General features: G+C 61.3%; 52 protein-coding genes (1 of these 52 running past the window's edge). 19 read left to right on the top strand and 33 right to left on the bottom strand.

All coding sequences use genetic code 11. The features are described 5' to 3' along the window. The 3 genes in view from Q9290_RS14175 to Q9290_RS14165 are tightly spaced (at most 57 nt apart) and all read right to left on the bottom strand, a layout consistent with a single transcriptional unit that may run on beyond the window. Window positions 1-489: the start of a LutB/LldF family L-lactate oxidation iron-sulfur protein gene (locus Q9290_RS14175; RefSeq protein ID WP_306080300.1), read on the bottom strand. 930 nt of this gene lie to the left of the window's left edge; the window shows 489 of its 1,419 coding nt (coding positions 1-489); the start codon lies at window positions 487-489; its stop codon lies beyond the left edge, outside the window. Further along, complete coding sequence (locus tag Q9290_RS14170; protein WP_306080299.1) at window positions 482-1,252, bottom strand: (Fe-S)-binding protein; 771 nt, start codon at window positions 1,250-1,252, stop codon at window positions 482-484. The genes Q9290_RS14175 and Q9290_RS14170 overlap by 8 nt, the downstream gene beginning before the upstream one ends. A 57-nt stretch (window positions 1,253-1,309) precedes the next feature. Further along, window positions 1,310-3,010, bottom strand: coding sequence for an L-lactate permease (locus tag Q9290_RS14165; RefSeq protein ID WP_306080298.1), 1,701 nt, complete (start codon window positions 3,008-3,010; stop codon window positions 1,310-1,312). Window positions 3,011-3,167: 157 nt separating this feature from the next. On the opposite strand from Q9290_RS14165, the gene Q9290_RS14160 reads away from it, so the two are divergent. After that, window positions 3,168-4,073: a LysR family transcriptional regulator gene (locus tag Q9290_RS14160; protein WP_306080297.1), complete on the top strand. Its 906-nt coding sequence runs from the start codon at window positions 3,168-3,170 to the stop codon at window positions 4,071-4,073. A gap of 13 nt (window positions 4,074-4,086) precedes the next feature. Here the strand turns inward: Q9290_RS14160 and glcF are convergent, their stop codons facing one another. The 3 genes from glcF to Q9290_RS14145 are packed head-to-tail and all read right to left on the bottom strand — an operon-like array spanning window position 4,087 to window position 7,816. Next, window positions 4,087-5,301, bottom strand: coding sequence for a glycolate oxidase subunit GlcF (gene glcF, locus Q9290_RS14155; RefSeq protein WP_306080296.1), 1,215 nt, complete (start codon window positions 5,299-5,301; stop codon window positions 4,087-4,089). A gap of 11 nt (window positions 5,302-5,312) precedes the next feature. Continuing rightward, the gene (glcE, locus tag Q9290_RS14150; protein ID WP_306080295.1) at window positions 5,313-6,371 is read right to left on the bottom strand and encodes a glycolate oxidase subunit GlcE; all 1,059 of its coding nucleotides are present in this window, start codon (window positions 6,369-6,371) and stop codon (window positions 5,313-5,315) included. Continuing rightward, entirely contained in the window at window positions 6,371-7,816 is a 1,446-nt protein-coding gene (locus Q9290_RS14145) for an FAD-linked oxidase C-terminal domain-containing protein (RefSeq protein WP_306080294.1), read from the bottom strand. Before Q9290_RS14145 ends, glcE begins: the two co-directional genes overlap by 1 nt. A gap of 398 nt (window positions 7,817-8,214) precedes the next feature. Between Q9290_RS14145 and Q9290_RS14140 the strand changes: the two genes are divergently transcribed. After that, entirely contained in the window at window positions 8,215-9,249 is a 1,035-nt protein-coding gene (locus tag Q9290_RS14140) for a Gfo/Idh/MocA family oxidoreductase (RefSeq protein WP_306080293.1), read from the top strand. On the opposite strand, the gene Q9290_RS14135 is transcribed toward Q9290_RS14140, so the two are convergent. Then, the gene (locus Q9290_RS14135; protein ID WP_306080292.1) at window positions 9,243-10,214 is read right to left on the bottom strand and encodes a TDT family transporter; all 972 of its coding nucleotides are present in this window, start codon (window positions 10,212-10,214) and stop codon (window positions 9,243-9,245) included. The two genes, Q9290_RS14140 and Q9290_RS14135, sit on opposite strands and share 7 nt — an antisense overlap. Before the next feature lie 91 nt (window positions 10,215-10,305). Between Q9290_RS14135 and Q9290_RS14130 the strand changes: the two genes are divergently transcribed. The 5 genes from Q9290_RS14130 to Q9290_RS14110 all read left to right on the top strand — a co-directional run bounded on the left by Q9290_RS14130 (window position 10,306) and on the right by Q9290_RS14110 (window position 14,685). Further along, entirely contained in the window at window positions 10,306-11,178 is an 873-nt protein-coding gene (locus Q9290_RS14130; protein ID WP_306080291.1) for a LysR substrate-binding domain-containing protein, read from the top strand. 64 nt (window positions 11,179-11,242) lie between these two features. Beyond that, window positions 11,243-12,139, top strand: coding sequence for a metal ABC transporter substrate-binding protein (locus tag Q9290_RS14125; RefSeq protein ID WP_306080290.1), 897 nt, complete (start codon window positions 11,243-11,245; stop codon window positions 12,137-12,139). Further along, the gene (locus Q9290_RS14120; protein ID WP_306080289.1) at window positions 12,136-13,020 is read left to right on the top strand and encodes a manganese/iron ABC transporter ATP-binding protein; all 885 of its coding nucleotides are present in this window, start codon (window positions 12,136-12,138) and stop codon (window positions 13,018-13,020) included. Before Q9290_RS14125 ends, Q9290_RS14120 begins: the two co-directional genes overlap by 4 nt. After that, a complete protein-coding gene (locus Q9290_RS14115) occupies window positions 13,004-13,861 on the top strand; it encodes a metal ABC transporter permease (protein WP_306080288.1) in 858 nt (285 codons plus the stop codon). Before Q9290_RS14120 ends, Q9290_RS14115 begins: the two co-directional genes overlap by 17 nt. A 2-nt stretch (window positions 13,862-13,863) precedes the next feature. Beyond that, window positions 13,864-14,685: a metal ABC transporter permease gene (locus Q9290_RS14110; RefSeq protein WP_306080287.1), complete on the top strand. Its 822-nt coding sequence runs from the start codon at window positions 13,864-13,866 to the stop codon at window positions 14,683-14,685. On the opposite strand, the gene Q9290_RS14105 is transcribed toward Q9290_RS14110, so the two are convergent. From Q9290_RS14105 to Q9290_RS14020, 18 genes are all read right to left on the bottom strand, one after another. Beyond that, window positions 14,639-14,971 (bottom strand): DnaJ family domain-containing protein, encoded by a 333-nt coding sequence (locus Q9290_RS14105; RefSeq protein WP_306080343.1) that lies wholly within the window; start codon window positions 14,969-14,971, stop codon window positions 14,639-14,641. The two genes, Q9290_RS14110 and Q9290_RS14105, sit on opposite strands and share 47 nt — an antisense overlap. Before the next feature lie 69 nt (window positions 14,972-15,040). Next, window positions 15,041-15,706 (bottom strand): hypothetical protein, encoded by a 666-nt coding sequence (locus Q9290_RS14100; RefSeq protein WP_306080286.1) that lies wholly within the window; start codon window positions 15,704-15,706, stop codon window positions 15,041-15,043. After that, window positions 15,703-16,137 carry a hypothetical protein gene (locus Q9290_RS14095; RefSeq protein WP_306080285.1) on the bottom strand — a complete coding sequence of 145 codons (435 nt, stop codon included), beginning with the start codon at window positions 16,135-16,137 and terminating at the stop codon, window positions 15,703-15,705. Before Q9290_RS14095 ends, Q9290_RS14100 begins: the two co-directional genes overlap by 4 nt. 114 nt (window positions 16,138-16,251) lie before the next feature. Then, a complete protein-coding gene (locus tag Q9290_RS14090; protein ID WP_306080284.1) occupies window positions 16,252-17,295 on the bottom strand; it encodes an NADP-dependent oxidoreductase in 1,044 nt (347 codons plus the stop codon). 29 nt (window positions 17,296-17,324) lie between these two features. Further along, a complete protein-coding gene (locus Q9290_RS14085; RefSeq protein WP_306080283.1) occupies window positions 17,325-18,482 on the bottom strand; it encodes an iron-containing alcohol dehydrogenase in 1,158 nt (385 codons plus the stop codon). Window positions 18,483-18,586: 104 nt separating this feature from the next. Then, window positions 18,587-19,177 carry a TetR/AcrR family transcriptional regulator gene (locus tag Q9290_RS14080; protein WP_306080282.1) on the bottom strand — a complete coding sequence of 197 codons (591 nt, stop codon included), beginning with the start codon at window positions 19,175-19,177 and terminating at the stop codon, window positions 18,587-18,589. Window positions 19,178-19,255: 78 nt separating this feature from the next. Next, window positions 19,256-20,893 (bottom strand): methyl-accepting chemotaxis protein, encoded by a 1,638-nt coding sequence (locus Q9290_RS14075; RefSeq protein ID WP_306080281.1) that lies wholly within the window; start codon window positions 20,891-20,893, stop codon window positions 19,256-19,258. A 201-nt stretch (window positions 20,894-21,094) separates the two neighbouring features. Then, window positions 21,095-22,456, bottom strand: coding sequence for a tRNA uridine-5-carboxymethylaminomethyl(34) synthesis GTPase MnmE (gene mnmE, locus Q9290_RS14070; RefSeq protein WP_306080280.1), 1,362 nt, complete (start codon window positions 22,454-22,456; stop codon window positions 21,095-21,097). A 118-nt stretch (window positions 22,457-22,574) separates the two neighbouring features. Next, window positions 22,575-24,236, bottom strand: coding sequence for a membrane protein insertase YidC (yidC, locus tag Q9290_RS14065; RefSeq protein ID WP_306080279.1), 1,662 nt, complete (start codon window positions 24,234-24,236; stop codon window positions 22,575-22,577). A gap of 4 nt (window positions 24,237-24,240) precedes the next feature. Beyond that, complete coding sequence (yidD, locus tag Q9290_RS14060; protein WP_094201945.1) at window positions 24,241-24,486, bottom strand: membrane protein insertion efficiency factor YidD; 246 nt, start codon at window positions 24,484-24,486, stop codon at window positions 24,241-24,243. Then, window positions 24,447-24,809: a ribonuclease P protein component gene (gene rnpA / locus Q9290_RS14055; protein ID WP_306080278.1), complete on the bottom strand. Its 363-nt coding sequence runs from the start codon at window positions 24,807-24,809 to the stop codon at window positions 24,447-24,449. Before rnpA ends, yidD begins: the two co-directional genes overlap by 40 nt. After that, entirely contained in the window at window positions 24,809-24,943 is a 135-nt protein-coding gene (rpmH, locus tag Q9290_RS14050) for a 50S ribosomal protein L34 (RefSeq protein ID WP_094279321.1), read from the bottom strand. Before rpmH ends, rnpA begins: the two co-directional genes overlap by 1 nt. Window positions 24,944-25,193: 250 nt before the next feature. Continuing rightward, window positions 25,194-25,934, bottom strand: a complete 741-nt coding sequence (locus tag Q9290_RS14045) for an amino acid ABC transporter ATP-binding protein (protein WP_306080277.1) — start codon at window positions 25,932-25,934, stop codon at window positions 25,194-25,196. Window positions 25,935-25,944: 10 nt separating this feature from the next. Beyond that, complete coding sequence (locus tag Q9290_RS14040) at window positions 25,945-26,610, bottom strand: amino acid ABC transporter permease (protein ID WP_306080276.1); 666 nt, start codon at window positions 26,608-26,610, stop codon at window positions 25,945-25,947. 2 nt (window positions 26,611-26,612) lie between these two features. Further along, on the bottom strand, window positions 26,613-27,305 hold the full coding sequence (locus Q9290_RS14035; RefSeq protein ID WP_371930928.1) for an amino acid ABC transporter substrate-binding protein: 693 nt from the start codon (window positions 27,303-27,305) through the stop codon (window positions 26,613-26,615). A 250-nt stretch (window positions 27,306-27,555) separates the two neighbouring features. After that, window positions 27,556-28,500, bottom strand: a complete 945-nt coding sequence (locus Q9290_RS14030; protein WP_306080274.1) for a LysR substrate-binding domain-containing protein — start codon at window positions 28,498-28,500, stop codon at window positions 27,556-27,558. Between the two features lie 27 nt (window positions 28,501-28,527). Beyond that, window positions 28,528-30,537 carry a CocE/NonD family hydrolase gene (locus tag Q9290_RS14025; protein ID WP_306080273.1) on the bottom strand — a complete coding sequence of 670 codons (2,010 nt, stop codon included), beginning with the start codon at window positions 30,535-30,537 and terminating at the stop codon, window positions 28,528-28,530. After that, window positions 30,521-32,125, bottom strand: a complete 1,605-nt coding sequence (locus Q9290_RS14020) for a BCCT family transporter (protein ID WP_306080272.1) — start codon at window positions 32,123-32,125, stop codon at window positions 30,521-30,523. Before Q9290_RS14020 ends, Q9290_RS14025 begins: the two co-directional genes overlap by 17 nt. Window positions 32,126-32,538: 413 nt before the next feature. Here Q9290_RS14020 and dnaA point away from each other — a divergent pair, with 413 nt between their 5' ends. From dnaA to Q9290_RS13985, 7 genes are all read left to right on the top strand, one after another. Further along, on the top strand, window positions 32,539-33,927 hold the full coding sequence (gene dnaA / locus Q9290_RS14015) for a chromosomal replication initiator protein DnaA (protein WP_306080271.1): 1,389 nt from the start codon (window positions 32,539-32,541) through the stop codon (window positions 33,925-33,927). Window positions 33,928-33,939: 12 nt separating this feature from the next. Then, on the top strand, window positions 33,940-35,040 hold the full coding sequence (gene dnaN, locus Q9290_RS14010; RefSeq protein ID WP_306080270.1) for a DNA polymerase III subunit beta: 1,101 nt from the start codon (window positions 33,940-33,942) through the stop codon (window positions 35,038-35,040). A 1-nt stretch (window position 35,041) separates the two neighbouring features. Beyond that, the gene (recF, locus tag Q9290_RS14005; protein ID WP_306080269.1) at window positions 35,042-36,148 is read left to right on the top strand and encodes a DNA replication/repair protein RecF; all 1,107 of its coding nucleotides are present in this window, start codon (window positions 35,042-35,044) and stop codon (window positions 36,146-36,148) included. Beyond that, entirely contained in the window at window positions 36,141-38,558 is a 2,418-nt protein-coding gene (gene gyrB / locus Q9290_RS14000) for a DNA topoisomerase (ATP-hydrolyzing) subunit B (protein ID WP_306080268.1), read from the top strand. Before recF ends, gyrB begins: the two co-directional genes overlap by 8 nt. A 165-nt stretch (window positions 38,559-38,723) precedes the next feature. After that, the gene (gene ilvD / locus Q9290_RS13995; protein ID WP_306080267.1) at window positions 38,724-40,409 is read left to right on the top strand and encodes a dihydroxy-acid dehydratase; all 1,686 of its coding nucleotides are present in this window, start codon (window positions 38,724-38,726) and stop codon (window positions 40,407-40,409) included. Between the two features lie 148 nt (window positions 40,410-40,557). Beyond that, window positions 40,558-40,983: an Hsp20 family protein gene (locus Q9290_RS13990; protein WP_306080266.1), complete on the top strand. Its 426-nt coding sequence runs from the start codon at window positions 40,558-40,560 to the stop codon at window positions 40,981-40,983. Between the two features lie 63 nt (window positions 40,984-41,046). Next, a complete protein-coding gene (locus Q9290_RS13985) occupies window positions 41,047-41,490 on the top strand; it encodes an Hsp20 family protein (protein ID WP_306080265.1) in 444 nt (147 codons plus the stop codon). Window positions 41,491-41,861: 371 nt separating this feature from the next. Here the strand turns inward: Q9290_RS13985 and Q9290_RS13980 are convergent, their stop codons facing one another. The 4 genes from Q9290_RS13980 to glyQ form a co-directional block, all read right to left on the bottom strand. Beyond that, complete coding sequence (locus Q9290_RS13980) at window positions 41,862-43,115, bottom strand: valine--pyruvate transaminase (RefSeq protein WP_306080264.1); 1,254 nt, start codon at window positions 43,113-43,115, stop codon at window positions 41,862-41,864. Between the two features lie 120 nt (window positions 43,116-43,235). Then, complete coding sequence (locus Q9290_RS13975; protein WP_306080263.1) at window positions 43,236-43,577, bottom strand: antibiotic biosynthesis monooxygenase family protein; 342 nt, start codon at window positions 43,575-43,577, stop codon at window positions 43,236-43,238. Window positions 43,578-43,733: 156 nt separating this feature from the next. Next, window positions 43,734-45,803, bottom strand: a complete 2,070-nt coding sequence (gene glyS / locus Q9290_RS13970; protein WP_306080262.1) for a glycine--tRNA ligase subunit beta — start codon at window positions 45,801-45,803, stop codon at window positions 43,734-43,736. Between the two features lie 3 nt (window positions 45,804-45,806). Next, window positions 45,807-46,718, bottom strand: a complete 912-nt coding sequence (gene glyQ, locus Q9290_RS13965; protein ID WP_306080261.1) for a glycine--tRNA ligase subunit alpha — start codon at window positions 46,716-46,718, stop codon at window positions 45,807-45,809. Between the two features lie 100 nt (window positions 46,719-46,818). Here glyQ and Q9290_RS13960 point away from each other — a divergent pair, with 100 nt between their 5' ends. Together Q9290_RS13960 and Q9290_RS13955 are read left to right on the top strand one after the other, a co-directional pair. Further along, window positions 46,819-47,388, top strand: a complete 570-nt coding sequence (locus tag Q9290_RS13960; protein ID WP_306080260.1) for a DNA-3-methyladenine glycosylase I — start codon at window positions 46,819-46,821, stop codon at window positions 47,386-47,388. An 84-nt stretch (window positions 47,389-47,472) separates the two neighbouring features. After that, the gene (locus tag Q9290_RS13955; RefSeq protein ID WP_306080259.1) at window positions 47,473-48,123 is read left to right on the top strand and encodes an OmpA family lipoprotein; all 651 of its coding nucleotides are present in this window, start codon (window positions 47,473-47,475) and stop codon (window positions 48,121-48,123) included. A gap of 50 nt (window positions 48,124-48,173) precedes the next feature. Here the strand turns inward: Q9290_RS13955 and Q9290_RS13950 are convergent, their stop codons facing one another. The 4 genes from Q9290_RS13950 to fadB form a co-directional block, all read right to left on the bottom strand. Beyond that, on the bottom strand, window positions 48,174-49,097 hold the full coding sequence (locus Q9290_RS13950; protein WP_306080258.1) for an AEC family transporter: 924 nt from the start codon (window positions 49,095-49,097) through the stop codon (window positions 48,174-48,176). 74 nt (window positions 49,098-49,171) lie between these two features. Then, window positions 49,172-49,417 carry a sulfurtransferase TusA gene (gene tusA / locus Q9290_RS13945; RefSeq protein ID WP_306080257.1) on the bottom strand — a complete coding sequence of 82 codons (246 nt, stop codon included), beginning with the start codon at window positions 49,415-49,417 and terminating at the stop codon, window positions 49,172-49,174. Window positions 49,418-49,500: 83 nt separating this feature from the next. Continuing rightward, window positions 49,501-50,664: an acetyl-CoA C-acyltransferase FadA gene (fadA, locus tag Q9290_RS13940; protein ID WP_306080256.1), complete on the bottom strand. Its 1,164-nt coding sequence runs from the start codon at window positions 50,662-50,664 to the stop codon at window positions 49,501-49,503. A gap of 20 nt (window positions 50,665-50,684) precedes the next feature. Beyond that, window positions 50,685-52,823, bottom strand: a complete 2,139-nt coding sequence (gene fadB, locus Q9290_RS13935) for a fatty acid oxidation complex subunit alpha FadB (protein ID WP_306080255.1) — start codon at window positions 52,821-52,823, stop codon at window positions 50,685-50,687. 230 nt (window positions 52,824-53,053) lie between these two features. Here fadB and Q9290_RS13930 point away from each other — a divergent pair, with 230 nt between their 5' ends. From Q9290_RS13930 to hemG, 3 genes are read left to right on the top strand one after another with little or no spacing between them, the layout of a single operon-like run. Continuing rightward, complete coding sequence (locus Q9290_RS13930; RefSeq protein WP_306080254.1) at window positions 53,054-53,674, top strand: YigZ family protein; 621 nt, start codon at window positions 53,054-53,056, stop codon at window positions 53,672-53,674. A 21-nt stretch (window positions 53,675-53,695) separates the two neighbouring features. Next, the gene (locus Q9290_RS13925; protein ID WP_306080253.1) at window positions 53,696-55,153 is read left to right on the top strand and encodes a TrkH family potassium uptake protein; all 1,458 of its coding nucleotides are present in this window, start codon (window positions 53,696-53,698) and stop codon (window positions 55,151-55,153) included. Between the two features lie 11 nt (window positions 55,154-55,164). Next, window positions 55,165-55,689, top strand: a complete 525-nt coding sequence (gene hemG / locus Q9290_RS13920) for a menaquinone-dependent protoporphyrinogen IX dehydrogenase (RefSeq protein ID WP_306080252.1) — start codon at window positions 55,165-55,167, stop codon at window positions 55,687-55,689. Window positions 55,690-55,982 lie beyond the last annotated feature (293 nt).

Below are 55,982 nucleotides of genomic sequence, written 5' to 3'. Positions count from 1 at the left end.
CACCTGCTGCTTGTTCTTGTGAATGGCGGGCATGATGATGTGGGACGGCGTTTCCTCGCCGAGCTGTACTATGTATTCGCCCATGTCGCTTTCCAGGCAGGTGATGCCTTCCTTGGCCATGGCGTCATTGAGTTCGATCTCCTCGCTCACCATCGACTTGCCCTTCACCGCCAGGGTGCCGCCGTGGGACTGAATGATGTCGGTGAAAATGGCGTTGGCCTGCTCGGCGTTTTCCGCCCAGTGCACGCGAATGCCGTTGGCCAGGCAGTTGCTTTCCAGCTGCTCCAGCAGCTCGGGCAGCTTGCTCAGGCAACGCTGGCGAATGGCCTCGGCCCGGTCGCGAATGGCGGCTTCTTCGTCGGGGTCGGCAAAGGCGGTTTTGCGCTTGTCGCGCAGGTAGTCCATGGCGCCGCGAAAGTTGGCGCGCAGCTCCTTGTCGGCCAGGGCCGCTTCGGCCTGGGGATGAAAGTGTTGGGGCTGGTTATGCATGTTGTCCCTCCAGCCGGCTCAGCAGAAAGCTGGCCAGGTGAATGCCCTTGAGGGTACGGCCCTGGTATTCCAGGGCGCCGTTGATATTGAGCAGGCAGCCCCAGTCGGCGCTGACCAGCTGGTCTGCCTGGGTGTCGCTCAGGTGCTGGGTCTTGTCCTGCACCATGGCCTCGCTGATGGCCGGGTGGCGCACCGCAAAGGTGCCGCCAAAGCCGCAGCATTCGCTTTCATAGGCCTGCTCGCGCAGTTCCACCTGCTCCAGCTGGCTCAGCAACTGGCGGGCGGTGACATGCACCTTCATTTCCCGGCGGGCGGCGCAGGAGGTATGCAGCACCACTGAGGTGCTGGGCCCCTGATCTTTCAGCCGAATGCGGCAGACGTGCACCAGAAACTCGGTGAGTTCAAATACCCGATCACAGAATTCATTGGCACTACGTTCGTGTTCGCTGCCGGCAAACAGCCGGCGGTAGTGATGGTGCATCATGCCGCCGCAGGAGCCCGACAGCACGATCACCGGCCAGGGCTCGGGAAACAGCGCCATCTGGCTGAGTGCCGTGGTACGGGCGTCGTCGTTGTAGCCGGAGGAATAGGCGGGCTGGCCACAGCAGCTTTGCTTGGGTACGTAGATGACTTCAACCCCGGCCAGCTCCAGCAGGCGAATGGCATCCAGCCCGCTTTGGGGCGAAAACAAATCCACCAGGCAGGTGGCGTAGACATAGACCTTGTCGGGTCTGGACGGATAGAGGCGAATGGCGGATGACATAGGGCAATTCCTGTCTGGGTTACAACAAGGCCGCCGGCGGGCACCGGCGGCACGGCATCAGGACAGCTGTAGCAGCGGATCCGTGATGCCCATTCCATAGATGGCGATCATGCCAATCACGCCGATGGCCACCAGGTAGTAGAGGGTGGGCAGGGCGGTTTTGCGCAGGGTGGTGCCTTCCCGGCCCAGCAGCCCCACGGTGGCCGAGGCCGCCACCACGTTGTGAATGGCGATCATGTTACCGGCGGCGGCCCCCACGGCCTGCAGCGCCACCACCATGGCGGTGGACACTCCAAGGGTCTGGGCCACTTCAAACTGGAACTGGGAAAACATCATGTTGGACACCGTATTGGAGCCGGCAATAAAGGCCCCCAGGGCGCCGATCACGCCGCTGATGGCCGGAAAGAAGTCACCCACGTGATCCGCCACCACCTTGGCCGCCATGACCGGCATACTGGCAATATCGGCTTCGTTAACGCCGGAGTTGATGAAGATCCGCACCATGGGCACGGTAAACATCAGCACAAATCCGGCGCCAATCAGCGTTTTGCTCGACTCGTGAATGGCGGGGCCAAAGGAACTCAGCGAACGGGTCTGAGTCAGCACCGCTACCAGCGACACGAACACCAGAATGCCGCCGGGCAGATACAGGGGCTGAATGCTGGCGCTGATCCCAGCCTCGCCCAGCAAGTTGGCAAAGGCGATGTTCCAGCTGGTGAGCAGGCCCTTGAAGCTGTCGCTGGTGCGGCTCAGTACCAGCAGCACCGGCAGCAACAGGTAGGGGAACCAGGCCAGGGCCAGACCAATGGGCTTTTTCTGCAGGTCTTCCTTGTGTACGGCCAGGGTGCCCAGCCACTCGGCCGGCCAGTCTTTTTCATCGGGAAAGTCAAAGGTGTGCCTGGGCGCCAGAAAGCCCTTGCGGGCGGCGCCGACCACCAGTGCCAGGCCGATCAGGCCGCCGACCAGCGACGGAAACTCGGGACCGAGAAACACGCCGGTGAGGGCGTAGGGCACGGTAAAGGCGAGGCCGGCGAAGATGGCAAAGGGCAGGATTTCCAGGCCTTGTTTCCAGCTTTTTTCCTTGCCGAAAAAGCGGGTCAGCATCATGCACATGAACAGCGGCATCAGAATGCCGATAATGGCATGGGTGACGGCCACGTTGCTGGTCACGGTTTGCAGATAGGCCGGCCAGCCCGAGCCCGCGGCGCTCAGGGTGGTGTTGATGGCGGCGTTGTCGAGGCCGGTGGTCACCCCCACGATAATGGGGGTGCCCACGGCGCCGAACGATACCGGTGTACTCTGGATCATCATGCCCATCAGCACCGCACCCAGGGCCGGAAAGCCCAGTGCCACCATCAGTGGTGCCGCCACCGCGGCTGGGGTACCAAAGCCCGAGGCGCCTTCAATAAAGCAGCCAAAGCACCAGGCTACAATGATGGCCTGAATACGCCGGTCCGGGCTGATGGCGGTAAAGCCGTTGCGAATGGTGGTAATGGCGCCGGTATGCTTGAGGGTATTGAGCAGCAGAATGGCGCCGAAGATGATCCACAGCAGCGAGACGGAAATCACCAGCCCCTGCAGGGCTGAAGCCAGCACCCGGGTGCCGGTCATGTCCCAGATCCAGAGCGCGATAATCACGGTCAGTATAAAAGCCAGGGGCATGGCGCGCTTGGCCGGCCATTGCAGGCCCACCAGCAGTACGGCGGCGAGCAGTATGGGTGAAAAGGCCAGCAATGCCAGCAGGGTCTCATTCATCATGATTATGGTCCTTGTCAGTGGGGTGGCTGCCTTTCCACCCTTCTCCTTAAGGTAGAGTACGACGGCACTCAGTGTGTTAATCGAATGTAAACTTTAATTCCTTGTTTTTTGTGGATATATAGGCTTAATGAAACTTATTGTTTCCAAAACTGGTTAAATGATGCCGAGAACCGACGATCTCATTCTGTTTGCTCAGGTGATGGAGCTGGGCTCCTTCAGCAAGGCTGCCGACGCTCATGGTCTGACCAACTCGGTGGTGAGCAAGCGTATCGCTCGGCTGGAAGCCGAGCTGGGCAGCACCCTGATTTACCGCACCACGCGGCGCCTGACCCTGACCGAGGCGGGCCGGGTATTGTTTGAGCGGGCTCAGGTGGTGGCACAAACGGCCCAGGAGGCCTTTGATGCGGTGACCGGCTACAGCGACTCCCTGCAGGGCCACATTCGCATGTCGGTGCCCACCATTTCCGGCGATCTGTTGCTGGCCGAGGCGGTGGCGCAATTTTGTGAGCTGCATCCGGCTATCAGCGTCGACATGTCGCTGGACAACCGTTTTGTGGATCTGGTGGCGGAAGGCTTTGATCTGGTGATCCGCACCGGTCATCTGGAAGACTCCAGCCTGATCGCCCGCCATATTCTGGACTCGCGCTGGACCATCTGCGCCGCCCCCGCCTACCTCAGTCGTCACGGCAAGCCCCAGGTGCCGGAAGATCTGATGCAGCATAACTGCCTGATTTACAGCTATCAGGAAAGCGGCGCCCGGGACTGGCTGTTCAGACGCTTTGGTGAGACCTATTCGCTGCGAGTAAGCGGCAACTTCTCCACCGACAATGCCGCGGCCCTGCGCAAGGCTGCTCTGGCCGGTCATGGCCTGGCTTATGTGCCCCGCTGCCTGGTGTATACGGATTTGCAGGCGGGCCGGCTGGTGGAGCTGTTGCCCAGCCGGGTGGGCAAGGTGCTGGGCATTTACGCGGTGTACCCCTACAACCGGCAACCGCCCCGCAAGATAAAACTGCTGATCGAACATATTCGCTCCCGTTACATGGAGATCAGGCATTATTTCTGACGACCTCCTGAGCCTATTCGCCGGGGTCGAGCAGCTCAATCCAGTGCTTTACCGGCACCCTTGAGCGGCTGGCCAGATGCAGCTGGCAACCCACGTTGGCGGTGACGATCTGCTCGGGATTGCCTGCGCTGAGCGCATCCAGCTTGTTGCCGAGCAGTTGCTGGCTGAGCTCGGGCTGCAGGATTGAATAGGTCCCCGCCGAGCCACAACACAGATGACCGTCCTTGACCGGAGTCAATTCCAGCCCCGCCCGGCGCAGTATGGCCTCGACCTGATCACCCAGCCCGAGAGCGTGCTGCAGGGTGCAGGGGCAGTGCACCGCCGTTTTGCGGCCGGTGCCGGCCAGCTTCAGCTTGCCCAGATCCTCATTCGCCAGCACCTCGCTCAGATCCCGGGTCAGCTCGCTGACCCGGCGCGCCCGCTCGGCGTAGGCCGGGTCGTGCGCCAGTTTGTCGCCGTATTCCTTTACCATGGCGCCGCAGCCCGAGGCGCTGATCACAATGGCCTCGGCGCCGGCCTGAATATGGGGCCACCAGGCGTCGATATTGCGACGCATAAAGTTTAGTCCTTCCTCGTGGGCCGAGAGATGATAGCTGACCGCCCCGCAGCAGCCCGACCCGGGGGCCTGCACCAGACGGATGCCGAGCCGGTCCAGCACTCGGGTTGCGGCGGCGTTGGTGTTGGGCGTGGCCGCCGCCTGGGCACAGCCGCCCAGCGCCAGCATCACTCTGGAATGACGGCGGTCGGGCAGAATGCCCGTTGCTTGCGCCGGTGGCACCTTGGCAGCCAGCGCCGCCGGCAACAGCGGCCGTGCCATGCGCCCCAGCACCAGCAGCGGGCTCAGCCGGGCGGAATAGGGCAGCACGTTACGCAGCAGCCAGCGCAGCAGGCGCTGGCCCGGGGTGCGAGGCAGTTGCTGCTCCATGATGCTGCGGCCGATGTCCGCCAGCCGGCCGTAACGCACCCCCGACGGACAGGTGGTCTCGCAGCTGCGGCAGGTCAGGCAGCGGTCCAGGTGGGTTTGGGATTTCTCGCTGATTTCACCGCTTTCGAGCATCTGTTTAATAAGATAAATGCGCCCGCGCGGGCCGTCCCGCTCGTCGCCCAGCTGCTGGTAGGTGGGGCAGGTGGCGGTGCAGAAGCCACAGTGCACGCAGCTGCGCAGAATCGACTCGGCTTCTGCAATCTCGGGATGATCCAGGTATTTCACATGAATGTCTGTACGCATGATGTCGTCCTTTACAACCAGCCGTAGAGCCGGCCCGGGTTGAACAGGCCGTCCGGATCCAGCGCCGCCTTGAGTCGGCGCTGCAGTGCCTGCATGGGCGCCGGCAGGGTGTGCAGCACCTCGGCATCACGGTTGCCGCCGCGGTACAGGGCCACCTGGCCCCCGGCCGCCTCGGCCAGCCGTTCCAGTTCGGCCTTGTCGAACTCGCCCCGCAGCCAGCGCTGGCTGCCGCCCCAGTCGAGCAGCCAGGCTGCGTCGGGCAGGTCATGAGGGGCGGTGGAACGCACCGAAAAGCGCCACAGGGGGGCGTTGCCGGTAAAAAACGCCAGTCGCTGCTCGCGCAGATCCCGCCAGAAGGCATTGCCGTCTTCCAGCACCTCACCCGGCCAGGTGTGAGCGGTGCTTTCCACCGCGCTGGCGGCGCCGGACAGCCGCAGATAGAGACGGTTGTCCAGCCAGCAGGCGGCGGTGAGTGGCCGGGGCTGTGCCGCCAGCCGGTTCATCTCGATAAGTGCGGCGTCGGCGTCCAGTTCGTGCACCAGGGTCAGGGTGCACTCGGGAACCGGCATCACCTTGAAACTGAGCTCGGTGATCACCCCCAGGGTGCCCATGGCGCCGGCCTGCAGTCGGGAGACATCGTAGCCGGCCACGTTCTTCATGACCTGGCCGCCAAAGCGCAGGTGCTCACCCTGGCCGTTGATGAGCCGCAGCCCCAGCAGCTGATCCCGAATCGAGCCGCTCCAGGGCCGACCCGGCCCGGACAAGTGACAGGCCAGGGTGCCTCCGAGCGTGGCCTGGCCGTCAAACAAGGGTGGATCGCAGGCCAGCATCTGGCCCCGCTCGGCCAGGGTGGCCTGTACCTCGGCCACGGGCGTGCCGGCGCGGGCGGTGAGTACCAATTCCACCGGGTGGTAGCTGACGATGCCGCGATGGCCGGAAAGTGACAGTGGTTCGCCTTCGGCCGTCCGGCCCATAAAGGGTTTGCTGTTGCCGCCGACCAGGTTGAGCCGGGTGCCATCGGTCCGGGCCTGTTGCACTTGTTCCAGCAGGGCTGAAGTCAAATCCGCCATCAGCGGGCCTCCTTGTGGTCGAGGGTGCGGTATTCCTGGCAGTGCTTGAGCAGGGGAATGCCCTTGCCCGGATTCAGGGTGCCGAGGGCATCAAAGGCCGCCTTGATGGCGTGAAACTGGGCAAGCTCCTGGTCGCTGAACTGCACCGGCATCTGGCGGATTTTCTCGATGCCAACCCCGTGCTCGCCGGTGATGCAGCCGCCCACTTCCACGCACAGCTCCAGAATTTTGCCGCCGAACTCCTCGGTGCGCTCAAATTCACCGGGTACATTGGCGTCGAACAAAATCAGCGGGTGCAGGTTGCCGTCGCCGGCGTGAAACACGTTGGCCACCCGCAGGCCGTAGTGCGTCGACATGCGCTGCATTTCGGTCAGCACGCGGGCAAGCTGGCCTCGGGGTATGGTGCCGTCCATGCAGTAGTAGTCGGGGGAAATTCGTCCCACGGCAGGGAAAGCCGACTTGCGTCCCTTCCACAGCAGAGCCCGCTCGGCCTCGCTTTGGGAGACCCGGATTTGACTCGCGCCCTGCTCGCGAAAAATACGTTCCACCCGGGCGATGTATTCGGTCACTTCCTCCCGGGTGCCGTCCAGCTCGCACAACAGCAGGGCCTGAGCCTCGGTGGGGTAGCCGGCGTGAGCAAAGGCCTCGGCGGCGACGATGGCGTGGCTGTCCATCATTTCCAGACCGGCGGGAATAATGCCGTCGGCGATCACCGCGCCCACGGCATCGCCGGCCTGCTCTACCCGGTCAAAGGCGGCCATCACCACCCGGGCCTGTTCCGGCTGCGGCAGCAGCCTGACCGTGACCTCGGTGATGATGCCGAGCAGGCCTTCGGAGCCGGTGAGCAGCGCCAGCAGATCCGGCCCCTGGCAGTCGAGACCGTCATGGCCGAACACCAGGCGTTCGCCTTCGACGGTAAGCAGCTCTACCTTTTGCAGATTGTGCACCGTCAGGCCGTATTTGAGGCAGTGCACGCCGCCGGAGTTTTCCGCCACGTTGCCGCCGATGGTGCAGGCTATCTGGGATGAGGGATCGGGTCCGTAATACAGGCCGTAGGGGGCCGCCGCCTCGCTGATGGCCAGGTTGCGCACCCCGGGCTGCAGCCGGGCGGTGCGCGCCAGTGGGTCTATGTCGAGAATGTGTTTGAAGCGGGCCATCGACAGCAGCACGCCGTCGTTGCTGGGCATGGCGCCGGCGCACAGGCCGGTGCCCGCGCCCCGGGCCACCACCGGCACTCGGTGCTGGTGGCACAGTCGCAGCACTTGCTGCACTGCTTCTACCGTGCCCGGCAGCACCACCAGCAGCGGCATCTCACAATACATGGAGAGGCCGTCGCATTCGTAGGGTTTCTGGGTTTCGGCGTCGGTGATCACGTATTCCGGCTCGATAAAGGCCCGAAAGGCCTCGGCCAGGGTGGTACGCAGTGTCGCCTGAGGGCTGGTCATGAATTCCTTCTCCCTGACTGGGGCCGGGTGAGGCCCTCTGGTTGATCGGTCACCAGGTTGTCCGGTAGCCGTATCAGCATGGCACCACCCCCGCCGGCCATGCCATGTTTATCTATACTCGAAACACGGTTTTTGTCCCGATTACCGCCACGATCACAGTTTAAGTGCTTGCATAAAAAGGAATATTTTTACCACGCCATCGTCGCGAGGCCGGGCGGAGGGCTCTCCTCGAGTCCGGACCCGGCGCCAATGAGGCTTTGGCGCCTGAACCGCGTCGGCAGTGGGGGCTGACCGAGCCTTGACCCGGCGGCAGGGGCTGTGTTTTGTTGTGAGGCTGAATGTCTTTTTCTTACCGCGCCGGGGCCTGTCAGTGCACCGGTGTTCGATGAGGTTTTACCATGATCAAAACCGCCGTGATCGGCTATGGCCAGTCGGCCAGTATTTACCATCTGCCCTTTATCGACAGTTTGCCGGAGTTCGAGCTGGTGGCCATTCACACTTCACGGCCGGAGCGGGTAGAGCGGGACTGGCCCGATGTGCGGGTGTATACCGATGTGGATGAGATGCTGAAGGAGTCCGGCGCCCGGCTGGTGGTGATCACCGCGCCCAACGAGGTGCACTACGAGCTGGGGCGCAAGGCCCTGAGCCTGGGCCTGCACGTGGTGATGGAAAACCCGGCGGTAACCCAGCTTCATCAGGGCAGCGAGCTGATGCGCCTGGCCGAAACCAGCCGGTTGTGCCTGATCCCCTTTCACAACCGCCGCTGGGACAGCGACTTTCTTACCATTCGGCGGTTGCTGGATGAGGGCAAGGTGGGTCCGGTGCATGCTTTTGAATCCCACTTCGACCGTTTTCGCCCCACCCCCGAAGGTCAGGAAGATCAACCCGGAGTGGGCGCCGGCTCCTGGTTCGATCTGGGCGGGCATCTGGTGGATCAGACCCTGGAGCTGTTTGGCAAGCCACTGGCGGTGACCGGCCGGTGCCTGTCTCAGCGGCCGGGCTCGGACGTGACCGATTACTTTCATGTGCAACTGCACTACAGCGACAAGGAAGTGCTGCTGCACTCCAGCTCTTATCATCCCGGGCCGACCCTGCGCTTCAAGCTGCAGGGGGAGCGGGGCTGTTACATTAAACGGGGCTTCGATCCTCAGGAAGAGCGGCTGCGGGACGGCATTGTGCCCGGCTCACCCTACCTGGCGAAGGAAGCTGAAAGCGATTACGGCGTGTTTTATTCCGACGGCGAGCCGGAAGTGATCGTGTCCGAGGTGGGGGGATATCGCCATTTTTACGAAGCCACTGCCAGGGCCATTCGCGGGGAGGGCCCGCTGCCGGTCACCATTCGTGACGCGCTCAACGGGCTCAATATCATTCATCTGGCGGAAAAGAGCAGCCGGGAAGGCTGTACCCTGCCGGTGCCCGATGTGAATTACTGAGCGACCTGCCGGCCCGTTAACCGCAGCCGGCCAAGGGCGGTAAAGCGCAGGGCGTAGCGCAGGGCCACGTAGCTCACCATCAGGGTGGCCACCATCAGCTCCAGTTGCGCCAGACCTTCCAGCCGGGCCAGGGCGACACCGTCCAGCCCCAGCTCGGCGGCCAGGCCGGCCACCTTGAACAGGGCGGTGGCGCCGATCACCAGCGGAAAGGTAAAGGCGGCGTAGCCCGGGCTGAACGGCAGCCGAAGCAGGTGGAACAGGGCCAGGTAGATCAGCGCCGTCATCAATACTGCAATGCCCAGCAATACCGCCACCAGCAACAGATCCGGCTGAGTGCTCACGGTCAGATAACCGGCCAGAGACAGGCTGGCGGGGGCCGCCAGAATGGCGATGGTGGGCTTGGCGGCGTCGGGCACCTCGGCACAGAAGATCAGCCGGTACAGCATCAGCGGCAGCAGCAGACCGTAACACACCAGACCAAACCACATCAGGCCTTGCGCCAGCGGCTCAAGGGCGCCTCCCGGGCTGGCCACGGCAGCCACGATAATACCCACCGGCGGTACAAACCAGCTGGGCACCATGTGGTGCAGGCGAAAGGCCTGCAGCCGGTGCCGGGCAAAGGCCAGTAAAAATACCACATGCAGGCCGGTGCCCAGTCCCCACAGCAGATCCCGTGCGCTTCCTTCCAGTGACGCTGACACCACCATGGTGGCCATGGCAAAGGTGGGTACCACGCTGCCCACCACCGGGTGGGCCAGATCTTCCGCCAGCAGGCGCGGATGCAGCACAAACTTGGCGGTCAGGATCAGCAGCAGCACGGCGGCGATGGCTGCGGCCAGGCTCTGGGCCTGACCGGCAAACAGGCCGGTGTTTTCCCAGCACCAGCCCAGGCTGGCAATGCCCAGGGCCAGCCCGGCCATGGGGGTGGGGGTGGCGGCAAGACGTTGGCGAGTGGTATTCAGCATAACGGCGCTCCTCAGTGACTGTCGCCATCATAGAAAAGCCACTTCGTTTATAATATCCAAATGTTTTAAAGCAAGCGTTTGGAAAAGCTAAATGATTACCCTGAAACAACTGCAGGTATTTGCCAGCATCGCCCGTCACGGCAACCTGGGACTGGCGGCGGAGGAAGTCTGCCTTAGCCGGGGCGCCGTGTCCCAGTCGCTGAGCGAGCTGGAGCGGCGGCTGGGCAGCCCGCTGTTCGATCGGGTACACCCCAGGTTGCAGCTCAACGATCAGGGGCTGCGGCTACAACCCCTGGCGGAAGATGTGCTCAGCCGGGTGGCGGATATCGAGCGCCAGTTCGAGGGTGGCGGTGAGCTCACCGGCCACCTGCGCCTGGGGGCCAGCCAGACCATCGGCAACTACCTGCTGCCGGCGCTGCTGGCCCGCCAGCCCTGGCTGCAGGCCGGAGTCACCATCACCAATACCCAGACCCTGTGCGACATGGTGGCCCGCTTTGAGCTGGACATGGCGTTGATCGAGGGGGAAAACCGCCACGCCGAGCTGGATACGCAAGACTGGCTGCAGGATGAAATGCTGATCGTCGCCGGCCCCTCTCATGTACTGGCGGGGCAAGGCTGCCTGACGCCCGCCTGTCTGGCCGGCAGCGACTGGGTTTTGCGCGAACCCCGCTCCGGCAGCCGTGAGCAATTCGACCGCCAGCTGGCGCCCCATCTGGCCGACATGGGCAGAGTACTGGAGCTGAACACCCCGGAAGCCGTAATGCAGGCGGTGGAGCAGGGGCTGGGGCTGGCGCTGATCTCCCGGCTGGCGGCGGCGGATCGGCTGGCCCGGGGGCGGCTGGTGGTGATCGATGTCGGACTCGATCTGCCCCGTACTCTGTCGCTGGTGTGGCACCGGCAAAAGTACCACTCCGCGCTGTTGCGCCGGTTTGTGGACACCTGCCGGGCAGCGGCCGGGGCCTGAGGCTGGCCGGAACGCCGCCCAGGCACCATCATAAAGGAATGAGGGAGGGGCCATGGTTGACTGTATGACCAAACACGTACTTGGAGGGATGGCGCTGTTGCTGGTGCTGGCGGTACCGCCAGCGAGCGCTCAGGCAAAGTTCAAGGCGGTCACTACCTTTACCGTGATCGCCGACATGGCGCAAAACGTGGCCGGCAGCGCCGCCCTGGTGGAGTCCATCACCAAGCCAGGCGCTGAAATTCATGAATACCAGCCCACCCCCGGCGACATTCTGCGCGCTCACAATGCACAGCTGCTGCTGTCCAATGGTCTGAACCTGGAGCTGTGGTTCGAACGCTTTTACCAGAACCTGAAAGACATTCCCGAAGTAGTGGTGAGCGAGGGCATAGTGCCCATGAGCATTGATGAAGGGCCCTACCGCGGAAAACCCAACCCTCATGCCTGGATGTCACCGGATAACGCCCTGATTTACGTCGATAATATTCTCGCCGCCTTTGTGCAGTACGATCCGGGCAATGCCGAGGTCTACCGGGCCAACGCCGAGGCCTACCAGCAACAAATCATCAATCAGACCGCGCCCCTGCGAGCCCTGTTTGCCGCCATTCCCGAGCATCAGCGCTGGCTGGTGACCAGTGAAGGGGCCTTTTCCTATCTGGCCCGGGACTACGGCCTGAAGGAGCTGTACCTGTGGCCCATCAACGCCGATCAGCAGGGCACCCCCCAGCAGGTGCGCCACGTGATCGACAGCGTACGTAAGCACAATATTCCGGCGGTGTTCAGCGAAAGCACCATTTCCGACAAGCCTGCCCGTCAGGTGGCCCGGGAAACCGGCGCCCATTACGGCGGTGTACTCTACGTCGACTCCCTGAGCGAGCCCGACGGACCGGTGCCCACCTACCTCGAGTTGTTGCGGGTCACTTCGGAGACCATTGCTCAGGGCATTACCGAGGGGCTGGAATGAGCACCATCGACACCCAGGCCGCCTCACTCGACGGCGCCGGCCTGGTGGTGCAGAACGTCACCGTCACCTACCGCAACGGCCATACCGGCCTGCGCGACGCCAGCTTTCACCTGCCTCTGGGTACCATTGCCGCCCTGGTGGGGGTGAACGGCTCCGGCAAGTCGACCCTGTTCAAGGCCATCATGGGCTTTGTGCGGCTGGCGACCGGCGATATTCGTGTGCTGGGCCAGCCGGTGGCGGCGGCACTGCGCAGCAACGCGGTGGCCTATGTGCCCCAGTCCGAAGAAGTGGACTGGAACTTTCCGGTGCTGGTAGAAGATGTGGTGATGATGGGCCGTTATGGCCACATGGGTTTGCTGCGCCGGCCGAAAGAGGCGGATCACCAGGCCGTGGCGCGGGCGCTGGCGCGGGTGGGCATGAGTGACTTTCGTCATCGTCAGATTGGTGAGCTCTCTGGCGGCCAGAAGAAGCGGGTGTTTCTGGCCCGGGCCCTGGCCCAGGACGGCCGGGTGATTCTGCTCGACGAGCCCTTTACCGGGGTGGATGTGAAAACCGAGGATCGCATCATTACCCTGCTGCGGGAGCTGCGCGATGAAGGCCGGGTGATGCTGGTCTCCACCCACAACCTGGGCTCTGTGCCCGAGTTCTGCGATCGCACCGTGCTGATCAAGGGCACCATTCTGGCCCACGGCACCACCGCCAGCACCTTCAACCAGGCCAACCTGGAGCTGGCCTTTGGCGGTGTGCTGCGCCATTTTATGCTGACCGGCAAAAGCTCGCCCATTGGCGTGATCAGCGACGATGAACGGCCACTGATCATCGAGGGGGGCCGGGTACAAAGCCGAGCCCGGCGGGAGCGGAGCGATGACGATTCTGCTTGAGCCCTTTGGTTACGGCTACATGGTCAACGCCATCTGGGTGTCGGCCCTGGTGGGGAGCGTGTGCGCCTTTTTATCCTGCTACCTGATGCTCAAGGGCTGGTCGCTGATCGGCGATGCCCTGTCCCACTCCATTGTGCCCGGGGTGGCCGGCGCCTACCTGCTGGGGTTGCCGTTTTCCCTGGGGGCCTTTGTGGCCGGGGGCCTGGCCGCCGGCGCCATGCTGCTGCTGCATCAGCGCAGCAAACTCAAGGAAGACGTGATCATCGGCCTGATTTTTTCGGGCTTTTTCGCCCTGGGGCTGTTCATGATGTCGCTCAGGCCCATGGCGGTCAACATTCGCACCATTGTGCTCGGCAATATTCTTGCCATTGATCCCTTTGATATCGCCCAGCTGGTGATCATCGGTCTGGTGTCGTTGCTGGTGCTGGTGTGCAAATGGAAGGATCTGCTGGTGGTGTTTTTCGACGAGCACCACGCCCGCTCGGTGGGCATCAACCCCGTTCACCTCAAGCTGATGTTCTTTACCCTGCTGGCGGCCTGCACGGTAGCGGCCATGCAGACGGTGGGCGCCTTTCTGGTGATCTGCATGGTGGTCACTCCCGGCGCCACCGCCTACCTGCTGACCGATCGCTTTCCGGTACTGCTGATGATCGCCGTCGGCCTGGGCGCCGTGACCAGCGCCGTGGGCGCCTATGCCAGTTATTTTCTCGATGGGGCCACCGGCGCCCTGATCGTGGTGTTGCAGACCCTGCTCTTTCTGCTGGCCTTTGTGTTCGCCCCCAAACACGGCTATCTGGCCGCCCGCCGGCGCGCCGCCGAGGCCCGGGAGGCACCGGGATGAGTATGGCAGAACAGCTACTGTTGCCCTTTCAGTTTGCCTTTATGAACCAGGCGCTGATCATTTCGGCCCTGATAGCGGTGCCGGCGGCACTGTTGTCGTGCTTTCTGGTGCTAAGAGGCTGGGCGCTGATGGGCGATGCCATGAGCCATGGGGTGTTTCCCGGCGTGGTGCTGGCCTACCTGGCGGGCATCCCGCTGGCCCTGGGGGCCTTTGGCGCCGGCATGATTTGTGCTCTGAGCATCGGCTTTCTCGCCGCCAACAGCCGCATTCGCCAGGACACCGTGATGGGCATAGTGTTCTCCGGCATGTTCGGGCTGGGCCTGCTGGTGTATGTCAGCATCAGTACCGAGGTGCATCTGGATCATATTCTGTTTGGCGACATGCTGGGTGTGGGCATCAAGGACATCATGGAAAGCGGCGCCGTGGCGCTGCTGACGGTGCTGGTGCTGGGCATGAAATGGAAGGACTTTCTGCTGCACGCCTTTGACCCGGTGCAGGCCAGGGCGGTGGGGCTCAGGGTCACCTGGCTGCATTACGGCCTCTTGTGTCTGCTCACCCTGACCATAGTGGCGGCGCTGAAGTCGGTGGGCATTCTGCTGGCCATCGCCATGCTGATCACGCCCGGCGCCACCGCCTTTCTGCTGACTCGGCGCTTTGGGCTGATGCTGCTGTGGTCGGTGCTGGTGGCGGTGTGTGCTGCGCTGGCCGGGGTGTATCTGTCGTTCTTTATCGACAGCGCCCCGGCGCCGACCATAGTGCTGCTGATGATGGCGCTGTTTATGCTGGCCCTGATGTTTGCCGGCCGTGCAGTACCCGCTGCCTGACCGCCACCGGCAGTTCGCTAAAACGTTGGCCCAGTATCAGCTCCAGCCGGCGTAGGTCGCGCTCCAACTTTTCCCGCTCGGCGTTATTTTCGGTGGCGATAAGAAGATCTGCCAGTCGCAGGTATTCCTTGCGGGCCTCCAGCTCCGGCGGCAGGTAGCCGGCGTTTTTCAGCAGCCGGTAACCGGCGCGCAGGTGCTCGGGCACCAGGCTGTCGTCCTCCAGTTGCTGGGGCTGGCCGGCGCCGGCCAGATCCTCGAACTGGCCTTCCCGTCGAGCCTGGCTGATGGCCTGCTAGGCCAGCTGATCAATTAACCACATGGGACCTCCGTGTTGCTGATGACCTGGTGGCGGTACCTAACCGCCGAACAGAAAAAACCAGAGCGGTACCGGCGCCACCGCCAGGGCTGTGAGGACGATAAAACCATGATAGGGAATGAGCCTGCTCATGCCCACCACCATGCCGATGCCGCCGCCGCCGCCAATCAGGGTATTGCCCGGCAGGTTGAGGGCCACGGCGATGGTCAGGTAGCGATAGGTCAGCAATATCGGCGCGAGCCGCGAAGGCAACTGCTCACCGAGCAGTGCCAGCCGTTGTGACCGGTCCAGCGGCGCCAGGCGCTTGATCAGGGCGGCGGCCCGGTACAGGTGCAGCCAGTGCAGCAGCCGATGAATGGAAGACGGGGGGATCAGCCGGCCGAGCAGAAAGCTGAGCGACAGCGCCGCCAGGGTACAGAGATAAACCAGTACCGCCCCCTTGCTGCCCAGCAACAGCATCAGCGCCAGACCGATCTCGATGCCGGGCATGAAGGGAATCGTCATCAGGGCGATATACAGGCAGGCCGCCGTCAGTACCATGACGCTGAGCATGGCATCGTGACGGGGAAACAGCTGCAGATTGAGTTGTCCGGCCAGCCAGTTTCCTCCCAGGTTCAGCGCAATAACCAGGCTGATTAGCAGGGCGAGCCTGAGCAGGCGGATCAGGCGCGGGCTCCCTGCCGGCTTCTTGGGCGAAGGGATCATGGCGATGGCGGGCCGGCAGTGGCCTGATCCTTCAGGGTGCCTCTAAACCAGTATTCCCGGCGAGTATTCCAGTACCAGCGTTCCTTGGTCCAGACGAAGGTCACCTCGGCGTTATCGCCCGTTATCACTCCCTGCCAGCTGATGGTGCCGTGGGTCGGGCTTTCGGTGACGGCATGGAAGTGAATGGCGTTGTCTTTCACCTGGGTGGTATAGGGGCTGCTGCCGAAGTTGTAGGGAGCACAGGAGATGGAGGTGAACAGGCCGTCATGAAAGGTGAGCTCTTCATGCTCATCGGGATCCAGTGGCTTGCCGGCTTCGCCGTTAATGCCGACAAAAGTCATGCCGTCCAGCAGGCCCTGAGCGGCCTGCACGCCTGCTGGCAGCAGCGCCAGCAAGGCCATCAGCAGGCCATACCGCAGTGAGGTGTTCATCAGTGCCTCCGGGGAAACCTGTTGTTCCCAAGTGTGCGCTCACTTTTTATTTTAGCAGCATGCCCTGCTTCAGCTATTCCACCAGCAGGTGTAATGGCGACGACGGTGAAGGGCTCAGGTCAGCTCGTCGTCGCCGGTGCGCACCACCAGTTTGCCGAAGTTCTGGCCCTGAAGCAGGTCGATAAAGGCCCGAGGCGCGTTTTCAAGCTCTTCCACTATCTGCTCGCGGTAGTGAATTTTGCCGTCATGCAACCACTGGCTCATATCTGTCACGAACTCATCATAACGATGGGCGTAATCGTCAAAGATGATAAAGCCCTTTACCGTCAGCCGCTTGACCAGAATGGTGCCCATCAACTGACCCAGACGATCCGGACCGTCAGGCAGGCTGGTGGCGTTGTATTGCGAGATTAGGCCACACACCGGAATGCGGGCGCCGGTATTGAGCAGCGGCAGCACCGCGTCCAGTACCTTGCCGCCCACATTCTCGTAGTAGATATCGATGCCATCGGGGCAGGCGCTGGCCAGTTGGTCGGCAAAGTCACCGGCCTTGTGATCAAGGCAGGCGTCCACGCCCAGGGTTTCCAGCGCATAGCGACACTTCTCTTCACCACCGGCCACGGCCACCACCCGGCAGCCCTTGAGCTTGCCGATTTGCGCCACCATGGAGCCCACGGCACCGGTGGCGGCGGCTACGACTAGGGTTTCTCCGGCTTGCGGCCTGCCGATATCCAGCAGGCCCATATAGGCGGTGAAGCCGGGCATGCCGAGCACACCCAGCGCCCAGGAAGGTGACATTTGTGCGGGATCCAGCTTGATCAGGCCTTCACCGTCGGACAGCGCATAGTCCTGCCAGCCGTTGTAGCTCAGCACCCAGTCACCCGGTTGATAATTGGGGTGCCGGCTGGCATGCACCCGGCAGACGGTGCCGCCGACCATGGGATCCCCTACCGCCACCGGCTCGGCGTAGGATTTGGCATCGCTCATGCAGCCCCGCATATAAGGGTCCAGGCTCAGGTAAACGGTGCGCAGCAGCAGCTGGCCTTCGGCGGGCTCGGGAATGGCGGTTTCTTTCAGGGCGAAGTTGCCGGCGGTGGGCAGGCCCACCGGGCGTGAAGCCAGGGTGATCTGGCGGTTGCGGTTGGCTGTTTGCTTCATGGTGTGCTCCTTAAACTGTGAGTTAACGCTTACAGACTGGCCAGCAGTATCTGGCGGCAGTGCGCGGGAGTGACATCGCCGTGTTCGCCCAGGGCCACCATGCCGTGGGCTTGCAGGCTGTTGATAATGTCGTCGATGTGTTCAGCGCCCAGGCCGTAGTCACCGAGGCGGGTCCTGACGCCCATTGCTTCAAAAAAGTCGCGGGTATGCTCAATGGCGGCCTCGGCCTTGTCGTTGTCGCTGCCTTCATGAATATTCCAGATCCGTTCCGCGTACTGCACCAGCTTGCCGAGTTTGCTTGCTTTGCGCTGACGCAGCATCTCCGGCAGCACCACCGCCAGGGTCTGGGCATGATCTAGGTTGTGCTGGGCGGTCAGCTCATGACCCAGCATATGGGAAGCCCAGTCCTGAGGCACGCCGGCACCAATCAGGCCGTTTAATGCCAGGGTGGCGGTCCACATCAGGCTGGCGCGGGTCGGGTAGTCTTGCGGCTCGTTCAGCGCCCTCGGACCGATCTCGAGCAGGGTTTGCAGCAGGCCCTCGGCAAAGCGGTCCTGCACCGGGGCCTGGGCCGGGTAAGTCAGGTACTGCTCCACCACATGCACAAAGGCATCGACCACGCCATTGGCCACCTGACGGGCAGGCAGGGTGTAGGTCTTGACCGGATCCAGCACCGAAAAGCGCGGATATACCAGCTCGCTTTTGAAGGGCAGTTTGGCCTGCAGCGACTTGCGGGTGATCACCGAGCCCTGGTTCATCTCGGATCCGGTAGCCGGCAGGGTCAGTACGGTACCAAAGGGCAGGGCCCGTTTGATGTTGTTCCCCATGCTGGTGAGGATTCCCCAGGGATCGCCTTCAAACAGGGCAGCAGCGGCCACGAACTTGGTGCCATCGATCACGGATCCGCCGCCAACGGCCAGCAAAAAGTCGATCTGGTTGCGGCGCACCAGCGCCACCGCCTCCATCAGGGTTTCAAAGCTGGGATTGGGCTCTATGTCGCCGAACAGCTGTACTTCACGTTCACCCAGGGCGGCGGTCACTTCATCCAGGGTGCCGGTGCGGCGGGCACTTTCGCCACCAAACAGCACCAGCACCCGGGCGTCGGCCGGCACCAGCTGATCCAGGCTGGCAATTTTGCCGGCACCAAATTCGATACGGGTCGGATTGTAAAAGCTGAAATCCTGCATGAGTTATCCTCGTTTTATTGCAATGTGAATGCATGAGTAGACCAGTCGTCTAGTGGGTTGGTCTGAAAAAGCCCGCTGCCATGGCGGGCTGGATTATTTCATCGTCAGTGAGGCATCAGCAGCTGCCGGGTCAGGAACATGGCCTGATTCATGTGTGCATCATCCCGGTGCAGCTTGGTCAGCAGGCTGGCACCCAGCCACAGCTGATAAAGGGTGGTGGCCAGCAGGGCCGGCTTTGTTGCTGCCGGCAGCGAGCCATCGGCAACACCGGCGGCAATGCAGCCCTGAATACGGCCAATGACCTTGTCGGTGCCGGCTTTCAGTGTCAGACGCATGGCTTCAGACAAGTCTGCAACCTCGGCGCTGAGCTTGACCACCAGACAGTCGCTGCGGCCCTGCGGGCTGCAATAGCGACGCTGCCATTCTTCCCAGTAGCCCATCAGCCGCTCGCGGCCGTTCAGCCCGGTCCGGCCGAACAACTCATCCAGCTCGAGAAGATACTGGCTGAAATAGTCCTCCAGCAAGGCCTGGCCAAACTGCTCCTTCGATTTGAAATAGTGGTAGAAGGAGCCCTTGGGCACACCTGCCTGCTGCAGCAGGGCACTGAGCCCCACCGAGCTGAAGCCCCGGGCGGCGAGGATCTCGCGACCGGTATCAAGCAGATGCTGGCGAGTGTCTTGATGTTTGGTATTCATGGGCAACATGCTACCCCATGACTAGACCGATCGTCTAGTCATGGTTTGGGGGCTTTTTTTGCCTTTACCCGGTCAGTGCTATGCCCTGCTCAGGCTGAACTTCTGCACCAGCCGGTGCAGGCCGTCGGCCAGGGACTCCAGCTCTTGTGAGGCGGATGACGTATGGCGGGCACTGCCGGCCACTTCATCCGACATGCGGTCAATGCCTGCGAGGCTGCCGTTCAGCTCCGCCGCAACTGCACTCTGCTGCTCGGTGGCAGTGGCGATCTGCAGGTTCATTTCCGTCATGCGGGCCACCGCCTCGCTGATGTGCTGCAGGGAGTCGGCCGCGTGGCGGGCTTCTTTGGCACCCCCCTCGATGATCTGCTGGCTGTTGTCCATGGCCTGGGTCACCGCTTCCGCCTGTTGTTGCAGGCTGCCAATGGTCTGGTTGATTTCCTCAATAGACTGCTGGGTCCGTTGTGCCAGGTTGCGTACTTCCTCGGCCACCACCGCAAAGCCCCGTCCCGATTCTCCGGCCCGGGCCGCTTCAATGGCGGCGTTGAGTGCCAGCAGGTTGGTCTGCTCGGCAATGTCGCTGATTACCCGAGACACCACACCGATGCGGGCGCTGTCTTCCTTCAGGGCCAGGGCCAGCGCGCCGGCCTGACCGATTTCTCTGGCCGCCATTTCCACCTGACGGCTGGAGTTCAGCACCACCCGGTTGCTCTGTTCGGTCTGCTCTGCTGCTTCGCGGGCGGCACCGGCGGCATTCTGGGTGTTGCCGGCCACATCGCGGAAGGTAGCTTCCAGCTGGTGCATGGCGCTGGCAATGCGGGCAATTTCCTGCTGCTGGTCGTCCAGCGCCGTGGATGACTGTGACGACATTTGCCGCAGCTGCACGGTGGCCCCGCCCAGGCCGTCGAGGCTTGCGGAGATCTCCTGCACCAGATTGCGTATGCCGGCCTGCATGGCGATAAAGTCATCGGCGGCCTTGCCCAGCTCATCCTGGGAGAAATGACGGCGATCGAGATCTTCACCGAGCAGGCCGTTCCTGACTCTGTCCATCTGAGCGTTGAGCCGGGCCAGGGGCAGACGAATGCGTCGGTTGATGATGATGCCCATGGTCAGCATAAAGCCGGCCAGCAGCAGGCACAGAACGATTACCAGCGTGCTAATGTTGTCGATCACCGCCGACTCCCGATCCTTGATGGCTTTTGCCTCGGCAGCTATCTGCTGCTGAGTCTCGCCAAGCAGGGCAACGATGGCATCGAAGGGGGCCAGCATGTTGGTCAGCATCTTGACCCGGGCCGCCGCTATGTTGCCGGCGTCGATCAGCCGCAGATAGTCATTCTGCATGTCCTGATAGTCGCTGATACGGCGGCGAAAGTCGTCGATAAAGGCGTGCACCTCGGCGCTGCTGGCCTGCTGCTGCATGGCCGAGAGGTAGCGTTCCACCTGCTGATCGTTGTGATTGATTTTGGCGAGGATCTCTACATGTTCGCGCCGGTCTGTGGTCAGACCGTAGTCGAGGGCAAAGCGACGGTAGGTGACGGTGCTGTAGCGCAGGTTGGAGATGGTCTGCAGCAGGCTGATATTGCGTTCTACTATGCCGTCCATCTGCCGTTGTATGCCCTGCATCGACAGGTAGATATACAGGCTGAAGGCCAGGACCGCCAGCAGCATGGCGCCGAAGGAAGCGGTCAGCAGTGTCTTGATGGATAAACGAGTGAACATGTTCTTGACTCTCGAAATGGTGGTTCGGGAAGTATAAGTAAAGGTTATTTAGAGTTATATTCTATATAACCTTTTTAATTGATAGGTTTTGGGAATCAATGTGTTGGGAGGCCGATCAGCCCGTGTGGCGCAGACTGGTGACAATTGTCGAAAATGTTCGGCCAGCTGATCGATAAGCCATATGGACGCCTCCCGGCAAGTTTACTTCCCGATACAGAACGACGAGAAAATCCTTCCCAGCAGGTCATCGGAGGTGAATTCACCAGTGATCTGGCTGAGCTGCTCCTGGGCCAGGCGCAGCTCTTCCGCCACCAGCTCGCCGGCCATGTACACCTCCAGCTGCTCCCTGGCCATGATCAGGTGCTGGTCGGCGTGGTGCAGGGCGTCCAGGTGGCGCTGGCGGGCGCTGAAGCCGCCTTCGCCGCCGCCCTGATAGCCCATGCAGTCCTTCAGGTGCTCCTTGAGTGCTTCCACCCCTTCGCCGGTGCGGGCGGAGATGGGATACACAGGATGCTCGCCGTCGCTGGCCACGGTCAGCGCCTCGCCGGTGAGATCCGCCTTGTTACGCACCACGGTGAGGCCGATATGGGCCGGCAGCCGGTCGATAAAGTCGGGCCAGATGTCTTTCGGGTGCAGCGCCGAGGTGGTGGTGCCGTCCACCATAAACAGAATGCGATCGGCCTGTTCGATCTCGGCCCAGGCCCGCTCGATACCGATGCGTTCCACCGCATCGCTGGCCTCGCGCAGGCCGGCGGTGTCGATGATGTGCAGGGGCATGCCGTCGAGGTGAATGTATTCCCGCAGCACGTCCCGGGTGGTGCCGGCAATGTCGGTGACAATGGCCGATTCCTTGCCGGCCAGGGCGTTGAGCAGACTGGACTTGCCGGCGTTGGGGCGGCCGGCGATCACCACCTTCATGCCCTCGCGCATGATGGCGCCCTGGCGCGCTTCCCGCTGCACCTCGGTGAGCCGGTCCATGATGCCGTAGAGCTCGCCGGCAATCTTGCCGTCTGAGAGAAAGTCGACCTCCTCGTCGGGAAAGTCGATGGCGGCTTCCACATAGATGCGCAGGTGAGTGAGTGCTTCCACCAGGCCGTGTACCCGGGTGGAGAACTCGCCCTGCAGCGACTGCAGCGCCGAACGGGCCGCCTGCTCGCTGGAGGCTTCAATCAGATCGGCAATGGCCTCGGCCTGGGCCAGGTCCAGCTTGTCGTTGAGAAAGGCACGCTCGCTGAACTCACCGGCCCGGGCGGGGCGCAGGCCGGGCAGGGCCAGAATGCGGCGCACCAGCATGTCCAGCACCACGGGGCCGCCGTGGCCCTGCAGCTCGAGTACGTCTTCGCCGGTAAAGCTGTTGGGGCCCTTGAACAGCAGGGCAATGCCCTGATCCAGCACGGTGCCCTGTTCGTCCCTGAACGGCAGATAGTCGGCATAGCGCACTTTGGGTACCCGGCCCAGCACGGCCTGAGCCACGGCTTCGGCCTGAGGGCCGGAGACGCGAATAATGCCGACGCCGCCGCGTCCGGGGGCGGTGGCCTGAGCGACTATGGTGTCGTTGGACATGGGTTCTGTTACTCCGGAATTAGCTGTTCGGTTCAGTATGGCGGTGATGTCCGCCAATAAAAAAGGCGGCCTTCAGGCCGCCCAGTGTATTGCGTTAACGTCGCTCAGGCCAGTGGCCTCAGGACGTGGCCTTGCCGTGCAGGCCCTTTTTCTCCAGCTGGCGGAAGATATACCACTGCTGGGAGATGGTGACCACGTTGCTCACCAGCCAGTACAGGGTCAGACCGGCGGGGAACCACAGGAAGAAGAAGGTAAAGATGATCGGCATGAACTGCATCACCTTCTGCTGCATCGGATCGGTGACCGTGGTCGGGCTCATCTTCTGGATCATGAACATGCTGGCACCCATCAGAATGGGCAGCACGAAGTAGGGATCCCGTACCGACAGGTCGTCAATCCACAGGAAGAAGGGGGCGTGGCGCAGCTCAACGGATTCCATCAGCACCCAGTACAGGGAGATGAAGATGGGCATCTGAATGAGGATGGGCAGACAGCCGCCGAGCGGGTTGACCTTTTCCTTCTTGTACAGCTCCATCATGCCCTGAGACATCTTCTGGCGGTCGTCGCCGTAGCGCTCGCGCAGGGCCAGCAGCTTGGGCTGCAGCATGCGCATCTTGGCCATGGAGGTGTACTGGGCCTTGGTCAGCGGATACATGATGCCGCGCACCACAAAGGTGGTCAGCACGATGGCCAGACCCCAGTTGACCACAAAGCTTTGCAGGAATTGCAGCAGCTTGAACAGCGGCTGGGCGATAAACCACAGCCAGCCGTAGTCCACGGTCAGATCCAGGTTGGGGGCGACCACGGCCATTTCGTCCTGCAGTTTGGGACCCAGCCACAGTTTGGCGGACAGGCTCTGCTCGGCACCCGGAGCTACGGTAGTGACCGGTGCCTTGAAGCCGATGATGCCCTGGCCCTGACCGTTCAGGAAGCGGGTGTACAGCTGGTTCTCGCCATTTTCCGGGGCCACCCAGGCAGACACAAAATAGTGCTGCAGCATGCCGACCCAGCCGCCTTCGGTGGTCTGATTCAGGTTGGCTTCACGTACGTCACTGAAGTCGTACTTGCTGTAGCGGGTCTCGCTGGAAGAGTAGGCCGGGCCGCGGTAGGCGGAGGCCATCAGCATGCTGCCGCCATCGCCCTCAGGGTGGGTTTCACTCTGCTTGAGCTGGGCGTAAAGCTGGGCCTGGACCGGCTTGTCGCTGCCGTTGCGAATGTCGTAGTTCACACCCACCACGTAGCGGCCGCGCTCCAAGGTAAAGGTTTTGGTGAAGGTGACACCGTCGGCGTTGGTGAAGGTCAGCGGTACACTCAGGCTGTCTTCACCTTCGGCCAGCCGATAGCTTTTCTGCTCGGCCCGGTACAGGGGGCGGCCGTCGGCGCTGGCGTCGGGACCATCACGGCCGATCAGGCCGCTCTGGGCCACGTTGACGAAGTTGGCGCCGTTGCTCAGCAGCACGAACTTGTCGTCGGAGTTGAGCTCGTCGTCATGTTCCAGCAATTCGCCGCGCACTATGTCGCCGCCCTGGGTGTCGATGGTCAGCTCCAGAGTATCGGAGACGATGGTCACCAGCTGGCGGCTGGACGCCACGGGGGCATCGGCGGGCACTTCGCCACCGGCCTGGTCCGACTCGGGAATAAAGCTGTCATCGCCCGTGCTGGTCTGGGTGCTTTGCTGCGCCGTTTCTGGCTGGGGCGCCTTATCCGTCTGCCACTGTTGCCAGATGAGAAAGCTCACCAGCAGCAGCGCAATAACAAGTATGTTGCGTTGGGATTCCATAGTGTCAGTTTCTTCGCTTTGTCGGGACCGGATCGTGGCCGCTTGGACCTAAAGGGTGGCATTTTAATAGACGTTTGATAGTTAACCAACCGCCTTTTGCAAAACCGTGGAGCTGAATGGCTTCAATAGCGTATTGAGAGCAGGTAGGAGTGAAGCGACACCTGGGGCCGAGCAGGGGACTGATAACCAGCTGATAGAGCCTGACCAGGCCTATGCCGAGTCTTTGCAACGGCGAGAGAGGGTGCGCCATAGCCTTTCCAGCAGCTCGAACAACTCGTCGTTGGGCACGTCTCCGATGCCTTTCTTGGCGATCACCACAATATCGACCGCAGGCAGCTTGTGCTGCTTGAGGCGAAAGGATTCGCGCGCTACCCGTTTTACCCGGTTGCGCCAGACGGCACGCTTGAGGGCTTTTTTGGGCACGGCAAGACCAAGTCGTGGATGTTCCAGACCGTTGGGTTTGGCCAGCAGGGTGATATGAGGAGAGGCGGCTCTGACGGGGTTGTCGAAGACGTTTTTGAATTGAGCGGGAGTTAACAGACGTAACTCCCGTGAAAAGGCATGCCGGGCCATTAGGCGCTCAGACGGGCACGACCTTTGGCGCGACGAGCACGCAGTACCTTGCGACCACCGGCAGTGGCCTTGCGAGCACGGAAACCGTGGCTGCGCTTGCGCTTCAGATTTGAAGGTTGAAAAGTGCGTTTCATTGTTATTACCGCTTCAGTTAACTGTACAGTTTGACCGCCATGACGAAGTGCCGAGCACTCACCGAGACGACCCATATAAAAGAGGCCGAATTCTAAACAGTTAAGTGCGTGTCGTCAATCGACATGGCATGAATACCGAGCCGGCGCCTTTGCATGCATGGCAGACCGGATCGATCCCGGATCCGAAAGGATCGCGGGGCTGGCATTATACGCGTGCCAGCGGGCTTGGCAACCACCACCGGTGCCGGCCTCAGCCGGTGGGCAGCACCTTGCGCAAAAAGGCGCGGGTGCGCGGATCCTGCGGCTTGGTGAGCAGCTCACCGGGTGGCCCCTGCTCCACGATGCGGCCGCCATCCATAAAGATAACCCGGTCGGCCACGTCCCGTGCAAAGCCGATTTCGTGGGTCACCACCACCATGGTCTGGTGCGCCAGCGCCAGCTTTTTCATCAGCCCCAGCACCTCGTCCACCCATTCCGGATCCAGCGCCGAGGTGGGCTCGTCAAACAGCATTACCTTGGCGTGGCTGGCCATGGCCCGGCCAATGCCCACCCGCTGTTGCTGACCGCCGGACAGCGACGACGGATAGGCGCCGGCCTTGTCCTCCAGGCCGATGTCGCCAAGAATGCGCAGGGCTTCCGCCTGGGCCTCGGCCTTCGGCTTTTTCCAGACGGTGATCAGCCCCTCGGCGATGTTGTCGCGGGCGGTCTTGTTGGCGAACAGGGCATAGTTCTGAAACACGAAGGAGGTGCGCTTGCGCAGCTCAATGGCCTGCTTGCCGCTGTGTTTGGCCAGGTCGATGGCAAAGCCGTCGATCTCCAGGCTGCCCGCTTCGGGCGTTTCCAGCAGGTTGAGACAGCGCAACAGGGTGGATTTGCCGGTGCCCGAGGGCCCCAGGATCACCACGATTTCACCCTTGTTGATGTCCAGGCTGATGTCGTTCAGTACCGTCTGGCCGTGATAGACCTTGGTCAGATTGCGTAATTTGATCATGGTACCTCGGTCAGTAAGCCGCATTCAGGCGGCGTTCCAGCCGGCCCTGCAGGTGGGTAAAGAACACCACCACCGCCCAGTAGATCAGCGCCACCGCAATGAAGGACTCAAAAAACTTGAAGCTGCTCGAGGCTTCCTTCTGGGCCGTGGCCATGATCTCGGCGACCCCCAGGGTAAAGGCCAGTGAGGTGCTCTTGATCATGTCGATAAAGTAGTTCATCAGCGAGGGCGTGGCGATGCGCGCGGCCTGGGGCAGGATAATGCGTTTCATGGCCTGGCCCCGGGTCATGCCGATGCTCATGGCCGCTTCCATCTGGCTTTTGTGAATGCCCAGAATGGCGGCGCGAATCGACTCGGCCATGTAGGCGGCAAAGTGCAGGGTCAGGCCCACCACGGCGGCGGTAAAGGCATTCATGCCAATGAAAACAGGAAAAATCTGGGGCAGGCCGTAATACAGCAGAAACAGCTGTACCAGCAGCGGCGTGCCGCGAAAGAAGGAAATAAACAGCCGGGCCAGGGCGTTCAGTCCCGGCAGCTCAAAGGTTCTGATCACCGCCAGGGTGCCGGCGATGATCAGCGCAAGTACAAAGCCCAGCAGCGCCATTTCCATGGTGGTGCCCAGATATCTGAACAGAATGGGAAACAGCGCCAGGGTGTAGTCGAGATCGAACTGCATGCTTAGTTACTGGTGATGTCGGCGTTCAGCCATTTTTCGGAAATGGCCTTGAGGGTGCCGTCGGCACGCATGTCGGCCAGCGCCTGGTTCACCTCGGCCAGCAGCGCCTGCTGCTCGGGCTTTTTCACAAAGGGAAAGGCGTTTTCCAGGGTTTCAAAGGGCTTGCCCGCCAGTTGCAGCGGCAGGCCGGCCTCGTTGATCAGCTGGGCAGAGCCGACTCTGTCCATCACGAAGGCATCAATCCGGCCCAGAGCCACGTCCTGCTCCAGGTTGGTTTCGTAGGTGATGATGTCGATCTCGTTGTTGGTGTCCTGCTTGCGCATCAGCTGCTCGAAGTTGGAGCCCAGGTTGACCGCCACCTTTTTGCCCTTGAGATCGTCCAGGCCCTGAATGCTGTCGTTGCCTTTACGTACCACGATCTGCGCGCCGTCATACACATAAGGATCGGCGAAGTCGTACTTTTCCAGGCGCTCGGGAGTGATGGTGATCTGGTTGGAAATGGTGTCGATGCGGCCGGTGTCGAGCATGCCGAACAGACCCGAGAAGTTGGTGGTTACAAACTCCACATCCCGGCCGATGCGGGTGCCGATCTCGTTCCACACATCCACTTCAAAGCCCTGCAGTTCGTCCTGCTTGACGAAGGTAAAGGGAAAATAGCGGCCCGACATGCCTACCTTGACCGGATCGGCGGCCATGGCGGGGGCGATGAGGGTGGCGGACAGGGCCAGGACGGCGCCCAGACGACGAAGGGATGCAAACATGATAACTCTCCTTATTATGAGCCCGGACGAAAGCAACTGCGTCCGGCATCATTACAGCATAAATGACGGTGGTCTTTTTATACCAGCCGGAGCCATGAGGCCAGTGTTTTACAGGTAACCCGCTCGAAAAACAGGCTGAGTGAAGGTGAGCGCCGAAAAAACGGACACCCTTGAAGGTAAGGACTTACTCCGGCAGCAGCCAGCGCATAAACTGGCGGGCGGCCACCGAAGCATGGCGGTGGCTCGGCTCCAGCAGGCATAAATAGCCTTGGCTGGGCATGCTGTCGGGCAGGGCCTGTACCAGGGCGCCTTCACTCAGATAAGGCTCAAGCAGCCGCTCCCAGCCAAGGGTAATGCCCTGGCCGGCCAGGGCCGCCTGCATCAGCAGCAGGTAGCTATTGGCCTTGAGGGTGTGCGCCGGGGTGTGCCAGGGCTGCTCAATGCCGGCAAACCAGTCCTGCCAGGTGAGCCAGTCGTGGTAGTGATCTTCCAGCTCCAGCAGGGTGTGCTGCGCCAGCATTTGCTGTGGTCCGGTAATGGGGCCGTTTTGTTGCAGGTAAGCCTTACTGCACAGGGCGATCACCCGCTCCGGGCCAAACACCGGCCGAATGTTAACCCCTTCCGGCTCCCGCTCACCGGGCAGCAGGTAATAGAGCGCCAGATCAAACTCGCTGGCGTCAAGCCGGCGCGGATCTTCGGCGGTGAGAATACGAATGTCCAGCTGCGGACAGGCCCGTTTCAGCTCGGGCAGCCGGCGGGTCAGCCACATGGAGGCCACGGTGGGGCTGGACGCCAGGGTCAGCTGCAAACTGCCCTGACGCCGGGTCAGCTCGGCGGTGCCGCTGGCCAGCTCCCGCAGCAGGCCCTGCACCAGCTCAAAATAGCGTTCGCCCGCCGGGGTCAGCGCCACGCCAAGGGCGTCGCGCATAAACAGTGGCCGGCCCAGGCACTCCTCCAGCCGCTTGATTTGCCGGCTGATGGCGCTTTGGGTCAGGTTGAGTTCGGCGGCGGCCTGGGTAAAGCTGCGGCGGCGTGCCGCCGCCTCAAAGGCCTGCAGGCAGTTGAGGGGCGGCAGTGGCGAGATACGTTGAGACATGGCGGTGCGGGCAAGGCTGGTAAATACAGTCATTACTCTACTCCCGCCAGTTTGTGATGGCTACTGAGCCTGTCGCGGAATGCGATATTCCCAGTGCTTGTCGTTAAAGGGCTCGTCGTTGAGCCAGGCCTGCTGATGGGCGGTGAGGTAGTAGTAGTGTTCGTCACCCGTCATGCTGAGGGTGCTTTCCACCCGCACCTGCCAGTCGTCCCGGCCGGCCCGGTACAGCCACTCAATGTCGGCCTGGGTGGCGTCGGGATCATAAGGCCGGGTGCGGTATTGCTCGGTGGCCTTTTGCTCCACCCAGAAACCGTGGTCGAGAAAGCGGTAGGTGCCCATGTCGTCGTCCACCCGCAGACAGACCTCACCGCTGGCCACGTCCTCGGTAATGGTACGCTTGGGGGCGGGCTTGCGCAGGTAGTCCATGTTTACCGGCTGCGCCGACTCGGGCCGTTCGAACGGATTGTCGATGGTCTCACCGTTAAATACCGGCAGCAGCAGCTGCTGGGCGCCGGGCGCCAGAGTCAGGGTGGTCAGCTTGCGGCTCGGCCACAGCAGCGGGAAATGGGCGGTGGAAATGGCCACCCGCAGCCGGTGACCGGCGGGAATTTTGTAACCCATGTTGTCGAGCACCACCTCGAAGTCCATGTGCTCGCCCGGTACCGGCGGCGTGTAGTCGGCGCGGTCGTGACGCAGGCTCAGGTTGAGGGTGCCGTAGCTGACCAGGGTGGCACGACCGTCGGGGGCCACGTCGCAGAGGCGCACCGTCACCTGGCCACAGTCCTGATCCACGGCACCGGTCAGCCGCACTCTGGGGTTGCCCAGCAGCGGCAGCGGCTCGGCCAGCGGCGCGCTGTCAAAGCACAGTGACTGGGCATCGTCCCGGCGCTGATCGGTGGGAAAGTCCGGGCCGAACCAGATGGCGCAGTATTCGCCGCCGTGCACGCCCGTGGTCAGTGGCGAGCAAATGGAGGCCGCCTTGGTCAGCGAGTGCTCACCCTCGCGCAGGCCGCCGTCGGCCAGGCTGAAGGTCTTGTGGCTGACCTCGCGGGCGGGCCAGGCGTCGGTCTGCACCCAGTCACCGGCGCGGTGGGCGGCCATGGCCACCGGCGGCTGCGCCTCCTGCAAATAGAAGGTGCACTCGGGCTCGTTCATGATGCCGGTGTCGATGTCCTTGAGCCAGTGATCCCACCAGCGCAGCGCTTCCTGCAAAAAGCCGATGGCCGGATCGGGAATGGCGAAGTGAGGGTACTTGTGGATCCAGGGGCCAATCAGCGCCTTTTTCGGGCAGGTCAGATTTTCCATCATGCGCACCGGGGTGTTGCGGTAGGCATCGCCCCAGCCACCGATACAGTACACCGCCGCTTCAATGTCGGCATAATCCTCGCAGACGGAGCCGTGCTGCCAGTAGTCGTCCCGGGTGCCGTGTTCCACCCAGGGGTGGGCCATCAGCGGCATGTTTTCCAGCCTGTATTTCCAGCGATCCAGCCAGTCGTCGCCCACCAGTCGCGGGTCGGGCACGGCGGCGGAAAAGCTCAGCATGGTGGCGGCCCAGCCCAGGTTTTCCAGCAGCAGGTTGCCGCCCTTGAAGTGCACGTCGTCGGCGTAGCGGTCGTCGGTGGAGCAGATGGTGATGATCGCCTTCAGCGGCTCGGGCCGCCGCGCCGCCAGTTGCAGGCTGTTAAAGCCGCCCCAGGAGATGCCCATCATGCCCAGTTTGCCGCTGCACCAGGGCTGGCGGCTGATCCAGTCGATCACCTCAAGGGCGTCATCCTGCTCCTGCTGGAGGTATTCATCCAGCATCAGGCCGTCGGATTCGCCATTGCCGCGAATGTCCACCCGCACGCAGGCATAGCCGTGACCCGCCAGATAGGGGTGGGTGAGGGCATCGCGCACCGCGGTGCCGTCGAGCTTGCGGTAGGGCAGGTACTCCAGAATGGCGGGCACCGGGTTCTGCTCGGCGTCTTCCGGCAGCCAGATGCGGGCCGCCAGCCGAGTGCCGTCCTTCAGCGGGATCAGGGTGTGCCCGATTTCGCGTACTCGATGGGGAAATTCATGCTTGATGTGCATTGGCCGGAATTCCTTCGCTGGTGGATGAATGAATGTTGCCCTGCTCATGAGCGGCGGCCGGTTGGCCGGCGAGCGTGACCAGAGCCGGATTTGACAGCCAGCGCCACAGCGAGGCGCTGGCCAGCAGAATGATGAACATGGCGGGCAGGCCGCCCAGGTTGGACAGCATCTTGACGCCGTCGATGCCCACAAAGGACACCATCACCCAGGAGACGGTGCCGATCACCGTGCCCCACAGCACCTTGATGCCCAGACCGCTGTCGAGATCGCTGTCGGCGGTCAGGCCTTGAGTGCACAGGCCGCCAATGGCGTCGGTGTTGGAGTCGGCGGCGGTGACGTAAGAGATAAAGGCGATAAACAGCAGCAGCACTATCATGATGTTGCTGCCCGGCAGCTGCCCAAAGATGTGATAGAGCACATGCTCCACGCCCTTGTTGTTAAGCACTTCGTTAAGGCCGGCGGCCTGCTGCATGTCGAGGTAAATGGCGGTGCCGGAGAAGATGCAGATCCACAGGATGGCAAACAGCGCCGGGTACACCAGGTTGATGTGAATGAACTCGCGCACCGTATAACCCCGGGCGATCTTGCCCAGGAACAGGGCGGTCACCGGGGCCCAGGCGAACCATACCGCCCAGTAAAAGATGCTCCACCACTGGGGCCAGGGATCGCCGGCGGCGGCGCCGGTAAACAGGCTGCGGGAGAAAAAGGTGTCCAGGTACAGGCCCAGGGACTCGGTACCCAGGGCGATCATGAACACACTGGGGCCAAAGCAGAACATGAACACGCCCAGGAACAGCAGCAGCCAGGCGTTAAGCGCCGACATACGGGCAATGCCTTTTTTCAGGCCGCTGGCGGCGGAGAACACAAAGGTGGCCACGATCAGCGCAATGATCACCCCCAGACGAAACGGGCTGGTGTCGCCGCCCAGGTACTGACCGGCGCCACCGGCCAGAGTGAGGGCGCCGGTGCCCAGGGACGACGCCATGCCGGCCACCAGCGCATACAAGGCGATGGCGTCGATCACGCTGCCAAAGCGGCGGGTCAGGCGCGGACCCAGCATCGGCTCCAGCATGCTGCCGATGGAAAAGCGCTTGCGCTGGTTATAGAAGGCCAGGGCGAACACCAGCGATGGAATGGTGTAGATGGCGTAGGGAGTAAAGGACCAGTGCAAAAACATGGTGGCCATGGCAAAGCGGGCCGCCTCGGGCGAGCCGGCGTCCAGCCCGGCGCTTTCGGGCGGGCCAAACAGATGATACAGGGGCTCGGCCGTGGTCCAGAACAGTACGCCCACCGCCAGGGTGGTGCACAGGGTAATGGAAAACCAGCGCCAGCGGCTCAGCAGGGGCGTGGCCTGGTCGCCGCCGATGCGAATGCGGCCCAGGGGCGAGAAGTACACCACCACCGCCAGCACCAGCAGGTAAAGGCTGCCCAGGCTGAACAGCCAGGAGAAATTATCGAGAATGGCGCCGTTCAGCGACTTGGTGGTGGCGAGAAAGGTGTCCATATCCAGGTAGCTGGCTACCAGGGCGCCGAGCAGCAGCAAAAAGGTCGGCCAGAACACCAGGGGCCGTATATTGGTCATTAACATAAAGAATCACTCCTTGACGGGATACTGCATATCCTGTTGATTCTGTTCAAAATAGAGTCAAACGGGCTGGAAAACCGGCAACTATTTCAACATTCAGGCTCAGTGTGCAGAGTCGGCCTTTATGGCTCAAATGACATATGATCATGGGGCCATGCTCATGGAGCATTTATGTATTCATTAGAATCTTGCTTAAAGGATCCGGAAGCGATGCCGGATCCTTTGTTCACCCACCGGTATACAAAATGTGCGTAGCTTGTTTATAAAAGTGAGGATCCTGTGCATCAGGGTGTGACTTACTCACAGAAGTCAAGGATCATATTTTCCAGGATCGGCATGATCCGGCTAGAGATCCGCGAGGCTGGCAAGTAGAATGTCCACCCCCTAGATTGATCCCTTTTGCTTCAGGAGTTCGAATGAGCGCTATGCTTTGGCAGCAGTGTCTTGCCCGGCTACAGGACGAATTGCCTTCCGCGGAATTCAGCATGTGGATCCGGCCGCTGCAGGCAGAGCAGGGCGACGAGACCCTGACCCTGTTCGCCCCCAACCGTTTTGTGCTCGACTGGGTGCGCGACAAGTACCTGATCCGCATTAACGGACTGTTGGGCGAGTTTTGCGGCAATCAGTGCCCCCAGCTCAAGTTTGAGGTGGGCAACAAGCGCGCTCAGGTCAACCTGATGGCCAGCAGTGCCAGCCAGGGCAATGGCAGCAGCAAACCCCAGCCCCGGCCCCAGGTGGTGCCGTCCTGGAGTGAACAGGAAGCACAACAACCGCGGATCAATCACAAGAGCAACATGAACACCAACTACACCTTTGACAACTTTGTTGAAGGTAAGTCGAACCAGCTGGCCCGGGCCGCCGCCCGCCAGGTGGCCGACAACCCGGGTGGCGCCTATAACCCGCTGTTTCTTTACGGCGGCACCGGTCTGGGCAAGACCCACCTGCTGCATGCGGTGGGCAACGGCATTCGCGAGCGCAAGGCCGACGCCCGGGTCATTTACATGCACTCCGAGCGCTTTGTGCAGGACATGGTGAAGGCGCTGCAGAATAACGCCATCGAGGAATTCAAGCGTTACTACCGCAGCGTGGATGCCCTGCTGATCGACGACATTCAGTTCTTTGCCAACAAGGAGCGCTCCCAGGAGGAGTTTTTCCATACCTTTAATGCCCTGCTGGAAGGCAATCAACAGATCATTCTGACCTCGGATCGTTATCCCAAGGAGATCGACGGGGTTGAGGATCGCCTCAAGTCCCGCTTTGGCTGGGGCCTGACGGTGGCGATCGAGCCGCCGGAGCTGGAAACCCGGGTGGCGATCCTGATGCGCAAGGCCGCCGAGAACAAGATCCACCTGCCCGACGAAGTGGCTTTCTTTATTGCCAAGCGGCTGCGATCCAATGTGCGCGAGCTGGAAGGGGCGCTGAACCGGGTGATTGCCAACGCCAACTTCACCGGTCGCTCCATCAATATCGACTTTGTGCGCGAGGCGTTGCGGGACCTGCTGGCCCTGCAGGAAAAGCTGGTCACCATCGACAACATTCAGAAAACGGTGGCCGAGTATTACAAGATCAAGGTGGCGGACTTGTTATCCAAGCGCCGCTCCCGCTCCGTGGCCCGGCCGCGCCAGCTGGCCATGGCCCTGGCCAAGGAGCTGACCAACCATTCGCTGCCGGAAATCGGCGATGCCTTTGGCGGCCGGGATCACACCACGGTACTGCACGCCTGTCGCAAAATTGGCCAGCTGCGGGAAGAGAGTCATGATATAAAGGAAGATTATTCCAACCTGATTCGAACCCTGTCTTCCTGATCGGAGAGCCCCATGCAGTTTACCATCAGCCGCGAAGCCCTGTTGCGCCCCCTGCAACTGGTATCCAGTGCCCTGGGAGGCCGGCCCAACCTGCCGATCCTCAACAACATTCTGCTGAGCGTCGGCGACGATGCCCTGTCGATGACCGGCACCGATACCGAAGTGGAAATGGTGGCCCGGGTGCCGCTGGAAGGGGCGGTCACCGCCGGCCGCACGACCGTGCCGGCGCGCAAGCTTCTGGATATCTGTCGCGGTCTGCCCGACGGCGCCGAGCTGACCTTCAGCCAGGAAGGGGATCGTCTGCTGCTGCGCTCCGGTCGTAGCCGCTTTAATCTCTCCACCCTGCCGGCGGAAGACTTTCCCAATATCGAGGAATGGTCGTCCGAGCTGGAGTTCGACATCAACCAGCTGGCACTGAAGAAGCTGATTGAGGCCACCCAGTTTTCCATGGCCATTCAGGACGTGCGCTATTACCTCAACGGCATGCTGTTTGAGACCGATGGTCACAGCCTGCGCACCGTGTCCACTGATGGCCATCGTCTGGCCACCTGCCGGCGCGAGCTGGAGCAGGAACTGCCGGCCCAGCAGGTGATAGTGCCGCGCAAGGGCGTGCTGGAACTGGCCAAGCTGCTGGAGCACGAAGATCAGGATGTGCGCCTGCAGGTGGGCAAGAACAACCTGCGCGCCGTCACTCAGGGCTTTATCTTTACCTCCAAGCTGGTGGACGGCCGTTTTCCCGATTACCGCCGGGTGCTGCCCCGGGAAAGCGACAAGACCCTGATCTGCGATCGGGAAGGGCTCAAGCAGGCCTTTACCCGGGCGGCCATTCTGTCCAACGAGAAGTTCCGTGGTGTGCGCCTCAACCTGCAGGATCAGACCCTGAAGATCACCGCCAACAACCCGGAGCAGGAAGAGGCGGAAGAGGTACTGGACGTCAACTATCAGGGCAGCGATCTGGAGATTGGCTTTAATGTCTCCTACGTGCTCGATGTACTCGGCACCCTCAAGTCGGAACAGGTCAAGATCAGCCTGAAGGACGCCAGCAGCAGCGGGCTGATTGAAGCCGAAGACAACGGTGATGCCCTTTACGTGGTGATGCCCATGCGGCTGTAACATGGCCCTGCTCAACCTTCAGCTCAAGGATTTCCGCAATATTCGCCATGCCCGGCTGGTGCCGGCATCGGGCATCAATGCGCTGGTCGGGCCCAATGGCAGCGGCAAGACCAGCATTCTGGAAGCCATTCATTACCTCGGCGTTGGCCGCTCCTTTCGTACCCATCTCACCGGCCGGGTGATCCAGCAGGGGGAGCAGGCCTTTACCCTGTTTGCCCGGGTACAGGGTGAAAGTGAGGAAGGCCTGCCGGTGGGGCTGTCCAAAACCCGGGGCGGCGACACCCGGCTCAAGGTAGCGGGCCGGGTGGCCGAGCGACTGGCCGATCTGGCGCACATTCTGCCCATTCAGTTGATCCACCCGGAAGGGTATAATCTGTTGACCGGCGGACCCAAGTTGCGGCGTGCCTATCTGGACTGGGGGCTGTTTTATTCCCGGCCTGAGTTTTTTGCCGCCTGGGGTCGTTTTCGACGTTTGCTCAAGCAGCGTAACGCCCTGTTGCGGCAACAGCGGCCGTATCGGGAGCTGGGCTACTGGGATCCGCAACTGGTGGCGGCGGGCGAGGCGCTGAGCGCCTACCGGCAGGACTATGCCGATGCCATTGCGCCCGTGGTGGCGGCCATTGCTGCCGACTTTTTGCCGGAGTTCGAGTTCAGCTTCGACTTTTTTCGCGGCTGGGACCGGCAAACCGGCCTGGCCGAGGTGCTGGAGCAGGGCTTTGAGCGGGATGCCAACCTGGGTTACACCCAGTCTGGGCCGCACAAGGCCGAGATAAGAATAAAGGCCCAGGGCATGCCGGTGCAGGATTTGCTGTCGCGCGGCCAGCTCAAGTTGCTGGTGTGCGCCATGCGTCTGGCCCAGGGGCTGTATTTAAAGCAGCAGTCCGGTCAGGACTGTATTTTTTTGATCGACGACTTTGCGTCCGAGCTGGACCAACACAAGCGGGGATTGCTGGCCGGGCGGCTAAAGGAGCTGCAGGCCCAGGTGTTTATCTCCGCCATCGACATTAACCAGCTCGGTGACATGATCACACGGGATGACAGTAAGCTGTTTCACGTGAAACAGGGTGAAATCACCGAAACCCAGGAGTGCAAGCAAGCCAATGAGTGAACACACTTACGACTCTTCGAGTATCAAGGTATTGAAAGGTCTGGATGCGGTCCGCAAGCGTCCGGGCATGTATATCGGCGACACGGATGATGGCACTGGCCTGCACCACATGGTGTTTGAGGTGGTGGACAACTCAATCGACGAGGCCCTGGCCGGCCACTGTAAAGACATAGTGGTCACCATTCATGCCGACGGCTCGGTCTCCGTATCCGATGACGGCCGGGGCATTCCCACCGACATTCACGAGGAAGAAGGCCGCTCCGCTGCCGAGGTGATCCTGACCGTACTGCATGCCGGCGGCAAGTTCGACGACAACTCCTATAAAGTATCCGGCGGTCTGCACGGGGTAGGGGTGTCGGTGGTGAACGCCCTGTCGGAAAAACTGCAGCTGACCATCTGGCGCAGCGGCAAGGTGCATGAGCAAACCTATCGCCACGGCGAGCCTCAGGCGCCGCTGACCGCCGTGGGCGATACCAGCCGCTCCGGCACCCAGATCCGTTTCTGGCCCAGCCACGAGACCTTCACCGATACCGATTTTCATTACGACATTCTGGCCAAGCGCCTGCGCGAGCTGTCCTTCCTCAACTCCGGCGTGTCCATCAAGCTGCTGGACGAGCGCGACGGCAAGGAAGTGCACTTCCAGTACGAAGGCGGCATTCAGGCCTTTGTGGAATACCTCAACCGCAACAAGACGCCAATCCATCCCAAGGCGTTTCACTTTACCAGTGAGCGGGAAGACGGTATTTCGGTGGAAGTGTCCATGCAGTGGAACGACTCCTATCAGGAGAACATCTTCTGCTTTACCAACAATATTCCCCAGCGCGACGGTGGTACTCACCTGGCCGGTTTCCGGGCAGCCCTGACCCGTACCCTGAACGGCTACATGGACAAGGAAGGCTTCAGCAAAAAAGCCAAGACTTCCGCGTCCGGTGACGATGCCCGGGAAGGCCTGACCGCGGTGATTTCGGTCAAGGTGCCGGATCCCAAGTTCTCGTCCCAGACCAAGGACAAGCTGGTGTCCTCCGAGGTGAAGACCGCGGTGGAGCAGGCCATGGCCGAACGTCTGCAGGAGTTCCTGCTGGAGAACCCCAACGACGCCAAGATCGTGGTCAACAAGATCATCGACGCGGCCCGGGCCCGGGAAGCGGCGCGCAAGGCGCGGGAAATGACTCGCCGCAAGGGCGCGCTGGATCTGGCCGGCCTGCCCGGCAAGCTGGCCGACTGCCAGGAGAAAGACCCGGCGCTGTCCGAACTCTACATAGTGGAGGGTGACTCGGCGGGCGGCTCCGCCAAGCAGGGGCGTAACCGTAAATACCAGGCCATTCTGCCGCTCAAGGGTAAGATCCTGAACGTGGAAAAGGCCCGCTTCGACAAGATGCTGTCGTCTCAGGAAGTGGCCACCCTGATCACCGCCCTGGGTTGCGGCATCGGCCGGGACGAGTACAACCCCGACAAGATGCGTTACCACCACATCATCATCATGACCGATGCGGACGTCGACGGTGCCCACATTCGTACCCTGCTGCTGACCTTCTTCTACCGGCAGATGCCGGAGATCATCGAGCGCGGTTATGTCTACATTGCCCAGCCGCCCCTGTACAAGGTGAAAAAGGGCAAGCAGGAGCAATACCTGAAAGACGAACCTGCCATGCTGCAATACCAGACCAGCCTGGCCCTGGACAATGCCACCCTGCACGTGAACGAGTCGGCCCCGGCCATCGGCGGCGGGCAGCTGGAAAAGCTGGTGAACGACTACCGCAAGGTACAGGAGCTGATCCAGCGCTTGTCCCGCCGGGCGCCGGAAATCGTGCTGAACGAGCTGATCTATCAGCCCGAGCTGAGCCTGGAAGCCCTGACCGACGAAGCGCAAGTGAACGCCTGGCTGGCGGCGATCAATGAGTCGCTGGTAGAGAGCAACACCAACGGTACCCAGTACCTTCTGGATGCGGTGTTCTCGGAAGAGCGCAACTGTCACCTGCCACGGGTGAAGGTGCGTCAGCACGGCATTGAGCGCGAGTTCCCGATCAGCTATGACTTCTTCGCCTCCGGCGAATACCGCAGCATCGTGGAGCTGGGCCAGGGCATTGCCAACCTGATCGAGGAAGGCGGTTACGTCAAGCGCGGCGAGAAGACCAAGGCCGTGTCCAGCTTTGCCGAGGCCCTGGAGTGGCTGATGAACGAGAGCAAGCGGGGCCTGTACGTACAGCGCTATAAGGGGCTGGGTGAGATGAACCCGGAACAGCTGTGGGAAACCACCATGGATCCGGGCACCCGTCGCATGCTGCGGGTCACCATTGAAGACGCCGTGGCCGCCGACCAGCTGTTCTCCACCCTGATGGGCGATCACGTGGAGCCGCGCCGCGACTTTATCGAGACCAACGCCCTGCGGGTAGCCAACCTGGATATCTGATCTCCGGTTTGTGCACCCATATCAAAGGCAGCCTGCGGGCTGCCTTTTTCATGCCTGTTGCACAGGCCCTGCCGGCTGAAGCGGCAGCTACAAGGTAACTCACACCGGGGTACTTGTAAGCCGACTAGACTGGAATAAGCCATATCCAACGATAAGGGGAGCACAATGAGCAACCACAGTCGCAAGTATTCCAGCCGGGTAGTGGATGGCACTGCCCGGGCGCCGGCGCGTGCCATGCTGCGGGCCACCGGGTTCACCGACGACGATTTCAACAAGCCTCAGGTGGGTATTGCCTCAACCTGGAGCAACCTTACTCCCTGCAATATGCATATCGATGGGTTGGCGGAGGAGGCGGCACGGGGGGCCGATGCTGCCGGCGGCAAGAGCATCATTTTTAACACCATCACCATTTCTGACGGTATCGCCAACGGCACCGAGGGTATGAAGTATTCGCTGGTGTCGCGGGAGATCATTGCCGACTCCATCGAGGCGGTGGCCGGTTGCGAAGGCTTTGATGGCCTGGTGGCCATTGGCGGTTGTGACAAAAACATGCCCGGCTGCCTGATCGGTCTGGCCCGGCTCAACCGGCCGGCGGTGTTCGTGTATGGCGGTACCATAGCGCCGGGAGCCAAGCACACCGACATTATTTCGGTATTCGAGGCGTTAGGCGCCCATGCCAAGGGCGACATGACGGCCATTGAGGTGAAGCAGATTGAAGACACCGCCATTCCCGGCCCGGGCTCCTGCGGCGGCATGTATACCGCCAATACCATGGCCTCGGCCATCGAAGTGATGGGCATGAGCCTGCCGGGCAGCTCGGCCCAGAACGCCACCTCCGACACCAAACTGCAGGACTGCCGTCACGCCGGCGAGGCGGTGCTGCAGTTGCTGAAGCACAATATACGGCCGTCCGACATCATGACTCAGGCCGCCTTTGAAAACGCCATTACCCTGGTGATTGCGCTGGGGGGCTCCACCAATGCGGTGCTGCACCTGCTGGCCATGGCCCATGCCGTGGATGTAGAGCTGACTCTGGATGATTTCACCCGCATCGGCAAGCGGGTGCCGGTGCTGGCGGACCTGCGCCCCAGCGGCCATTACATGATGTCGGAGCTGGTGGAGATCGGGGGCATACTGCCGCTGATGAAAATGCTGCTCGATGCCGGCCTGCTGCACGGCGACTGTCTTACCGTGACCGGCAAAACCCTGGCGGAGAACCTGGCCGGCGTGTCGCCATATCCGGAGCATCAAAACATCATTCACCCCCTCGATAACCCCATCAAGGCCGACAGTCACCTGCGCATTCTTCATGGCAATCTGGCCCCGGGGGGCGCCGTGGCCAAGATTACCGGCAAGGAAGGCTTAAGCTTTACCGGTCCGGCCCGAGTGTTTGATTCGGAAGAAGAAACCCTGGCGCGCATTCTCGACGGCACGGTGCAAAAGGGGGACGTGGTGGTGATCCGTTACGAAGGGCCGAAAGGCGGCCCGGGCATGCGGGAGATGCTGAGCCCCACGTCGGCCATCATGGGCCGGGGGCTGGGCAAGAGCGTGGCGCTGATCACCGACGGCCGCTTTTCCGGCGGCAGTCACGGCTTTGTGGTGGGGCATATCACGCCTGAAGCGCGTCAGGGCGGCCCGCTGGCCATAGTGGAAGACGGCGACATTATTACCATCGACGCCAGGAACAACCGGCTGGAGATGGAGCTGACCGACAGCGTCATCGCCGAGCGGCTGGCCCGCTGGCAGCCGCCCGAGCCCCGTTATCGCCGGGGCGTGCTGGCCAAATATGCCCGGACGGTAGGCTCGGCGTCTCACGGTGCCGTGACCGACGCGCACGACAACGGGCATTGAACGCTCAAAAAATTATCACTGTCGTGCTTGAAAGCGAAAAAGCCCATCCCTATATCTTTTAGTGAACAAGGCGGGTTGCTCGATTGAGGGCCCGCACCGCCCGTCCGCTTGGAGGGCAAATCAATATCGCTCACTGGAGGATAGATGTATGTCACGCTTTGATTTTTCACCCCTGTACCGCTCCGCCATCGGTTTTGATCGTCTGGCGTCCCTGATGGAAAACGCCGCCAGCAATGGCAGCAACGGCAACAGCGGTTACCCCCCCTACAATATCGAGCTGCTCAGCGAGAACCAGTACCGCATTTCCATGGCGGTGGCCGGCTTTGCCCGGGATGAGCTGGAGATCACCAGCCATGAAAACACCCTGACGGTAAAAGGTCACAAGACCCCAGAACAGCAGGGTGCCCGTAACTACCTGTATCAGGGTATTGCCGAGCGTGGCTTTGAGCGTCGCTTTCAGCTGGCCGATCACATTAAGGTGAGCGGCGCCGATATGGAAAACGGCTTGCTGCACATCGACCTGGTGCGGGAAGTACCGGAAGCCGCCAAGCCGAGAACCATCAGCATCGGCTGAGCCCGTTTTTAAAGACAACCATTGCACCCATTGACCTATTGCTTGCGATTGGAGGATAGGATTATGAGTCGTTTTGATTTAAGCCCGCTGTATCGTTCCGCCATTGGCTTTGACCGCCTGGTCGGCGATCTGGAGCATCTGCTGCACGGCAAAAGCAGTGAACAGCCACCCTATAATATCGAGAAGCAGGACGATGACCGTTACCTGATCACGGTGGCGGTGGCCGGCTTTGCCGAGAAGGAGCTGGAACTGTCGGTGGAGCAGAACACCCTGCTGGTGAAGGGCAAGCGTGAAAACGCCGGCGAAGAGCGCCGCTATCTGTATCAGGGCATCAGCGAAGGGGATTTCGAGCTCAAGTTCCGACTGGCGGATCACGTTCAGGTGAAGAATGCCAAACTGGAGCACGGCCTGCTGCGCATCAGCCTGCTAAGGGAAGTGCCCGAAGCGCTCAAGCCGCGCCGTATTGAAATCGGCGAAGGCCGCGCCCTGGAGCACAAAAGCGAATAACCCTCAGCTCGATAAAAACAACGCCGGCGCAAGCCGGCGTTGTTGTTTTCAGTGCTTACTCCCGCGAAGCATCAGTGCGGTTGCGCTCCGCCGACACGCTTCAAGTACCTCCATGTAACGCTCGAAAATGCCATCCATGGCATTTTATGGTCGGCTACGGCAATCCCCACTGCTGCTTCGGCTGCCACCGGCGTTGTCTGTTTACTACCGGTCAGCTCTGAGAATGCTGAGGAGGTCAAAGGGTGTCTGCTTCGCCGTGCCCTTTGCGCCAGGGATGGCGCAACGGAGCGTACAGGGAAGTATTTACAGCGTGCCGGAGAAGCAGTGCGCTTTGACCGACGGTTGTGCACTACTCTGCAAGCGAATTTGGCTCAGGCCTCACCGTAAATCGCCAGCACTTCCTTCGCCAGGATCTCTATACCGGCTTTGACGTCCGCTTCCGGCTGGGCGTAGTTCAGGCGAATGCATTGCTTGCTGTGGGCCCAGTCGTCGTCTTCGATACCCGGAAAGAAATAATGGCCTGGCACCACCAACAGGCCCTTTTGCTTGAGGCGCTGATACAGCTCCTGGCAGTGCACCGGCAAGTCTTCAAACCACAGCCACAGAAACAGCGCACCTTCCGGCTTGTGAATATGGAACTGGGGCAGGGGAATGGCCTGTTGCAGCCACTCCACCGCCTGCTGGGCCTTGGTTTGGTAGAAGGGCTTGATGACCTTGTTGCTCAGCTCGATGATATCGCCGTTCTGAATCATCGGCAGGGTCAGGGCCGGGCCCATGCTGCCGGGGGCCAGGTTGACGATGCCGCTGATGTTGGTGATGGCCTGCACTATGGTGGGGTTGGCGATCACTATGCCGCAGCGCACGCCGGGCAGGCCCAGTTTCGACAGGCTCATGCACAGTATGGTGTTGTCGTTCCAGAACGGGGTGGCGTCACTGAAAATGATATTGGGAAAGGGCGTGCCATAGGCGTTGTCGATCAGCAGGGGAATGCCCTTGTCCCGAGCAATCTGATCCAGATGGCGAATTTCCTCGTCGGTGAGCACGTTGCCGGTGGGGTTGGTCGGGCGTGACACACAGATAAGACCAATGTCATCGCCCACTTCCAGGTGGTCGAAGTCCACGTAGTATTTGAACAGGCCGTTGTCGAACCGGCGGATTTCCGGCTTGCAGGCCACGAAGTGGTCTTCGTCCAGGGCGCTGTCACCGTAGCCGATGTATTCCGGTGCCAGCGGGAACAGCACCTTCTTTTTGCGGCCGTCCGGGAATTCACCGGCCATCAGGTTGAACAGATAGAAAAAGGCGGTCTGGCTGCCGTTGGTGAGGGCGATGTTCTCGGGGCCCACGGGCCAGCCCAGCTCTCTGGACAGCAGCTCGGCGAGGGCCTGAATAAAGCTGTCTTTCCCCTGCGGGCCGTCGTAGTTGGCAATGGCTTTCAGCAGAGCTCCGGTTTTCAGCAGTTCCTGTGCCTGAGTGTCCAGGTAAGCCATCACCTCGGGAATGGCGGCCGGGTTGCCGCCGCCCAGCATAATGGTATTGGGGGCGGTGAGGCCCTGGTTGAGATCGTCCATCAGCTGAGTGATGCCGGAGTGACGGGTAAACTTCTGTCCGAATGCTGAAAATTCCATGCTCGAGCTACCAAATGCGATACGGTTGCGAAAGCTTCACGGTATCCGATATCGGCATGGGTGTCGACCGGACGAAGGTCGGTATGAAACCCCTGTTTCACGTGAAACAGGGGAACGGATTCAGTAAGTGTAGGTCTGGGTCGGGCGGGCAAACTTGGACGGTTTGGCTTCGTAGCTGACCTTCAGCGCCAGTACCGTGCACTTTTCGTCCTGCTCCAGCAGGGGAGCCAGTTCACTGAGCATGCGCTGACGCTCCGAAGAGTTTTGCCAGTGCTCCCAGCTTTCTATGCTTTGCCAGTTGGAAATCACGTAGAAGTGGTTGGGGTGATGTACATCCCGGTAGGCGTCACCCTTGAGAAAGCCGGGGCGTTCGGTAATTTGCAGCATCAGGTTGCGAATGGTTTCCTGATAAACGGTTTCCAGGCCTTCCGCCACCCGGCGTTCAATAATGACCTTGATCATTGGCATCGTCCTTGTTGCAGGTAGAGTCACACTCTAATTATTAACACAAATCAGCCCGTTATTGGTAAGACCAGGAAAACAAAAAGAGTGGGTGCAGGGAGTAAATAAAAAGCCCCGCGGGTGGCGGGGCTTTGAATCACCGATAACCGCGGCGGTTTATTGCAGCAGCGAAATATCGGCCACGCGCAGGAACAGGTTGCGCAGCTGGTTGAGCAGGGCCAGGCGATTGAGGCGAATAGCCTCGTCGTCGTCCATCACCATCACCTGGTCAAAGAAGGCGTCCACGCTTTCGCGCAGTGACGCCAGCTCGGCCAGGGCCTTGCTGTAGTCGCCGTCTGCAAACAGCGGGGCCAGGCGCTCGGCCAACTCGGCCACCTGAGCGGCCAGGACGCGCTCGGCCTCGTCCTGTAGCAAGTCGGCATTCACCTCGGCGGGAATGTCACCCTCGAACTTGGCCAGAATGTTGCCCACCCGCTTGTTGGCAGCGGCCAGGGCGGCGGCGGCATCCAGCTCGCGGAAGGTGCTCACGGCCTTTACCCGGGCGTCGAAATCGGCGGGACGGGTGGGACGGCGGGCCAGCACGGCCTGGATTACGTCCACACCGTAACCGGCATCCTGATACCAGGAACGGAACCGGCCCAGCATGAATTCCAGCACGTCGTTGGCTACGTTCTCGTTGGAGATTTTGTGGCCGTAGAGGGCGCGGGCCTGATCGATCAGCATCAGCAGGTCGAGCTGATAGCCTTTTTCCACAATGATGCGCAGGGCACCCAGGGCGGCACGGCGCAGGGCGAAGGGATCCTTGTCGCCCTTGGGCGCCTGACCAATGCCAAAGATGCCCACCAGGGTATCCAGCTTGTCGGCCAGGGCCACGGCGGCGGACACATCCTGACCGGGCAGGTCGTCACCGGCAAAACGCGGCTGGTACTGCTCCTTCAGGGCCAGGGCCACGGCTTCGGGCTCGCCGTCGTGACGGGCGTAGTGCATGCCCATCACGCCCTGAGTGTCGGTGAACTCAAATACCATGTTGGTCACCAGATCGCACTTGGACAGCAAACCGGCGCGCTCGGCCAGCGCCTGATCGGCACCAATGGCGGCGGCCACATAGCTGGCCAGGGCGCTGATGCGCTCGGACTTTTCCTTGACCGTGCCCAGCTGCTTCTGAAACAGCACGCTGTCGAGCTGGTCCAGGCGGGATGCCAGGCTGGTCTTGCGGTCGGCGTTAAAGAAGAACTCGGCGTCGGCCAGGCGGGGGCGCACCACCTTTTCGTTGCCCTGCACGATCTGGCTGGGGTCTTTTGATTCGATGTTGGTGACGAAGATGAACTTCGGCAGCAGCTTGCCGTCGGTGTCGTATACCGGGAAGTACTTCTGGTCGCCCTTCATGGTGTACACCAGGGCTTCGGCCGGCACCTTGAGGAACTCGTCCTCAAAAGAGGCGGTCAGCACCACCGGCCATTCCACCAGGGAAGTGACTTCTTCCAGCAGGTCTTCTTCCAGATCGGCGATGCCGCCCACCACGGCGGCGGCGTCCTTGACTCCGGCTTCGATGATGGCCTTGCGGCGCTCAAAGTCGGCCAGTACTCGACCGCGGTTTTCAAGCTGTTCAAGGTAATGATCGGCATGGTCGAGCTGGAATTCTTTTTCGCCCATAAAGCGGTGGCCACGCACGGTACGGGCGGAGTCCACGCCCAGAATGGTGGCCGGCAGCAGCTGCTCGCCCAGCAGCAGAGTCAGGGTGTGCACCGGACGAATAAACTGGGTGGTCTTGTCACCCCAGCGCATGGCCTTGGGAATGGGCAGCTTGCTCAGGGCCTGCTCCACCATGGCGGGCAGCAGCTCGGCAGCGGGCTTGCCCTGAATGTCGGCCACGTGTACCAGCCATTCGCCCTTGTCGGTTTTCAGACGACCGGCCTGCTCCACGCTGATGCCGTTGCCCCGGGCCCAACCCAGGGCGGCCTTGGTGGGGTTGCCATCGGCGTCAAAGGCGGCCTGCACGGCGGGGCCGCGTTTTTCCACCTGCTTGTCGGGCTGGGCTTCGGCCAGGCGGATTACCTGTACTGCCAGCCGGCGGGGAGCGGCGAACCAGCGAATGCTGTCAAAGGCCAGATCGGCGCCGTTGAGTTCGTTTTGCAGGTTGTCGGCAAAGGCCTGACCCAGGCTGCGCAGGGCCTTGGGGGGCAGCTCTTCGGTGCCGATCTCTACCAGGAAATTCTGTTCTGCCATGCCTTATCCTTCCTTCTTGCACATGGGGAAACCGAGGGCCTCGCGGGACGCGTAGTAGGCTTCGGCAACGGCCTTGGTCAGGGTGCGAATGCGCAGTATGTAGCGCTGACGTTCGGTGACCGAGATGGCCTTGCGGGCATCCAGCAGGTTAAAGGCGTGGCCGGCCTTGAGAATGCGCTCGTAGGCGGGTAGGGGCAGGGGCTGCTCCAGCTCCAGCAGATGCTGGCATTCCTTTTCGCACTGCTCAAAAAAGCCGAACAGAAAGTCGACATCGGCGTGCTCGAAGTTGTAGGTAGACTGCTCCACCTCGTTCTGATGGAAGATGTCGCCGTAGGTGGTTTTGCCCAGGGGGCCGTCACACCATACCAGATCGTAGACCGAGTCCACGCCCTGAATGTACATGGCCAGACGCTCCAGGCCATAGGTGATCTCACCGGTGACCGGCTTGCACTCCAGGCCGCCCACCTGCTGGAAGTAGGTGAACTGGGTCACTTCCATGCCGTTGAGCCAGACTTCCCAGCCCAGACCCCAGGCACCCAGAGTGGGGTTTTCCCAGTTGTCTTCCACGAAGCGAATATCATGTACCTGAGGGTCCAGACCCAGCGCCTCGAGCGAGCCCAGATACAGCTCCTGCAGATTGTCGGGCGACGGCTTGATCATCACCTGAAACTGGTAGTAATGCTGCAGACGGTTGGGGTTTTCGCCGTAACGGCCGTCGGTGGGGCGGCGGGAAGGCTGTACATAGGCGGCAGCCAGCGGCTCGGGGCCGATGGCGCGCAGGCAGGTCATGGGGTGAGAGGTACCGGCACCCACTTCCATGTCCAGCGGCTGCACCACGGTGCAGCCCTGCCGGGCCCAATAATCCTGCAAGGTGAGGATCAGACCCTGAAAGGTATTGATATCGAATTTTTGCATGATGATAGCGCCTTGATATAGGTGCGTTTGCTGAGTGAAACTAGGTTACCGAGTATACCCGCTGGTCCGGTGTGAATATAGGCTGAATTGGGGAGGTGCCATGGTGCAGCGCTGCGCCTGGGTCAATCAGGACCCGCGTTACATTGCTTATCACGACAACGAGTGGGGCGAGCCCGAGTACGACGGCCGGGCGCTGTTTGAAAAGCTGTGCCTCGACGGCCAGCAGGCGGGCCTGAGCTGGTTCACCATTCTGTGCAAGATACCGGCCTACCGGGAAGCCTTTGCCGGCTTTGAACCAACACAGCTGGTGACCTTTACATCGAGTGATGTAGACCGGCTGATGCAAAACCCCGGCATTGTACGTAACCGGCGCAAAATCGAGTCTGTTATCACCAATGCTCATGCCTATTTGGCCATGCAGGAGGAAGGCATCGATTTCAGCCGCTGGCTGTGGGACTTTGTGGGTGGGGCACCGGTGATCAACCGCTGGCCCGATGCCGCTGCCGTGCCGGTGACCACGGCCGAATCGGACGCCATGGCCAAAGCACTCAGGCAGCGGGGCTTTGCCTTTGTGGGCAGCACCAGCTGCTATGCCTTTATGCAGGCCACCGGCATGGTGAACGATCATCTGCTGAGCTGTCATTGTCATCCCGAACACGTCAGTGGTTGACCACAAGCCTCAATCCGGGCTTGGTTTATGGGCCATAGCGAGGCTATATTGTCGGTTACTTGTGCTTTCTGAACGGGATCAATAATGAAAAAGATTTGTCTTGCTGTGGCGGCGGCACTGGCTCTTTCCGCCTGTACTACCAACCCCTACACTGGCGAACGTCAGGCCTCTAAGGCCGCCATCGGCAGTGGCATCGGGGCTCTGGCCGGCGCCGTGATCGGCGGCGCATCCGCCAGTTCCAGTGACCGTGAAAAAGGCATTCTCATTGGTGCCGCCAGCGGTGCGGCCCTGGGCGGCGGCGTGGGCTACTACATGGACGTGCAGGAAGCCAAACTGCGGGATCGCATGCGCGGCACCGGCGTCAGCGTGACCCGCAACGGTGACCAGATTATTCTCAACATGCCCAGCAACGTCACCTTTGCGGTAGACAGCGCCGATCTGTCCCCCAGCTTCTACAACACCCTGAGCGGCGTTGCCATGGTGCTGAAAGAGTACGACAAGACCTGGGTGAACGTAGTGGGCCACACCGACAACACCGGCTCTGCCAGCTATAACCAGAGCCTGTCCGAGCGCCGTGCCGCCACCGTGGGTCAGTTCCTGATCAGCCAGGGCGCCGCCGCCAACCGTTTCAATATTCGCGGTGTGGGCTTCAGCCAGCCCATCGCCAGCAATGCCACCGAGCAGGGCCGCGCCCAGAACCGCCGGGTGGAAATTACCCTGAGCCCCATGGGCTAAGCAAATCACACCCATCATTGATAAAAAATGCCCGCAAATGCGGGCATTTTTTATTGCAGCAGTGTCAGCAGCGCCATCCAGGCCGGCAGCACGGCCATGGCCAGCAGGGTCTGGCCGGTAATGAGGGCGGCCATCAGCGGCGCATTGCCACCCATCTGCCGGGCCAGAATGTAGGAGGAGGTGGCGGTCGGCAGGGCGGTGAACAGCACCACCACGGCCAGTTCCACCTGTCCCAGGCCGAGTACTATGCCCCCTGTCAGAGCGAGCAGCGGCAACAGGCCAAACTTGATGCCACAGGCTTGCCAGAAGGCGGCACCGGTGCCGCGCAGTGCCCTGGGCTGCAGTGCCACGCCAACGGCAATCAGGCCCAGTGGCAGGGCCGCTTTTCCGGCCAGGGCAAGGGTATCCCGGCTCCAGCCGGGCAGACCGATGCCGCTAAGGTTAAGCGCGATGCCGGCCGCGCAGGCAAGCAGCAGGGGATTTCGGGTCAGCGCCTTCAGCGCGCGCAACAGGCCTGCCGTACCCTGGCTGTCACTGGCCACGAACATCAGTACGCAGAGAATATTGACCAGGGGCACCATCACCGCAATGGCCACGGCGGCGGCGGTGATGCCGGCTTCCCCATAGAGGGCGGCGGCGCCGGCCAGGCCGACATAGGTATTAAAACGCAGCGCTCCCTGAAACACCGAACTGAAGGAGGTCGGATTCGAGCCCAGCCGATGGCGCTGCAGCCAGAGCAGGGCGGCCAGCAAGACCAGCAGGGAGCTGAGTAGGCCGATCATGCCGCCAAAGGTTACCTGACTGAAATCGGCGGTGGCCAGGGTGCTGATCAGCATGGCCGGAAACAGCAGAAAATAAATAAAACGCTCCGCGCCGGGCCAGAACTGATCGTCGGGAAAGTGAAGCCGGCGCAGCACGACACCGGCCAGGATCAGCAAAAACAGGGGGCCAAGGGCATGGATAACGTCCAGCATGGGGGCTCCGGCAGAACGAGGTGGGCCCCAGCATAGCAGCTTGCTGAAGCGGGCTGCGTGCGCCCGCTCGCGGTTCAGTTACCTTTCTGGATCAGAAAGCGGTAGGGCAGTTCATCTACCTGGCTGGACAGCAGTTGGTGGTCCATAAAACGGCAGAAGCTGGGAATGTCACGGGTGGTGGACGGATCGTCGGCGGTGATCAGCAGGGTTTCGCCGGCGGCCATGGTGCGTACCTGTTTGCGCACCATCATCACCGGCTCCGGGCAACGCAGGCCGGTGGCGTCCAGGTGGTGGTGAGCATCGGAAAGAGAAACGGTCATATCGGTCTACTGTATTCTTGAAACCCGCCTATCTTAATGCTGACGAAAAAATGGTCAACCCCTCACTTCTGGCTTCTCGCCGCTCATAGTCGTTCAAACACGGTGGCAATGCCCTGGCCCATGCCAATGCACATGGTGGCCACGCCCAGGGTCGAGTTCTGTTGCTCCATCAGGTTAATCAGGGTGGTACAGATTCGTGCCCCCGAGCAACCCAATGGGTGCCCCAGGGCAATGGCGCCGCCGTTAAGGTTGACCCTGTCGTCCATGGTATCGAGCAGGTTCAGCTTCTTCAGCACCGCTAGCGACTGAGCGGCAAAGGCCTCGTTCAGCTCAAACAGCTCAATGTCATCAAGAGTGAGGCCGGCCCGTTTCAGCGCCTTGCGCACCGCCGGCACCGGGCCCATGCCCATGATTGACGGGTCGCAACCGGCCACCGCCATGGCACGCACTCTGGCTCGGGCTTTCAGCCCCAGGGCGGCGGCCCGTTCGGCGGACATCACCAGCATGGCGGCGGCGCCGTCCGAGAGAGCCGACGAGCTGCCGGCGGTGACGGTACCGTTGGCCGGGTCAAACACCGGGCGCAAGCCGGCCAGGGAGTCCAGGCTGGTGTCGGGACGAATGACCTCGTCGGCCTCAAGGTTGAACAGGGCGCCGTCGGCGTCGTGACCGTGAGTGGCTAATATTTCGTGATTAAAGCGGCCTTGTAAGGTGGCTCTATGGGCACGCTGGTGGGAGCGCAGGGCAAAGGCGTCCTGCTGTTCCCGGGTAATCTTGTGCATTCTGGCCAGCATTTCCGCGGTGAGACCCATCATGCCGGCGGCTTTGGCCACGTTCAGGGCCATTCCCGGGTGAAAGTCCACGCCGTGATCCATGGGCACATGACCCATGTGCTCCACACCACCCACCATAAAAATGTCGCCGTCGCCCACCATAATGCTTCGGGCAGCGTCATGCAGTGCCTGCATGGAGCTGCCGCACAAGCGGTTGACGGTGACCGCGCTGACGGTTTTGGGCAGGCCGGCCAGCAGGGCGGCGTTGCGGGCAATATTGAAGCCCTGCTCCAGGGTTTGCTGCACACAACCCCAGATAATGTCGTCAATATCGCCGGCATTCAGCGCCGGGTTGCGGGCCAGCAGGCCTTGCATCAAGTGGGCCGACAGGTCTTCGGCGCGCACATGGCGAAAGGCGCCCCCTTTGGAGCGGCCCATGGGGGTGCGAATGCAATCAACGATAACCACGTCTTTCATGCTGTATCTCCTGCCGGCTATCAGTAAAAGGTGTCATCCTGTTGTGCCATGTGGCGCAACTGGCCGCTGACCTGGTATAGCGGGCCCAGGCCGGCATGGCGATCCGCCATGGCCAGGTAGTTGTTCAGCCCAATGGTGTCGAGGTAACGGAATACGCCACCGCGAAACGGCGGAAAGCCCAGGCCGTAGACCAGCGCCATGTCCGCCTCGGCGGGAGAAGCGATAATGCCTTCCTCCAGGCAGCGCACCACCTCGTTGATCATGGGCACCATCATGCGCGCCATGATGTCGTCGTCGGCAAACGCTTGAGGCTCGCCGTAACGCTCTCGCAGCAGCGCCTGACTGTGAGTGCAATGGGTTTTCTGGGACTGGCCCTTTTTGTTGGTTAACCAGGCATAAAAGCCTTCTCCGCTTTTCTGGCCCAGTCGGCTTTGCTGAAACATCAGATCGATGGCGGTGCCGTCGTCCTGTTGCATGCGATCGGGAAAGCCCTCGGCCATGACGGCGGCAGCATGATGGGCGGTATCCATGCCCACCACATCCAGCAGCCAGGCCGGTCCCATGGGCCAGCCGAACTGTCGCTCCATCACCCGGTCGACTTCGGCGAAGTCGGCGCCGTCGGCCAGTAACTGGTTAAAGCCAAAGAAATAGGGAAACAGCACCCGGTTGACGAAAAAACCGGGGCAGTCGTTGACCACTATGGGTGTTTTGCCCATGGCGGCGGCGCAGGCCGCCACCCGGTTGAGGGTGTCGTCGCTGGTGTGCTCGCCGCGAATGACTTCCACCAGCGGCATGCGATGCACCGGGTTGAAAAAGTGCATGCCGCAGAACCGCTCGGGGTGCTTCAGGCTTTGAGCCAGGGTGGAGATGGGGATGGTGGAGGTATTGGAGGCAATGACGGTATTCTCGCCGACCTTTTGCCCCGTCTCTGCCAGCACTTGCGCCTTGATGGCGGGGTTTTCCACCACGGCTTCCACCACCAGATCGACGCCGGCCAGCTCGTCGTCACTCAGGGTGGGACGTATACTGGCGAGCACCTCGGCCAGGCGGGCGCCATCGATTTTTCCCCGCTCCAGCTGCTGATTCAGTCGCTTGCCGGCTTCACGCATGCCCAGGGCCAGAGCGTCGTTATTAATGTCCTTCATCACCGCGGGTATGCCTTTTACCGCCGCCTGGCTGGCAATGCCGCCCCCCATGATGCCGGCGCCCAGCACCGCCAGCCGGTTGACCGGGGCCGCCTTTCTGGCGGCCTGTTTGGCCTTGCCCTTGACCAGCTGATCATTGAGGAAAATCCCCACCAGGGCCCGGGCCACGGTTGTGCGGGTCAGCTTGATGAAGTTGTCCTGCTCTACCTGCAGAGCGTCGTCACGCTCCATACCGGCTGCAGCTTCAATGGTCTTTACCGCCATCATGGGGGCCGGGTAATGAGGCCCGGCCTTGGCCGCCACCATGCCCCTGGCGGTAGTAAAGCTCATGGTGGCTTCAACTTTGCTCAGGGTCAGGGGCGCCGTTTTTTGCCGGCGGCGATCCTGCCAGCCGTGTTCATCGGCCTGCAGCAGCAGCCGTATGCCAGCTTCTCTCAGTTTGTCGGTACTCACTACCGCATCCAGCAAGCCCAGTTTCAGGCAGGCATTCGCATCGTGGTCCCGGCCCGTGGTGATCCATTCCATGGCGTTATCGGCACCCACCAGCCGGGGCAGGCGCACGGTGCCGCCAAAGCCGGGCATAATGCCCAGTTTGGTTTCCGGCAGGCCGATGCGGGCACTGGCGTCGCCCAGGCGAAAGTCGGTGGCCAGAATGCATTCACAGCCACCGCCCAGGGCGTAGCCGCGTACCAGACTGAGGGAGGGAAAGGGCAGATCTTCAATGCGGCTGAAAATGGTATTGGCCCGACTCAGCCAGCCGGCCAGTTCGGCGTCGGGCAGGTCGAACTTGTCGAGAAACTCGGTAATGTCGGCGCCCACAATAAAGGCGTCCCTGGCGCTGGTGAGCATCAGGCCCTTTATATCCGGGGTTTGCTCCAGCGCCTCGACGGCGGCTTCCAGCGACAGCAGGGTGCGGCTGTCCAGCTTGTTGACGCTGCCGGGAGCGTCAAAACACAGCTCGGCGATGCCGTTGTCCAGAAGGGTGACCGAAAGGGTTTCACCTTGGTAGATCATACGAATGTCTCCTTGAGTTCCCTGACACGGCGCCGTATACAAGCGACTGTGATGAAATCACTATGGACAGTAAACAGGCACTTTTCAATGTGTTTTAAAACGCATGTTTAAAAAACAAAGTGCGTGATCCTGGCGCAGCGTGGCGGCCGGACAGCTGTGTTATGATGGCCGGCCTTGTTGCATATGTACCGGCATGCACAGCGCCGGCAAGAACCGTTCAGGGACGATTCATGACCGCTTCCCCTTATCTTGTTCCGGCGGCCTCCGTGGTGTGGGAGCAGGAAATCAAAAAGAGCCGCTTTATTGCCTGCCTGGCGCACACGCCCAATGCAGAAGCGGCCAAGGCCTTTATAGAGCGACTGCGGAGCGAATATCCCGGGGCCGGACACCATTGCTCGGCCTTTATTGCGGGCGCGCCGACCGACTCTCAGGCCTTGGGGTTCAGCGATGACGGCGAGCCCTCGGGCACCGCCGGCAAACCCATGCTGGCCGTGCTGCAGGGGGCCGGTATCGGTGAAATCACTGCCGTGGTGGTGCGCTACTTCGGTGGCATCAAGCTGGGCACCGGTGGCCTGGTGCGGGCCTACGGCAGTTCGGTGAACGGCGCCCTGACCGAGCTGAGCACAGTAGAAAAAGTGATTGAAGGGCGGCTGGCGCTGTCCGCCGACTACAGCGACATGGCCCAGCTCGAAAACCTGCTGGCACAAAGCGGTGCCGAGTGGGAGCGGGTGGATTACGGCGCCGCCGTCAGCGGCGTGTTACGGGTCGATATTCGGCTGCTCGACAGCCTGATAAAGCAGATCAAAGACAGAACCCAGGGAAGGGTGATTGCACGCCCGATCACCGATTGACATTCGAGCTTTGGAACAAGCATGCATATTCGCTCCATTATTCGCATCGTAGGCATTCTGGTTGCCCTGTTCAGCGTGACCATGCTGGCACCGGCGCTGGTGGCCTACATCTACCGGGACGGTGCCGGTCTCGACTTTTTCAGTGCTTTTGTTATTTGTCTGGTACTGGGGCTGGTGTTGTGGTTTCCCAACCGCACTCACCACAAGGATCTGCGGGCCAAGGAAGGTTTCTTAATCGTGGTGCTGTTCTGGACGGTGCTGGGCAGTGTGGGGGCCATTCCCTTTTTGCTCAGCGAGTTGCCGGACATGACGGTGGCCGAGGCGTTTTTTGAATCCTTTTCCGGCTTGACCACCACCGGCGCCACTGTGATCAGCGGCCTGGATACCCTGCCCAAGGCCATTCTGTTTTACCGCCAGATGCTGCAGTGGCTGGGGGGCATGGGTATTATCGTATTGGCGGTGGCGATACTGCCGATCCTGGGCATTGGTGGCATGCAGCTGTTCCGGGCCGAGATCCCCGGCCCGGTCAAGGACAACAAGGTGGCGCCGCGTATTGCCGAAACCGCCAAGGTACTGTGGTACATCTATCTGGTGCTGACCATCGCCTGCGCCCTGCTGCTGTGGCTGGCGGGCATGAATATGTTTGACGCCATCTGTCATTCCTTCTCCACCATCGCCATTGGCGGTTTCTCCCCCTACGATGCCAGCGTGGGCCATTTCAACAGCCCGGTGATCAATCTGATTATCGTGGTCTTTCTGATCGTCGCCGGGGTTAACTTCAGCCTGCACTTTGCCGCCTTTTCCAACCGGGGCATGCAACTGTCGGTTTACCGGCTGGATCCCGAGCTCAAGGTATTTATCGGTGTACAGCTGGTGCTGACGTTTATCTGCATGTCGATGCTGCTGGCACACCAGGTGTACAGCGACCCCTGGCAAGCGCTGGATCAGGCCTTGTTTCAGTCGGTGTCCATTGCCACCACCGCCGGCTTCAGTACCACCGGCTTTGCCGAGTGGCCGCTGTTCTTGCCGGTGCTGCTGATGTTTGCCTCCTGTATCGGCGGCTGTGCCGGCAGCACCGGGGGGGGCATCAAGGTGGTTCGCATCATGCTGCTTAACCTGCAGGGCATGCGTGAGCTCAAGCGGCTTATTCACCCACGGGCGGTCTATCGAATAAAGCTTGGCAACAAGGCGCTAGCTGATAGAGTGGTTGAAGCAGTCTGGGGCTTTTTTGCCGCCTATGCGTTGGTATTTGTGCTGTGCATGCTGGCGCTGCTGGCCACCGGCATGGACGAACTCACCGCCTTTACCGCCGTGGTCGCCACCCTGAATAACCTGGGCCCGGGTCTGGGGGAGGTGGCGGCCAACTTCGGTACCACTACCGACGGTGCCAAGTGGATTATGGTGCTGTCCATGCTGTTCGGTCGTCTGGAAATCTTTACCCTGCTAGTGCTGTTTACGCCGGCCTTCTGGCGAAGCTGATTGAGGAGTCTATGGAAAAACTGTTGGTGCTTTATTCATCCCGCAATGGTCAGACCCACAAGATCATCGAGGCGATGCGGAGTGAATTTGGTGATTATGAGGTGGAGCTGGTGGATCTGCACACCAACCCCAGGAAAAATCTCAGCAAGTATGACAAGGTGCTGATAGGCGCTTCCATTCGTTATGGCCGTTTTCATGACAGCCTGTACACCTTTATTCATCATCACAGCGAACAGCTGGCAGTGGCCGACTCCGCCTTTTTCTGTGTCTGCCTCACTGCACGTAAGCCCGAGAAGGCGGTGCCGGGCAACAACGCCTATATCAAGAAGTTCCTGTCCCGCTCGTCCTGGCGGCCGCGTACCATTGGCGTTTTTGCCGGTGCGCTCAAATACAGCGAATACAACTGGTGGCAGACCCGCATTATTCAGCTGATCATGAAAATTACCGGCGGCAGCACCGATACCAGTCAGGATCTGGAGTTCACTGATTGGGACAAGGTCAGTGAGTTTGCCAAAAAAGTAGCCGCACGGAGCTGACTCTCGGCAACAAAAACGCAGCAAAAAGCGGTTTTGGTACGTTTTCTGTACGAAATCGCTTTTTTTGATATAAAACTCAAAAAAGCCCTTGCGCAAAAATCGCGGCTCCCTATAATGCGCTTCCACTGACACGGGGCAACACGCCAACGGTCACAAGGGTTGAAAGCGAGCCAAACAAAGTTCAAATCAACGCTTGACGAACACCAAGGATTGCGTAGAATACGCAGCCCTGACCAGCGAAAGCGGTCAACGCTCTTTAACAATTTATCAAGCAAACTGTGTGGGCACTCGCA

The organism is Oceanimonas aquatica (genome assembly GCF_030732065.1).
Classification (GTDB): Bacteria; Pseudomonadota; Gammaproteobacteria; order Enterobacterales; family Aeromonadaceae; genus Oceanimonas.
The sequence above is the reverse complement of the archived record's forward strand: the minus strand, read 5'-3'. Positions and strand labels throughout refer to the sequence as shown.

What these genes read in the sequence shown, in the direction of transcription:
- Q9290_RS14170 (WP_306080299.1), bottom strand. Translation starts at nt 1,252, where the DNA reads ATGTCATCCGCCATTCGCCTCTATCCGTCCAGACCCGACAAGGTCTAT.
- Q9290_RS14165 (WP_306080298.1), bottom strand. Translation starts at nt 3,010, where the DNA reads ATGATGAATGAGACCCTGCTGGCATTGCTGGCCTTTTCACCCATACTG.
- Q9290_RS14160 (WP_306080297.1), top strand. Translation starts at nt 3,168, where the DNA reads ATGATGCCGAGAACCGACGATCTCATTCTGTTTGCTCAGGTGATGGAG.
- glcF (WP_306080296.1), bottom strand. Translation starts at nt 5,301, where the DNA reads ATGCGTACAGACATTCATGTGAAATACCTGGATCATCCCGAGATTGCA.
- glcE (WP_306080295.1), bottom strand. Translation starts at nt 6,371, where the DNA reads ATGGCGGATTTGACTTCAGCCCTGCTGGAACAAGTGCAACAGGCCCGG.
- Q9290_RS14145 (WP_306080294.1), bottom strand. Translation starts at nt 7,816, where the DNA reads ATGACCAGCCCTCAGGCGACACTGCGTACCACCCTGGCCGAGGCCTTT.
- Q9290_RS14140 (WP_306080293.1), top strand. Translation starts at nt 8,215, where the DNA reads ATGATCAAAACCGCCGTGATCGGCTATGGCCAGTCGGCCAGTATTTAC.
- Q9290_RS14135 (WP_306080292.1), bottom strand. Translation starts at nt 10,214, where the DNA reads ATGCTGAATACCACTCGCCAACGTCTTGCCGCCACCCCCACCCCCATG.
- Q9290_RS14130 (WP_306080291.1), top strand. Translation starts at nt 10,306, where the DNA reads ATGATTACCCTGAAACAACTGCAGGTATTTGCCAGCATCGCCCGTCAC.
- Q9290_RS14125 (WP_306080290.1), top strand. Translation starts at nt 11,243, where the DNA reads ATGACCAAACACGTACTTGGAGGGATGGCGCTGTTGCTGGTGCTGGCG.
- Q9290_RS14120 (WP_306080289.1), top strand. Translation starts at nt 12,136, where the DNA reads ATGAGCACCATCGACACCCAGGCCGCCTCACTCGACGGCGCCGGCCTG.
- Q9290_RS14115 (WP_306080288.1), top strand. Translation starts at nt 13,004, where the DNA reads ATGACGATTCTGCTTGAGCCCTTTGGTTACGGCTACATGGTCAACGCC.
- Q9290_RS14110 (WP_306080287.1), top strand. Translation starts at nt 13,864, where the DNA reads ATGGCAGAACAGCTACTGTTGCCCTTTCAGTTTGCCTTTATGAACCAG.
- Q9290_RS14100 (WP_306080286.1), bottom strand. Translation starts at nt 15,706, where the DNA reads ATGATCCCTTCGCCCAAGAAGCCGGCAGGGAGCCCGCGCCTGATCCGC.
- Q9290_RS14095 (WP_306080285.1), bottom strand. Translation starts at nt 16,137, where the DNA reads ATGAACACCTCACTGCGGTATGGCCTGCTGATGGCCTTGCTGGCGCTG.
- Q9290_RS14090 (WP_306080284.1), bottom strand. Translation starts at nt 17,295, where the DNA reads ATGAAGCAAACAGCCAACCGCAACCGCCAGATCACCCTGGCTTCACGC.
- Q9290_RS14085 (WP_306080283.1), bottom strand. Translation starts at nt 18,482, where the DNA reads ATGCAGGATTTCAGCTTTTACAATCCGACCCGTATCGAATTTGGTGCC.
- Q9290_RS14080 (WP_306080282.1), bottom strand. Translation starts at nt 19,177, where the DNA reads ATGAATACCAAACATCAAGACACTCGCCAGCATCTGCTTGATACCGGT.
- Q9290_RS14075 (WP_306080281.1), bottom strand. Translation starts at nt 20,893, where the DNA reads ATGTTCACTCGTTTATCCATCAAGACACTGCTGACCGCTTCCTTCGGC.
- mnmE (WP_306080280.1), bottom strand. Translation starts at nt 22,456, where the DNA reads ATGTCCAACGACACCATAGTCGCTCAGGCCACCGCCCCCGGACGCGGC.
- yidC (WP_306080279.1), bottom strand. Translation starts at nt 24,236, where the DNA reads ATGGAATCCCAACGCAACATACTTGTTATTGCGCTGCTGCTGGTGAGC.
- yidD (WP_094201945.1), bottom strand. Translation starts at nt 24,486, where the DNA reads ATGGCGCACCCTCTCTCGCCGTTGCAAAGACTCGGCATAGGCCTGGTC.
- rnpA (WP_306080278.1), bottom strand. Translation starts at nt 24,809, where the DNA reads ATGGCCCGGCATGCCTTTTCACGGGAGTTACGTCTGTTAACTCCCGCT.
- rpmH (WP_094279321.1), bottom strand. Translation starts at nt 24,943, where the DNA reads ATGAAACGCACTTTTCAACCTTCAAATCTGAAGCGCAAGCGCAGCCAC.
- Q9290_RS14045 (WP_306080277.1), bottom strand. Translation starts at nt 25,934, where the DNA reads ATGATCAAATTACGCAATCTGACCAAGGTCTATCACGGCCAGACGGTA.
- Q9290_RS14040 (WP_306080276.1), bottom strand. Translation starts at nt 26,610, where the DNA reads ATGCAGTTCGATCTCGACTACACCCTGGCGCTGTTTCCCATTCTGTTC.
- Q9290_RS14035 (WP_371930928.1), bottom strand. Translation starts at nt 27,305, where the DNA reads ATGGCCGCCGATCCGGTCAAGGTAGGCATGTCGGGCCGCTATTTTCCC.
- Q9290_RS14030 (WP_306080274.1), bottom strand. Translation starts at nt 28,500, where the DNA reads ATGACTGTATTTACCAGCCTTGCCCGCACCGCCATGTCTCAACGTATC.
- Q9290_RS14025 (WP_306080273.1), bottom strand. Translation starts at nt 30,537, where the DNA reads ATGCACATCAAGCATGAATTTCCCCATCGAGTACGCGAAATCGGGCAC.
- Q9290_RS14020 (WP_306080272.1), bottom strand. Translation starts at nt 32,125, where the DNA reads ATGTTAATGACCAATATACGGCCCCTGGTGTTCTGGCCGACCTTTTTG.
- dnaA (WP_306080271.1), top strand. Translation starts at nt 32,539, where the DNA reads ATGAGCGCTATGCTTTGGCAGCAGTGTCTTGCCCGGCTACAGGACGAA.
- dnaN (WP_306080270.1), top strand. Translation starts at nt 33,940, where the DNA reads ATGCAGTTTACCATCAGCCGCGAAGCCCTGTTGCGCCCCCTGCAACTG.
- recF (WP_306080269.1), top strand. Translation starts at nt 35,042, where the DNA reads ATGGCCCTGCTCAACCTTCAGCTCAAGGATTTCCGCAATATTCGCCAT.
- gyrB (WP_306080268.1), top strand. Translation starts at nt 36,141, where the DNA reads ATGAGTGAACACACTTACGACTCTTCGAGTATCAAGGTATTGAAAGGT.
- ilvD (WP_306080267.1), top strand. Translation starts at nt 38,724, where the DNA reads ATGAGCAACCACAGTCGCAAGTATTCCAGCCGGGTAGTGGATGGCACT.
- Q9290_RS13990 (WP_306080266.1), top strand. Translation starts at nt 40,558, where the DNA reads ATGTCACGCTTTGATTTTTCACCCCTGTACCGCTCCGCCATCGGTTTT.
- Q9290_RS13985 (WP_306080265.1), top strand. Translation starts at nt 41,047, where the DNA reads ATGAGTCGTTTTGATTTAAGCCCGCTGTATCGTTCCGCCATTGGCTTT.
- Q9290_RS13980 (WP_306080264.1), bottom strand. Translation starts at nt 43,115, where the DNA reads ATGGAATTTTCAGCATTCGGACAGAAGTTTACCCGTCACTCCGGCATC.
- Q9290_RS13975 (WP_306080263.1), bottom strand. Translation starts at nt 43,577, where the DNA reads ATGATCAAGGTCATTATTGAACGCCGGGTGGCGGAAGGCCTGGAAACC.
- glyS (WP_306080262.1), bottom strand. Translation starts at nt 45,803, where the DNA reads ATGGCAGAACAGAATTTCCTGGTAGAGATCGGCACCGAAGAGCTGCCC.
- glyQ (WP_306080261.1), bottom strand. Translation starts at nt 46,718, where the DNA reads ATGCAAAAATTCGATATCAATACCTTTCAGGGTCTGATCCTCACCTTG.
- Q9290_RS13960 (WP_306080260.1), top strand. Translation starts at nt 46,819, where the DNA reads ATGGTGCAGCGCTGCGCCTGGGTCAATCAGGACCCGCGTTACATTGCT.
- Q9290_RS13955 (WP_306080259.1), top strand. Translation starts at nt 47,473, where the DNA reads ATGAAAAAGATTTGTCTTGCTGTGGCGGCGGCACTGGCTCTTTCCGCC.
- Q9290_RS13950 (WP_306080258.1), bottom strand. Translation starts at nt 49,097, where the DNA reads ATGCTGGACGTTATCCATGCCCTTGGCCCCCTGTTTTTGCTGATCCTG.
- tusA (WP_306080257.1), bottom strand. Translation starts at nt 49,417, where the DNA reads ATGACCGTTTCTCTTTCCGATGCTCACCACCACCTGGACGCCACCGGC.
- fadA (WP_306080256.1), bottom strand. Translation starts at nt 50,664, where the DNA reads ATGAAAGACGTGGTTATCGTTGATTGCATTCGCACCCCCATGGGCCGC.
- fadB (WP_306080255.1), bottom strand. Translation starts at nt 52,823, where the DNA reads ATGATCTACCAAGGTGAAACCCTTTCGGTCACCCTTCTGGACAACGGC.
- Q9290_RS13930 (WP_306080254.1), top strand. Translation starts at nt 53,054, where the DNA reads ATGACCGCTTCCCCTTATCTTGTTCCGGCGGCCTCCGTGGTGTGGGAG.
- Q9290_RS13925 (WP_306080253.1), top strand. Translation starts at nt 53,696, where the DNA reads ATGCATATTCGCTCCATTATTCGCATCGTAGGCATTCTGGTTGCCCTG.
- hemG (WP_306080252.1), top strand. Translation starts at nt 55,165, where the DNA reads ATGGAAAAACTGTTGGTGCTTTATTCATCCCGCAATGGTCAGACCCAC.